A 57,671-nucleotide genomic window follows, 5' to 3' on the forward strand; every position below is an offset into this window, starting at 1 on the left:
CACCCCCCGGATCGAGCGAACGGTACGTCCGTCGCCTCACCCCCCGGATCGAGCGAACGGTACGTCCGTCGCCTCAGATCGACCCAACGTACCGTTCACACCATCACGAGCGGGAGCACACGGCCGGCACACCCCCGACTTCGAGCGAACGGTACATTCGTCGCCTCAGATCGACCGAACGTACCGTTCGCACGATCAGGGCACGACCAGGGCAGGAATTGGGTGAGGAAGATGCCAGCGCCGACGCACGTAGCGACTGGTTAGCCAAGGTACAGATTGTGAACCCTCTCATAGGTGCGAAGTACTCTCCGATTTTGTGCCTTTGTCCCTAGTACTTTGGCCTAGGCTGAGTGTCATGGTGGGGTTGAGCAGCTCGCGGGTGTCGCATTTGCGACTCGTTCCGACGGAACCTGAAGAACTGCAAAGGTTTGTACAAGAAGCTGGCGGAGTGCGTGGGGGCATTCAGATTGCGCGATCGTTACGTTCGAAGAGGCGCGCGGTTCCGGCGCAATACGCGATACGTATCAGCGTCGACAATGTATCCACTCAGATCTGGCGACGAATTCTCGTCGCGTCGGATTTGAATCTGGGTGACCTGCATTCGGTGGTTCAACGGGCAATGGGGTGGAGTGACCGTCATTCGCACGCGTGGTCCAAGTCAGGAACCCGATTTCCCGGCGAGGTCGAAGAGTATGTAGCTTCCGGAAGCAACGCCGAGCAGCGCCTCGCCGGACGAGTGGCGATCGTAGAGTCTGCGGTACGTCTGGACGAGGTCATGGTCTCGCCCGGCGATGAACTTAGATATCGCTACGGACGCTTCGGAAACTGGAGTCACACGCTGACACTTGAATCTTCGGAAGTACTGCCCGACGGATTCCAAATTGTGTGTGCCGCGGGTCGCGGTGCGTGTCCGCCGGAGGAATGCGTCGGGCCTGACGAGTACGAGCAGCTCCTCGGTGTCCTCGCTTCGGAGATGTTGCGCTCCCACGAATGGACCCTCGAATGGCCGCAAACCGAATTCGAGCCGACACGATTCGAGATCGCTGAGGTCAACAATCGGCTTCATATACCTCGACCGGACGAGATCGTTGCGCCGTACGACACCGCAATGCTCGTCGAATGCCTGCAACCCTCGCGAGTCCCGGAACTGCGCGCGGTCCTCGCCCGAGCCGGCATTGACGATGAGTCGGCAATCGGAGAGTTGGTCCACGTCGAGGCGGGCCAACGCCTTCAATCGGTCCTGACGCTGATCGGTGTCGAAGGGGTCGACGCTGATGACTTCTTCACGACGGTCGACGCAATGCTCGACGAACCCGAACTAGGACCTGTCAACCTTCCCAAGGGGCGATCACTCTTCGCAGTACTCAAGAGGTTTGGCCTGGTGCGAAAGCACAAAGGGCAGATTGTGCTGACGAAGCGGGGACAGTCAGCGCAGCAGGACGCATCAATCATGTGGTCGGTGATCGTCGACAGCGTTCCGGTTGCGCCGGGCGGCTCGCAGAGAGCAGTGGAACTTCTTGTCCTCCTCGCCGTAGCCGCTGGTTTGTCGCCGGCAGATCGTCATCGCTTCGTCGCGGGAGCACTGGAGTCGATTCGGTCGTCAAGCATCCTCATGTCCGGCGCTCAGACTTCCAAACGTGACACGTCCGGGAGCACCGTAGAGGTGCTCGGTTTGATCGGCGCTACGGGGTACGAGCTGGGGAAGTTCGGCACCAAAGAGGACTCTCCCTGGGCAGCTCACCTCGCTAGGGCGATCCTGCAGCGTTAACTCGCGCGTTCGATGCAGACAACCGAAACGGGGTTCGATCCGGCAATGCCGAATCGAACCCCGTTTCGTGTCCTGGTAGAGATCAGATGTTGACGCCGTAGTCGCGGGCGATGCCGGCGAGTCCGGATGCGTAGCCCTGTCCGACTGCGCGGAACTTCCACTCGCCGTTGTGGCGGTATAGCTCACCGAAAAGCATGGCGGTCTCGGTGGAAGCGTCTTCCGAAAGGTCGTATCGTGCCAGCTCGGATCCATTCGACAGATCTACGACGCGGATGTAGGCGTTGGTGACCTGCCCGAAGGACTGGAGTCGGGCATCTGCGTCGTGAATCGAGACGGGGAAGAAGATGTTGGTGACGTTGGGCGGTACAGCCGGGAGGTCGACGTTGATGACTTCGTCGTCGCCGTCACCTTCACCGGTGAGGTTGTCGCCGGTGTGCTCGATGGATCCGTCGGGCGAGCGAAGGTTGTTGTAGAAGACGAAGTGCAGGTCGGAAAGAACCTTGCGTTCCGGGCCGGTGACCAACGCGCTGGCGTCGAGGTCGAAGTCGGCACCACTGGTGCTGCGTGCATCCCAGCCGAGACCGACTGCGACCTTGGTGAGGTTGGGTGCGGCTTTCGACAGAGATACGTTGCCGCCCTTGGCAAGTGTGACGCCCATTCAGGTTCCTCTCGTTCGAACGAAGTGGATTACTTCGTTCGGGAGTTCTGTGTTGTCCGTTCTCGACTCACATTACCGTGAGCGGGTAGGTGCGGTTCGACCGAATAGCTACCTCACTCGAACAGCGCGCGAAGATCCTCGGCGTCGAGTCCGGTGCCGAGTGTCCCTTCGGCGTCCATGACATTCGAGAACAATGCCGACTTCTTGGCTTTGAGCGCCATGACCTTCTCTTCGATCGTGTCTTTGGCAATGAGACGGTAGACCATGACGTTTCGTGTCTGCCCGATGCGGTGAGTGCGATCGACCGCTTGTGACTCGGCGGCCGGGTTCCACCAAGGGTCGAGAATGAAGCAGTAGTCGGCCTCGGTGAGGTTGAGGCCGAAGCCACCAGCCTTGAGGCTGATCAGGAATACGGGGGCTACGCCAGACTTGAACTCCTCCAACACTTCACCGCGATTGCGCGTCGAACCGTCGAGATAGCTGTACGGAATTTTTTCCACTTCGAGTCGTTTGCGGACAGAACCGAGGAACCCGGTGAATTGGCTGAAGATCAACGCACGGTGTCCGCCCGCAATGACGTCGTCCAATTGCTCGACGAGAGCGTCGACCTTGGCTGAGGGGACAGGTCCGCTTTCCTCGTCGACCAGCGAGACGTCGAGACTGAGTTGGCGTAGCACCGTCAGCGATTGCAGGATCGTGAATCGGTTCTTGTCGACGTCGTCGAGCAGTCCGAGAATCTTCTGCCGTTCGCGTTGCAGGTGGGTGTCGTAGATCGCGCGATGGCTCGGATGCAACTCGATCTCGAGTATCTGTTCCTGCTTCGGCGGCAAGTCTGCAGCCACCTGTTCCTTGGTGCGCCGAACCATCAGCGGTTTGACGCGCCGCCGAAGTTGCGCCAATCGCTCTGTGTCGCCTTCCTTTTCGATGGGGTTGCGGTAGACGTCGGTGAAGGTGGTGGGACTGGGGAACAGTCCTGGTGCAGTGATCGCGAGGAGCGACCACAACTCCATGAGATTGTTTTCCATGGGAGTGCCGGTGATCGCGAGTTTGAAGGGTGCGTTCACTGCCGTCGCACACTTGTGGACCTTGGACTTGTGGTTCTTGGCGAATTGGGCTTCGTCGAGTACCAGTCCGGACCAGACGCCCGCCGAATACGCATCGGTGTCGAGGCGAAAGAGAGCGTACGACGTCACGACGATGTCCGCCCCGTCGACGAGTGTTGCCAGGTCGGTTCTTCTGCGCCGCAGAGTATCCGTGATGACAGCGGTGTGGAGGGTTGGTGCAAACTTGGCCACCTCGGATTTCCAATTGGAGACCACGCTGGTGGGAGCAACGATCAGAAAGGGCGGCGCCGCTGGATTCGATTGCCGTGCAGTGCAGATCATTGCGAGAGTTTGCAGGGTCTTGCCCAGGCCCATGTCGTCGGCGAGTATGCCTCCCAGGCTGTGCTGCCGGAGGAAGTTGAGCCAGCGGAATCCGTCGACCTGATAGGGGCGCAGTGTTGCCGTCAACGTGGCGGGGACGTCGACGGGATCGATCCCGGAACCGCCGAGCAATCCTGCGATCTGCTTCTTCCAAGCTGCTGCCTGATGTTCGACTCTTCCCAGTGCCGTCAATTCTTCCCACAGCCCGGCTTGAAACTTGCTGATCGCGAGTTTGCCGGTTGGTCGATCGAGCAGCGACCGCGCTTCGGTGATGAGTCGGTGTAGACCGAGAAGTTCGGGTGCGTCGAGTCGGAAGAAGGCGCCGTCCGGCAGCAGTATGTGAGTCTCACCCTTGCTCAGGGCGGAGAACAGCGTGGTGAACGGAACGCTTTGTCCCGCAACGTCGACGGTGACGTCGAGGTCGAACCAGTCGGATCCGCTGTTCCCGTCGGGGGCTGACGTGCTGAGGCCGATCACGACAGCGTCGTCTGCGGGCCGATAGTCGGCGGGAGTGCCCACGACGGTGAGGTCGACGTCGTCGTTCGCGTCGAGTTGGGGGAGGAGGTCGAGTGTGAACTGCATGGAATCGAGGCCGGTCAACGTTCCCGCGAGAGTGGCCTTCGCCGCGGCCGCACCGAGGCTCTTGGCAATGGCATCTTCGGCAACGTGGTTGCGGATCTCGGACTCGTCGGTGGTTGTGTCTGCGGTAGAAATGATCAGTTCGTCGGCATCGACGGTGTACTTCCATGCCGATTCGATGTCGATGCGGTGGTTGTCCGCGTAAGTGGCCATCAGTTGTAGCCGAGGACCGGACACAGTCGGTGGGTTGTAGGCGCCGTCGGAAGATATGACGGGAGCGAGGTTTCCGAGTTTGAACACGAACCGCGAAGTGAATGCATCCCGATGCTCGGCGGGTATGTCGACCGATTTTCCGGAGTCGATCAACTGCCTCAATTGGTGAGTTATCGGCGTGTGCAGTGGTGCGAGAGTGATCGCGTTGGCGGCGTCGAGCGCGAAGACGCCATGTGCCGGCGTGCCGACCAGTCCCCAGTCGGAATGAGTCACGATGTGCCCACCGGCCTGAATTCGGGGCGTCAGGCGGAGGTTGTTGTCTTCCGCTCCGTGGACGTCGAGGCAGATGCTGGCATCGTCGAGTAGGGAGATGTGGCCGAGGCCGGCCTTCGAGTGAACGAGTGAAACGCCCACGCTGATCGCCTCACGAAGAAGAGACCAGAGTTGCGGGCTCGCGAACCCGGCAAGATCGATTTCCGCGGCATTTTGGTTTCTGTAGTAATTGCCGGCGCTGTGGAGGAGATGTATGTCGCGTAGAACCCGGAGGTGATCCGCGGGGAACTGAAAAGTGCTTCCGAGCTTGTTCCAGGCGAGCCCGCCGGAGATCCACCCTCTCGCTCCTGGTTGTACGGGTTTGACGATGAGCCTTGTCGATGCGCCCTTGGTTCGGGTGGTGAATTGAATGCCAAGTCCACGTGTAGTGCGGCCGGCCGGGTCTGGTCGGAGCAACTCCTCGAGCGTGCTGTCCCATCCGAGGTGTTGTGGAGTCTTGTTCGCCTCGGCCACCGCTGCGAGCACCAACGCGACTACGTGCTTGCAGTTCATCCGCACGGGACACGTGCAGAGGCCACGCGTGAACGTTGCTTTACCGGCCGCGCTGCGACTTACCGAAATCGTGCAGGTGTACGGCTCTCGCGCAGTTCCCGATACAGCGCCGGTCAAGGTGTCAGCGGTGTCGTTCCATGCGATGGATTCGACTGCATTCTGCCGCAGGTAGGTAAGTCCGCGTTCGTAGGTGGTTGTGCCCACGACAGCGCGAATTCGGTCGAGGTCGAGGGCCCTGACTGAATCCGGTTGCACGGGGCCAGCCTAGTAGCGGTGACCGACAGATCTTGTCGTGGTCGTTTGTCCAAGAAAGTCCGAACTGCACGGTATGTTCACGGAAACATCTTTGACTGGTTTGGGAGTTTCATGAGGACTGAGCGGCGTGCGTGGATCCGATCTGCGCGCACAGGTGCGGTGTGTTTGGCCGTCTGTGCACTTTCTTTGCAGTTGGGCGGACTGTCGACGGCAGCGCCGAGTTCCGGGAGCTCGGGAAGTCTGGGCAGCGTCGAGGGCAGCGTGAGTTCGGGGTCGACGATCCCAGGACCGCTTCAGGAGGATCCGGGCCCCAAGCCGGAGCTGCGCGACGACATCGTCGTCCCGGCCATCGTCGGCGAGAAGGTGACCGCACCGCAGGCAGTCAGGCTGACGGTGGCGTCGCCTGCACTTCGACGCGAGGTCGGCGTCGAGATCTTGCTACCCGCGGACAATTCGGTTCCGCGCCCGGCGCTGTACATGCTCGAGGGCGTCGACGCCGGAGAGAAGAGCAGCGGATGGATGACGATCGGCGGCGCCCCGGCGTTCTTCGCCGACAAGAACGTCAACGTCGTGATGCTCAACGGTGGGATCGCGAGCCTGTACTCGGACTGGGAGAATCCGGATCCGCGGCTGGGACTGCACAAGTGGGAAACCTTCATCACCGAGGAGTTGCCACCGCTGATCGACGCGCGACTCAAGACCAACGGAATCAACGCGATTGCCGGCAATTCCATGGGCGCAATGGGTGCAATGATGCTCGCCCAACGCTTTCCGGACATGTATCGCGGCGTTGCCGTGTTCAGCGGCTGTTATTCCACGATGGATCCGCTCGGCCGAACTGCCGTCCAGGCCACGATTTCTTCTCGAAGCGGAGATCCGGCCAACATCTGGGGTGTGCCAGGGGGCCCGGAGTGGGAGGCACACGATTCGTTGATCAACGCAGAGAAGTTGCGTGGCAAGGAAATCTACGTGTCGACGGCAAATGGTCGTCCCGGATCTGACGAGACGCTGCAGACTCCGGAACTACTCGAGCGTCTGGTGATCGGCGGCGGCATCGAGGTTGCTGCGCACGCCTGCACCAAGATGTTCGACGCACGTTTGCAGGAGCTGAAGATTCCGGCGCAGGTGGATTACGAGCCGAACGGCACACACGCGTGGGCATATTGGCGTGAACGACTGCCCAAGGCGTGGCCGACTCTGTCCCGGGCATTGGGCGTCTGACGGTCGACAACAGTGCTCGGGTTGTGGGTGCACCACAACCCGAGCGTTGGATCACTCGCAGGCGATGCCGTCGTTGTCCCGGTCGAGATGCGGGGCATATCCGTTCTGGCCCCGGTACAACGGAGCTGCGCCGGCGTTACGCACGGCAGTGCAGTTCTGGTAATACCGCGCCGGTGCGGGAGTGTTCTGCGGCGCCGGCTGGTTCTGGGGCGCTTGCGGAGCGGGCGGTGCAGGCGGTGCGAAGACCGGGGGAAGGAACGGCTGGACTGCGTCGGCAGAGCCAGTCGGAATCATGCGTGCGATCTCGATCGGTAGGAAATCGAAAACCGTGGATGCCTGAGCGGCGGGTGCGGCAACCAGAGTGATTGCGGCGCAACCTGCGATGCTGAATGCCAGACGGCGGAGCTTCATGTGACCTCGTGTTCAACTGGGCAGCCCTTCCACTTCGGAGGGCTGTGCCGGCTGAGCATACTGGTCATAACGACCAAATGGTTTATTTCAGGAAGGGTGAAACCTGGGGTGAAAAGCAGCGTCCCCGCACCGTATTGCTCAGGGATCACCGTTGCGGGGAGCGTCGAAGCGCTCCTTGTCGAGGATTCCCTCACGCTTTGCGACGATGACCGGGACCAGTGCCTGGCCGGTGACGTTGACTGCGGTACGGCCCATGTCGACGATCGGTTCGACTGCGAGGAGCAGTCCGACGCCGGCCAGGGGAAGACCCAGGGCGGAGAGTGTGAGTGTGAGCATGACTGTCGCACCCGTAGTTCCGGCCGTTGCTGCCGAGCCGATGACCGAAACGACGACGATCAGCAGGTAATCGGTGAAGGTCAGCGGAACGTCGTAGAAGCCGGCAACGAAGATTGCCGCGATCGCGGGATAGATTGCGGCGCAACCGTCCATCTTCGTGGTGGCACCGAGCGGAACGGCGAACGAGGCGTACTCACGCGGAACACCGAGGTTGCGTTCGGTGACGCGTTCGGTCAGCGGCAGGGTGCCGATCGACGAGCGCGAGACGAATCCGAGCTGAGTTGCGGGCCAGACACCGGAGAAGAAGCTTCGAACCGAGAGACCGTGTGCGGCAATCAGGATGGGGTAGACCACGAAGAAGACAATGGCCAGACCGATGTAGATGGCGGCGGTGAAGACGCCCAGCGAGCCGATCGCATCCCAGCCGTAGGTGGCGACAGCGTTGGCGATCAGTGCGGCCGTACCGATCGGGGCGAGGCGGATGATCCACCACAGGACCTTCTGGACGATCGCGAGCAGCGAAGCGTTGAACTCGAGGAACGGCGCAGCCTTGGGACCGATCTTGAGTGCAGCAATGCCGATTGCGCCGGCGATGACGAGCAGCTGCAGGACGTTGAAGCTCAGCGATGTAGTCGCCACGCCTTCGGCGACGGAAGTCTTTGCACCCAACCCCAGGAAGTTGTTCGGAACCAGTCCGGTGATGAACGCCCACCACGAGCCGGAGCTCTTGGGTTCCTTCGCTGCTTCGGCGGCGACGTCGGTCCGTGAACCGGGATCGGTGATCAGGCCGACGATGATGCCGATGATCACAGCGATGAAAGCGGTGATCGCGAACCAGAGCAAGGTCTGGACGGCCAGGCGAGCTGCATTGGCGACCTGGCGCAGGTTGGCGATGGAGCTGACAATGGCGGTGAACACCAGCGGGATCACCGCAACGGTGAGCAGCTTGACGTAACTCGAACCGATGGTCTGCACGGTGCCGACCAACCAGTTGACGTTGCCGTCGGCTGCATCAGGCATTGCCCGGGCGACGAGACCGATGATGACGCCGAGTACGAGACCGGCGACGATCTGCGGTCCGAATGCCGTCGCCCAGGACGGAAAACGGGACGTGGACTTTTCCGGCACGCCGGTGGAGGTGGAGCTGGGCATGACTATGCCTTTCGAAAATCAAGGGAGCGAAACGCAGCGCGGCACCAGAGGCCGGGCAGATTCGAAGAAATGTTTCCTGGTACGCGTCAGGTCAGAGCGAGCGCGTACACATTGCGCTCGCCTGCAGGCGAAGGTCGACGTAACGCCGACTGGTCAGGAACAACACTGTCCACACACTACTCGCAGCTTCAACTACTCGATCCCGAGGGTCGCCGCGGGAGTTCGCTTCGTGTTCGTCGGGCGTGCCCCGATCAGTCACTGTTGGTCGGTTGACTAGTCTCGACGATCAGTAGGTGCCGCACCGGCGCCTAAGCGTCGGCAAGCGGAAGCGAGAGACCGATGAGCGTTCGGAATGCCGAGTACCCGCGTCCGAAGCATTTCCTGGTGCACCTCAGTGACACACATCTGGTGGCTCAGGGGGAGTTGTACGACGCCGTGGATGCGTCGACGAGATTGCGGGAAGTGCTCAGCGGGATCGTGGCCTCGGGCGCACGCCCGGATGCACTGATATTCACCGGCGACCTGACCGACCAGGGACACCCCGACGCATACGCGGAATTGAAAGCCATCGTGGAACCCGTGGCGGCCGAGATCGATGCGCAGGTCATCTGGGCGATGGGCAACCACGACGACCGCTCTACTTTCAGGTCTCTGCTGTTGGGCGAGGACGCCACCGATCATCCCGTCGACAACGTCTACGACCTTGACGGACTGCGGGTGATCACCCTGGATTCGTCGGTTCCCGGTCACCACTACGGTGAGATCTCGGATCGTCAATTGGATTGGCTACGCTCAGAATTGGCGGTGCCCGCGCCCGACGGAACAATTCTGGCGCTGCATCATCCGCCGGTTCCGTGCATTCAGGATCTCGCGGTTCTGGTGGAGTTGCGCGATCAGTCCCGGTTGGCAGACGTCTTGCGTGGCAGCGACGTCCGGGCGATTCTTGCTGGGCATCTGCACTATTCGACGACGGCGACGTTCGCCGGCATTCCGGTGTCCGTGGCGTCGTCGACGTGTTACACCCAGGACTTGAACGTGGAATTCGGTGGTCAGCGTGGTCGTGACGGGGCTCAGGGGTGCAACCTGGTGCACGTCTACGACGAGACAATTGTTCATTCGGTCGTTCCACTCGGCGCGCACGTGACGGTCGGTGAGCCCGTCGACGCGGCCGAGGGTGCCCGGAGGCTCAGTGCTGCCGGCATTCGAATCCTCGAGAGCGAAAAGGCGGCACGCTCGATCATCTGAGGTGGCAGGCGGTTTCCGGCACCCCGGCGCAGTTCTGGGTGATTGCCGGGCGGTCGCGTCCTCACTACCGTCGAGGTAGGTGCAGAGCTCCAGCAACAAGGACCGGCTAGCTGGACGGCAACCCTTCATGCCGATGGGGTGCCCCGGAATCACACCTGGCGATACGCGCGGTGCGTGTCGCAAGCGGCAGTCGCCACGAGAACCGTCAGTCGGGTGCTGACGGTTTCTGCGGTCGGCACTGTGCGCTCCCGAGTAGTTCTCGAACAGGAGTATGCGCCGATGACCTCCACCCCTTCTTCTCATCTTGCTCCGTTGCATCTCGCCGTAGCGCTGGACGGTGCCGGTTGGCATCCTGCAGCCTGGCGAGAGCCGCACTCGCGCCCGAGTGAGCTGTTCAGCGCGTCGTATTGGACTGACGTGGTGACGACCGCCGAGCGTGGTCTGCTCGATTTCGTCACCATCGAGGACAGTCTCTCGGTGCCGGCCAACCCACTCGAGCCCGTCGACGACGCGGTTGATCGGGTGYGCGCTCGGCTCGACGCACATCTCGTGGCCGCCCGACTGGCACCGATCACGAGCAACATCGGATTGATCCCGACCATCACCACCATTCACACCGAGCCGTTCCACGTGTCCAAAGCCGTTGCCACGCTGGATTACACCTCGCGCGGTCGCGCCGGATGGCAGGTGAAGGTTTCGGCGTCGGAATCCGAGGCAGCACAGTTCGGGCGTCGCGACATCCCCGCGCTCACCGATGCCGACCGTCAGTCGATCGTTTCAGGCGTCCTCCCGGACTTCGTGCGCGACCTGTTCGACGAAGCTGCGGAGGCGGCTGACGTAATCCGGCGACTCTGGGACAGTTGGGAGGACGACGCCGAGATCCGTGATGTCGAACAGCGTCGATTCATCGACCGGGACAAGCTGCACTACATCGACTTCGAGGGAAAGTACCTCTCGGTCCGTGGACCGTCGGTGACTCCGCGCCCGCCGCAGGGGCATCCCGTCGTTACCGCGTTGGCACATCAGCGGGTCGCGTACGAACTGGCGGCGCGGACGGCCGATCTGGTGTTCGTGACGCCGTTCGACGACGAGCAGGTCACGGCAATCCTGGGTGAAGTGCGAGCAGCCGAAGAACACGTGCAGCGCACCGGCGAACCTCTTCGGGTCTTCACCGACATCGTCGTCTTCTTCGATACGCCGGAAGAAACCGGAAAGGAACGGCTCGCTCGCCTCGACGCGCAGGCCGGCGCCGAATACCGTTCGGACGCACTGACCTTCACCGGCTCTGCTGCGGAGTTGGCGGATCTTATTCTCCGGTGGCAGCAGTTGGGAATCGACGGCTTCCGTTTGCGGCCGGGCTTCCTCGTGGACGACCTCGACGCCATCGCAGGTGAGCTGGTGCCTGAGTTGCAGCGACGCAACGTATTCCGCACCGAATATCCGCAGGCGAATCTTCGCGGACTCCTTGGTCTACCCATCGACGTTCCCAACCGCTACGCCGCCGGCACTCCGGCCGCCTGACAGACGAGGAATAGATTCTCATGAGTTCTCAGAAGCGTAAGCAGGTCATCCTGGGTGCCTACCTCGGCGGCGTCAACCATCACACTGCATGGTGGGATCCGCAGGCGGGCAGCCAGATAGAGTTCGATTCTTTCGAGCACACCGCTCGAACCGCCGAGCGTGGGAAGTTCGACTTCTTCTTCCTCGCCGAAGGCCTCGCCCTTCGTGAGCGTGCGGGACAGATTTTCGACCAAGACATCATCGGTAGGCCGGACACCTTCACGGTCCTTGCGTCGTTGGCGGCAGTAACCGAACACCTCGGATTGGCCGGCACCATCAACGCCACGTTCAACGAGCCGTACGAACTGGCCCGCCAATTCGCGACGCTCGATCAGTTGTCCGGAGGGCGTGCCGCCTGGAACGTCGTCACCTCGTTCGACGCATTCACCGGCCAGAACTTTCGCCGCGGCGGATACCTCGACCGCGCGCAACGATACGAGCGTGCGGAGGAGACCGTAGCGCTGGTGCGTGAACTGTGGGATTCGTGGCGAAGCGACGACATCGTGGCCGACAAGGCATCAGGGCACTTTCTCGCGAGACCGGATGCCGGTGAATTCGCTTTTCATGGATCGCATTTCGACGTGAACGGCCGATTCACAGTGCCGCGTAGCCCGCAAGGGCGCCCGGTTATTCTGCAGGCCGGGGTGTCGCCGCAGGGGCGCGATTTTGCTGCCGGCAATGCCGACGCGATCTTCTCACCGTACGGTCAGTTGCCCGAGGCGGCCGATTTCTATCGCGATATCAAAGCACGTGCCGTCGCGGCCGGACGTGACCCGGGTGACATCAAGATCCTGCCGTCGGCGAGTTTTGTTCTCGGCACCTCGGAGGCAGATGCGATCGAGAAGTACCGAGAGATTCGCGACCAGCAGGTCACCGGCCAGACCGCTTTGGTTCTGCTCGAACAGATCTGGAATCTCGATCTGTCGAAGTACGACCCCGAAGGACCACTACCCGATATCGCTCCGGATCCCGAGGCTCCGCCGATCATCCAGGGCCGCGCCTTCATTCACCAAGATCGTTTCGCGACCGTCGCAAAACTGCGCGCGGTAGCCGAGAGCAAGAAGTTGAATCTGCGCGAAGTGGTGATCGATCAGTTCGAGCGTGGACCGATCGTCGGTACACCGCAGCAGGTTGCCGAGAAAATAGATTCGTTTGTCAGCAACGACGGTTCGGATGGGTTCATCCTCGGGTCGCACCTTGTGCCGACCGGCCTCGACGAGTTCGTCGACGACGTGGTGCCGCTGCTGCAGGATCGAGGTGTTCTCCGCAGTGACTACGAAGGAACGACGTTGCGTGACAATCTCGGTCTGCCCATTCCGGTGCAACGGGAGCATGTGACAGCACGCTGATCGACCGAAGTAGCAAGGGCCCAGCCGAAATCGGCTGGGCCCTTGTTTTGTCTAGGCTTCCCAGGGCGCCGGGATGGGGTAATAGCTCTCCAGAAACTCCGTGATCTTGCGTGTGCGAAGTTCCAGATCGATCTCCGGAGCGCTGCCGTCGTTGAGGCAGAAGAAGTCCATGGAGCGCTTGGCGAGCAGTGAGTCCATGTCGCGCAACCCGGCTTTGACCGTCGTATCGACGTACTTGACGGCTGCGGACTTCTGTACCACCGACCGTCCACTCATCAGTGTGTAGTAGTGATACAGCGAATTGGTCACCGAGATATTGGAACTCGCGCGGAAGGTGCTTGCTGCAGTTGCGGCGAAGTCTTCGGCGAACTCGCGTTCCATCTCGGCCATCACGCTTTTGCGTAGTGGCGTCGCTGCGTGCTCCAGATGTCTGGTGGTCATCAGACCGAAGCGGTCCTGCAGCAGACGGCGGTTGACGCGGGCCGCATTCTCGAACCCGCTGCGGTCGTTGTCGTTGTGTCCCAATCCGATTCTGGTGTCGGCCTCGATGAACATGCTGATCCCACCGGGGGAGAAGAACATGTCAGGGCCGACGGGGCGACCGAAGAACATGTCGTCATTGGAGTAGAGGAAATGCTCTGCCAGACCCGGAATATGGTGCAGCTGGCACTCGACAGCTTGAGAATTGTGGGTGGGCAACACACTTGGATCGGCGAAGAACTTTTCGCTGGGCATGAACGTGACTCGCGGATCGTCGGCAAGCCAGTCCGGACGATCGGAATCGGTTGCGACGAAGATCCGCCGGATCCACGGCGCGTACATGTGGATGGATCGAAGCGCGTATTTGAGCTCGTCGATCTGACGGAAGCGCGCTTCTGATTCGTCGCCCTCTCCGACGATGTAGTTCTGCATGCGCTTGGCGCGCTGAGCCTGAAACTCCTTGGAAGAGCCGTCGACCCAGGAAAAGACCAGATCGATATCGAAGCTGATATCGGAGGCATGATCGGCGAACATGTTCTCGATAGTCGGCCAGATCCGGCCGAATCGCTCGACGGTTCCTCGGACAGCTTCTTCGGGGAGGACGGTTCGTCGTGTCAGTGAGTTCTCGACGGGTAGGACGATTTCTTCGTCGGAAATCGACCACAATTCGATTTGAACGCCGATGTTCGCGCCGTAGTTCATGCCGCTTGCGACGTGAACCCTCGGACGGAACAAGCGGAAGATCCGTGACTTGTTGGTTTTCGACAGGGCACCGTCCGCGACAAGGAGCGCGGGGCTCTTCTTCGCGTCGACGGTTTTGGAATAGAAGGGTGCGTTTGCGCATCCCTCGACAAGTGCCTGCCGCAGGTTTTTGCGCTCGGTCCAGCTCACCGCGATCACGGGGCGCTCGTCGTTTCCGCGGACGAGTAGATACTCGATTCCTGCGGCGTCGAGGATGTCGCGGATGAAGAGGAGATCTTCGACCATCGCTTCGARCGGCGTGGTGGTCGTGATCGCGAGGGCAAAACGATTCTTGAATCGGACGGTCTCGGGTAGCTCGCCCATCCGTGCGCGTGACGCGGCCGACGCCGGTTCCACGGGATTGGGGCTGTCCTGCTCCGGGGGTACGAAGTAGATGTCGTGCGGAGCGGGAGATTCTGTAATGGGATGCCTTCCGATTCTGATCCAGCTGTGTATCTGTCGCCCCCGACGCTGCGAGAGCATGGTGGCGACGAGCTCAGTCTATGCTGTCGGCGCCGAAAGTCGGACATGAGTGACGGCGATGGGTAGGGCGGGGCGAGTCGGGTACCCCGAGGGCCGAAGCGAGAGTGAAGGAGGAGAACCGATGCGTGTGAAAGCGATGGTCGGAACAGGCGCGATGGCTGTTGCGCTGGCCGCCGGCCCAGTTGCCGCAGCTTCTGCTGAAGGCGCCGAGACGGCGGGGTCGGAGGGTTCACCAGAGATGCTGACCTGCGAGGTGGTCTTCGATGCACTGGAAGACATGAGCCCGGAATGGACGGAAGAGGGGATCGATCAGGTCGAAGACTGGTGTGAGGCGATCACCGGCGAAGAAGACTGAACGTCAGCCGCGCGAGATCACTCGTCGCGACAGTCGCCACCGCCCATCTTCGAGTTCGAACTCGTCGGCGTAGCTCCCGACGCCACTGAGCTTGGGAGTTGTGGTCGTGTCGACGTAGAACGTCCACACCGCATCCGCGCGGGCTGTAGTTTCCGACGTCACGTTCACGGCGATCGCCGTGGTGACGTGACGCGTGAACGTGCCAGGCCCTTGAATTCCGGCCGCCCTGCGCTCGACTACTCCAGCAGCAATTTCTTCACGGCCACGTCGTACCTGTGCGGGGATACCGCGATCGGGATTGGCCGGCATGTTCCATTCGACCTTGCGGGTGAACTGCTCCACGTAATCCTCGACCGAGCCGGTATCGGCAAGGTGCGCGATGCGAGCGAGCGTTGAACGAATCTGTTCGGCAGGGCCCTCGGGTTGCATGCTGTCCTCCGTAGACGTGGGTGCGGCAGATCGCACGCTACAGCTCATGACGACAACGACGACGGCCTCGTCCCAGTGAGCGGCAATATTCTCCGGCGAGGGAGCGGCGAACTTTGAGATCACCTCGAGTTCAACCGTATTCGAGCCCGCAGCGTAAATGATTGAGTGTTCACAGTAGGCAGCGCCATGACGACTGCCGCGCCCGTAGGCTTGACCGACTCACAGGAGATCGCCATGTCCGTCACCGAACTCGAACGTGTCACCCAGACCCCGGAGCAGATCTACGCTGCCGGCGGAATCACCGTCCACAAAGTAGGCGAACTGATCGGCGCCCGCATCGACGGCGTCCATCTCTCCGGGGACTTGTCCGAAGAGACCGCCTACGCGATCAACTATGCGCTGGCAGCGCACAAGGTTGTGTTCTTCCGTGGGCAGCATCATCTCGACGACACGTCGCAGTACGAATTCGCCGGAACCCTCGGCACCCAGACCACCCCGCATCCGACGGTGAAGTCCAGGGGCGACAAGCTGTTGGTGCTCGACCGAGCCGCCAACAGTTGGCACACGGACGTGACGTTTGTCGACCGCATTCCGAAAGCCTCGATTCTGCGAGCGACGACCATTCCCGAGTACGGCGGAGCGACCACGTGGGCGTCCACTACCGCTGCGTACGAACAACTGCCGGCTTCGCTCAAGGTATTTGTCGAGAATCTGCGTGCCGTTCACACCAATGCCTACGACTACGCCGAGGTTGTCAACCAGGCGAACCCAGTGGACGCGCAGCGCCTGGCCTACTACGCCGAATTCACTCGCGAGATCTACGAGACCGAACACCCGGTAGTGCGGATCCATCCGGCGACGGGGGAGAAGACCCTCCTGCTCGGTCACTTCTTCAAGGAGTTCGTCGGGCTCAAGCCGTCGGAGTCGGTTGCTCTCTACCAGCTGCTGCAAGCGCGAATCATCAAGTTGGAAAACACTGTTCGATGGAACTGGACGGCCGGCGACCTGGCGATCTGGGACAACCAGGCGACTCAGCATTACGGGATCGCCGACTACGGAACTCAGGCACGCAGTGTGCACCGGGTGACGTTGGCCGGTGACGTTCCCGTCGACGTCCACGGTGAGCAGAGCCGCATCATCAAGGGCGATGCATCCGAGTTCTCGATCGTTGCAGACATCGACCGGCTTCCCGGCTTTGCCGCGAACTGATCAGTCGTGCTGCGGGTGATCCGGCGGGAACATCTGTCCCCATGAGTGATTGCATGCTCGGCACGTCCATTCCGGGGTGTCCGGTCCCACGACGCAGCCTGTTCCGGCGAGCCACGGTAGGTGATCGAATGGATGGACCGGCATCCCCGGGGAACACTGAGCGGTTCTGTGTGCACCGCAGTGTGGGCACGGTGGATTTTTCGCCAGCATGTAGTCGATGAAGTTGGTGTGCCCAGACGTGGCCATCCTTCCGGTGCACTTGCGGCACAGGACGGCTGGGTAGTCGTCACCAGATTCAGCCTGCCTGAAGATCCGTGATGCGGAATGAAAGTGAAGGCGATCGCCGCTGTTGAACTTTCGCAACGGCATCGGTGAGCTGCAACCTGTGCAGTTTCCCCGCTCGTTCATCAACGTTCGGGCGTGGGCAGCTGTGGACGTCGGATCCAGCGTGTCGATGTCGCCGAAGTAGTGCGCATAGTGCGACTGGCCGGCCGTGAGAATCCGGTCGGCCAGTGCGTCGTCGACCGGCCCTGGATCCGTGGGAAACGTGATGGACCATCGTTGTTCGAGTTCGGGAACGGTGGGCAAACCGTGGAGTTCGTACGGGCGTTCATCGACTTCCATCCGCGACGTGCCGTCGAACGGCGCAGCCACGGTCTCGATGCAGAGCAGCGTGCGAGGAGTGGTGTCGAGAACAGTGATCAACAGGTCGCCGATGGCCATCTTTCCGCGCATGATCCAGGGATCGACACGGGCACGGGGTTCGAGAAACGCGACCACGGCATCGAGCCACGGCGTGCCGAGTGCGATGAATACGTGCTGACCGGAGCTCCGCGTGATCATCGAACGATTCTCGCAAGGGCTGCCGACAACGTCAGGCTTTGACCACCTTGCGCCCGAGCAGCGATGCAACCAGTCCATCGACGAAGGTCGCTTGCCGTCCGAGGGGATCGGAAGCCGCTGCCGCGACGCTGCCGATCGAAATCGATCTCGTCAGGCCGGTCTCGCTGATGAATTCGGCGGCGAGGTGCGCTTCTCGGAATGTGAGGCCGCCCAGATGTGTCGTGTCATCGACGCCGAGAACACGCCCGTCGATGATGTCCATGTCGTAGTGGACGTGGACGCCGTTCACACCCTGGCCCGCCGCGGCGAGGACGCGAGGCATCAAGGCCGCCATGCCATGGCGATCGATCTCGTCGATCGTCACCAGCAATACCCCGTACTCGTCGAGTGCGCGCTTGTGATCGACCGTGGCGTTCTTGACGCCCACCAAGACGGTGTTCTCCAAACTGGGGCCGTGCAGATCCGCTGCCGACGACAGCAGTTGTTCGATATCGCCGTGGGAGGCGAAAATGATTGCACCCAAATCGGTTCCGGGTTCGGTGGCGATCGGAATTCTGGTGTTCTGCCAGGCCTCGGTAGTGAGCCACAGCGGCAACGTCGTGAGATCCGCGGCGGCGTTCTCGGCTTGAATGCAGCTGAAACCGATTCCGGACATGTCCTCGCGCAGACCGTGATCGAGGAGATGGCTTGCCAGCCCGGTAGTTTCGAGGTCGATCAATTCGACGCTCGCATTGGCATCGATCGGTTCGGTGCCCAGGACGTAGCGCTTTTCGACGTAGGGCGATGTCATCGCCATCAAGAGCGCGCCGTAATCGATCGTGAAGTCGATGGTGCCACCCAGTCGGTATTCGTCGCTTGTTTCTCCGGCGTCGACGAGGAGGTGATCGCTACTGGCGCTGATCACCTTCAGGCGCGGATCGATCGGGGTCAAGCCTTCCGGCGAGATGTCTTCGCGGCCGATGGACAAGATCAGGCGTCGGCTCGGCTTGTCCTCGTTGTCGAAGACGGGGCGTCGGCCGAATGCGTCTTCGCCTGAGACTCCATACGGCCGCGACGGCTTGACCTTGGCCTCGATGATGTCCGCGGTGAGAGTGAAGGCATCGTTGTTCAGCAGTTCGTACAGTCCTGGGGGAGTAGGTGATTCGGCCAGTACGATGCTGGCGCCCAAACGCAGATGGTTGATCCCCTCGGGCATCGTGCCCGTCTCGAGTAGTGGCAGCGAGAACGTATTGCCGCCGGAAACGATCGGCAGTTCGATCGAGAACCGCTTCGTGATTTCGTCGGCTAGGTAGACCAGATTCGACAGGTTGTCGACGGTCGGTTGGATGCCGCCGACGCAGGCGAGGTTCGCGCCGATTCCGATCAGTCTGATGCCCTCGATGGGAAGGATTTCAGCGACTACGTCCAACGCCTCCGCCGGCAGGATCCCTTCGCGGAGATCTCCGAGGTCGATCATCAGCACGATGTCGTGGACGACTCCTCGCGTTTGTGCTGCTCTGCCCAGAGCAGCAATCGTCGTCAACTCGGAGTTGAGGCTGATGTCCGCGTAGCGGATCGTGTCGTCGATCTCGTTCAGCGACGGTGCGCGGATCAGCATCAGGGGAACGGTGATGCCGTCGCGGCGAATGCGGGCCAGGTTGTCCAGGCGGGAGTCGGCGATCTGCGTGACGCCGCCGCGGACCATTGCTCGTGCCACTTTGGGGGATCCGCACGTAGATTTGCTGACACCGGCCACCGATATACCGTGAGCGCTGGACGCCTCGACGAGGACGCGCGCATTCTGTTCGATACGACGCAGGTCGACGGTGATGGTCGGTCCGGTCATGATCTCCCCGTTTTCTCCGAAGGCGGTTCACGATCCGGGCATTCCAGACCGGACGGTTGGCGTGAGCTGGGCAACTTTGCTCCAACTGTTGTGTCGCAGGACACTTACGTGCAGTATGAGGATACAACAGTTTCCTACCAGGCACTCTAGAGGAGCGTCGATGGCTACTCTCGTCAAACACGTACTTCGGCGCAAGCCGGCTTTGCAGATAGACCAGGAGACCGGCGCAGATACCAACGGCGGTGAGCTGACCCGCAGTATCGGTTTGGCGCAGTTGTCCATGTTCGGCATCGGCGCCACGATCGGCACCGGTATTTTCTTCGTCCTCTCGCAGGCGGTCCCGGTCGCCGGTCCGGCAGTGATCATCTCCTTCGTTGTTGCCGGTATCGTCGCGGGACTCACGGCGATCTGTTACGCGGAGTTGGCCGGAGCTGTCCCAGCGTCGGGCTCGTCGTATTCCTACGCTTACGCGACGCTCGGAGAGCTTCCGGCCATGGCCGTCGGCGCGTGTCTGCTTCTCGAGTACGGAGTCTCGGCCGCGGCGGTGTCCGTCGGATGGTCGCAATACTTGAACCAGCTGCTTGGCAACCTCTTCGGGTTCCAGATCCCCGACGCGTTGTCACAAGCGCCGGAGCAGGGCGGCATCATCAATCTGCCCGCAGTGATCCTGGTGTGCCTGTGCGGTGTTCTGCTCATCCGCGGCGCCAGTGAATCGGCCAAGGCCAACGCCATCATGGTCTCGATCAAGCTCGCAATTCTGTTGCTCTTCATCGTGGTCGGCATCGCCGGATGGAACAGCAATCACTTCGCCGACTTCGCACCGTTCGGATTCAGTGGCGTCATGTCCGCCGCCGGAATCATCTTCTTCTCGTACATCGGCCTCGACGCTGTGTCCACTGCCGGCGAAGAAGTGAAGAACCCTCGTCGCAATCTCCCTCTCGCGATCCTCATTGCGCTCGTGTCCGTCACCGCGATCTACATCGCCGTTGTCGCCGTGGCGATCGGTGCACAGGATTCCGCATCGTTCGAAGGTCAGGAAGCCGGGCTGTCCGCCATCCTCGAACAGGTGACCGGATCTACCTGGCCGGGAACACTTCTGGCCGCCGGTGCGGTGATCTCGATCTGCAGCGTCACGCTCGTGGTCATCTACGGTCAGACCCGCATTCTGTTCGCGATGTCACGCGACGGCATGATTCCGTCGATCTTCCACAAGGTGAACCCACGGACTCTGACGCCGGTGCCCAACACCATCATCGTCTGCGTCGTCATCAGCATTCTGGCCGGTTTCATTCCCATCAACTTCCTCGCTGAAATGACCAGTATCGGAACCCTGGTGGCCTTCCTCGTGGTCTCGATCGGGGTCATCATCCTGCGGCGCAGTGACCCGGACCTGCCGCGCAGCTTCAAAGTTCCCGGCTATCCGGTGACGCCGATCCTCTCGATCCTGGGTTGCCTGTGGATCATCAAGGACCTCCGAACCGTCACGATCTACGTGTTCCTCGTCTGGGTGACCGTCGCGATCATCTGGTACTTCGCCTACGGTATGAAGCACTCGCGCCTCGGGGCGAAGAACCGCGCCGAATTGGGATCGGAGTCCGAGTCATGACGCTGCTCGCGGGATACGCACCCGACGGTGACAGTTCCGGAACCGTCCATCTGGCAACGCTGTTGGCGCGCTCGTCCGGTGAACCGCTGGTGATCTGCGCGGTGATTCCCTCGCCGCCACCGCCCGGGATGGCGCGTGTCGACGCCGAATACCACCAGCAGTTGCGAGCCGAAGCCGAAGCGGCACTGGCGAAAGCGCGGTCAGACATGCCCTCCGACGTCTACGTGACCTATGTCGTGCATGAGGCTCAGTCGACGTCGAGTGGCTTGCTTGATCTCGTTCACGAGCACGAAGCCAAGATGATCGTCCTGGATTCGTCTACGGCCGGGGTGTTCGGTCACGTGGCTCTCGGCAGTGTCACCTCACGCTTGCTGCACAGCTCCGACGTTCCGGTCGCCCTGGCGCCGAGGGGATTTCGAACCAAGCCCGGTGAGGTGGTTCGCCGCGTCACCGCCGCATACTCGGGCACACCCGATCAAGACGATCTGGTGCTCGCCGCCGCGACCGTGGCTGCGCGTGTCGATGCCGGACTCAGACTGGCGGCGTTTGCAGTTCGCGCAAACGCGCAGTACACGACCACACTCGGGACCGAGGGGGATTCACCGATCATCTCTGAGTGGGCCGAGGTGGTCGAGCGCGAGACCAACGCTGCCTTCGAGCGCGTGCGTGCACTGCTCGAAATACCCGACGTCATGGAATCGGTTATCAGCCATGGTCGTAACTGGGCCGAGGCGCTCGAGGGCGTCGAGTGGGACCGAGGTGACGTTCTGACTGTCGGCTCGAGCAAGGCAGGTCCACTGGCGCGGGTGTTCCTCGGCAGTCGGGCGGCGAAGATCGTGCGGTACTCACCGGTTCCGGTGGTGGTGGTCCCGCGATCGGCGTCGACCCGAATAGTCGATCAGGCCGAAGCGGAATAGAGATCAGGGCCGACGAGCGGAGTGCTTGTCGGCCCTGTTCTTTCAGACGGAGCGAGCGAAGAGCGCCGGCTCGGAGCCGGGAACCTGAGAGACCTGCTCTCGGGCAACCAGATGGCGAAGGTGAGCTGCGCCCTCGGAGAGCGCCATCGTCTTTCCCATCGGGGAGATCTCGGCCCACGGCTTGTACCACTTCATCTTTGCCGCGACGTCCCACACGGTGAGCTTGTCGTCGGCGAACTCCTGGAGTAGGTGATCGAGTCGCTCCTGGTGATGCTCGATCAACTCGCCGGCGCGACCTCCGACGTCGTCGATCGGAATGCCGTGAGCGCCGAGACCGCGGGTGATGTTCATGTTCTGCACTCGTGCGAGCGAGTCGAGGAAATCGGCGAGGGCGTCACGTTCGTCGAGGGGGTACACGAAGTTGCCGACGTGTGGTGTCGTCTTCTGCAGGACGTGGTCGCCGGTGAACATGATGTCGGCGTCGTCGAGGTAGAAGCAGACGTGACCAGGCGTGTGGCCGGGGGTGTAGACAACGCGGAGGCCGCGGCCGGTGAGTGCGATGATCTCGTCGTCGGCGAGAAGGCGGTCGGGTGCGGACTCGGGGCCCACGGGAGACTCGCCCGCGGCAGCCAGCCGGAAGGCATCGCGGTCGGCTGCGGGTGCTCCAGCGCGTTCCATGTTCTCTAGCTGATATGCCATCCACTCGTCGTTACGCGCAGTCGACATCTGATCGAACAGGTAGTGGTCGTCCTCATGCATGGCGATCCAGGCGCCGGACGCCTCGCGGACCCGTCCGCACAGTCCGGTGTGGTCCGGATGGAAGTGCGTGACCACGACGCCCTCGATGTCGGTCACCGAATGTCCGATCTCGGCGAGCCCCGCGTTGAGGCCCTGCCAGCCGTTGTCGTCACCCCAACCAGCGTCGACCAAGATCAGTCCGCCGGGGGATTCCATGGCGTAGACGAGCGTGTGCCCGAGCGGGTTGTCCGTGATCGGGACAGGAATCTGGAATATGCCATCACCGATGGCTGCCGCACCATTCATATCAAGTACCTCTTAACGAGTAAGGGAACGCACTCTTAGTACTTCATGTTTACCGTGCGCTTGATTGGTCGGTGACACAGGTCCTGCCTGGCGGGAGTTCGGCATGTTTTCGGTCGACTTCGGATCGGTGAGAGTTTTATCGACTGAATGGTCTCATTGAGTCGAAAGGTCCTGCTGAATAGCGTGTTTCGCGAATTCGTTGCGTTGGGCGCGTCCTCGGATCGCGGATCCGTCGAGCAGTCGCGCACTAGCCTCCGAGGGACAGGCGTGCTGTGCGGTTATCGAGAAAGACGGGTCATGCGTTTTCAGGTTCTGGACATCATTTTCAACCCACCCCATCCAGTGACCGGCGAGGAAGTTGCCCCGTCCGATCGGCTCAACCGCGTCGTCGAACTGGCGGTTCTCGCCGAAGAACTGGGTATCGATTCGTTCTCGGTGGGTGAGCGCCACGCCGGGCCGGTTCTCTCGTCGGCGCCAACCGTCGTTTTGGGGGCAATTGCGCAGGCCACAGACAGAATCCTGCTCTCGACGGGTGTCACCGTTCTGTCGCTACTCGACCCGATTCGAGTCGCCGAAGATTTCGGAACCATCGATCAGCTCAGCCGGGGACGCCTCGAGATCGTGATCGGCAAGGGCAACGAGGTCCTTCAGTACCCGCTCCTCGGGTTGGATATCGCCAAGCAGTACGAATACCTCACCGAGAACTACGAACTCCTCAAACTGCTGATCAGCGAGGAAAACGTCAAGTGGGTGGGGACTCACCGACCATCGCTCGAGGACGCGACGACGCTACCGCGTCCCTACGACGGACCGTTCCGTATCTGGCATGGATCGGCTACCTCGTTCGAGGCCGTCGAACTCGCGGCCAAGTGGGGCGACCCCATCGTCACCGCCAACGCCTTCCAGTCTCGTGAGAACTACAAAGTGCTGATCGACCACTACCGTGAGCAGTACCTGGCGTACGGGCACGACCCGTCCAAGGCGTACGTCGGATCGGGTTCGGGCGGATTGTTCCTCGCCGACACGACCGAACAAGCGATCGAAGAGTTCCGTCCGATCTACGAAGGCGCCGTTGCGCAGGCCGACAAACGCAAGCACGATCCCAAAGCTGTCGGGAAGTCGACGAGTTTCCGGACCATCGAAGAGGCCGTCGACCGCGGGCCGGCGTTGGTCGGGTCTTCGGAACGAGTCGCCGAGAAGATCCTCGATTACCACCAGAGCTACGGCCACGATTTCCAATCGGTGTCGGTCAATCACGTGCTCGACTTCGAGCAGCAGAAGGACACTCTGCGCCGCTTTGCGGAAGAGGTTATGCCGCTGGTGAAGGCCGAACTGTCGACGACGCTGTGGACCTCGGCCGACAAAGATCGGGCGAAAGGCTTCACCGCCGTCGACTGAGCGGCCAGATCCCGGTTGCGCCAACTTTTACTGGATGGATTGGGCGGGTTGCTCTCATTGTGTCATTTAGGGGTGTGCTGAGCGCACCCCTCCTGTGCTCATAGTTGGTGAGCAGTAGTTGATCTATGTGTCAGCAGCCGATTCGACACCGGCGAGCCGGATATGGCTGGGTCAATTCGTGTTTCTTGTTCGAGGGCCAAGGAGAAAGACCCTTGCACCGAACCTGTCGAGCTCCGAAATCGGACCGCTATCCGAATCGGCGTCCGACAAATCGCCTGAATCCGAGCTCAGTAAGAAGCTCGTAGATCTCGCAGTGCGGATGCTCTTGTCAAATTGTCATTCCCGACGGAGGCAAATCGTTTGGGTGTTGCGTAATAGGATCTGTCGGACGGTTCAGGAATGATGTCGATGAGAATCGACGCATTGTCAATCGGTTCGCTCTTTCCGACGGAGGTATTTCAGTGACAAGCGCGATACGCCTAGCAGGGGACCATCGGCTGCCTGCTGATCACAGCTGGGTTGTTCTGGATGTCGAGACGTCGGGAATGCGGGCTGCGTCGCATCGCGTACTGAGTATTGCCGCGCTGGTATTGCGTGAAGACGGATCGGTCGAGCGGGAATTCTCAACGCTGCTTGATCCCGGTTGCGATCCCGGACCTGTCCACGTACATAATCTCACTCCAGACCGCCTGGCTGGTGCGCCTCGTTTCGAGGATATCGCTGACGAGTTCGGCGAACTGTTGTCCGGCCGAACAATGGTGGCGCACAATGCGTCATTCGACTATGGGTTCCTCGACGCAGAGTTTCAACGCGCAGGTTTTGGCACCCCGATCGAGGAGCGGCTGTGTACTTTGGCGCTCTCGCGACGCCTGGAGCTCGACGTACCCAATCACAGGCTCGCAACACTGGCCGAGTATTGGAAGATAGAACAGGTCAATGCGCACGACGCCTACGACGATGCGCGGGTACTCGTCGAGGTCTTCGGCAGGAGCGCATCTCTCGCGGAAACGCTGCAACTTCCGCTTCCCGTGGTGGGGTGTAAGGACCGCCGGGCCACGGTCCACTCTCGCGAGATCAAGCGAGTGCCGTCGTCATTCACCAACCCCGGACGCCTCGATCTGACTCACGGCTTGGTCCAAGGAATGAAGATAGCGATCAGTGGTCCGACATCCGCACCCCGGGCTACGCTGGCTGCCCGCCTCACGGACGCGGGATTCGAGTTCACAAATACCGTGAGCCGACAGACGAGTGTTCTGGTGTGTGACAACACTGCATCTCAAAGCTCGAAAGTACGTAAGGCCGAGTCGGATGGAATTCCCGTGATCTCGGAGCAGCAGTTGGAGCACTTGTTGGAACGTGCAGTGCCGGGTGAGATCAAGATTGAGGGCGCTTCCGTGGGAGTGAACGCTGTTGAACCCGTGCCTGACACGATGACAGCGCCGGAAGTCGAGGTCCAGCGCGAGGTGGTTCTGGTGCCGGAGATGATCGTATCTGCGCAACCTCGTCCCGATGAATCGACCTCCGGGGTACGGCCATCATCGATCGCGAATGCATCCCCGCTCGCGAATCGCAAGGCGAAGGCGTGGCAGGGGCGTCGCGTTCTGATTCTCGGCGGTACCCATCTCGACGGCGTGATCATGCGGTCGCGCATCCTGCAGCTCGGTGCTCGTCCGTCTCTCAACTTCACAACCGCGGTCACCGAGGTTTTGGTGTTGGAAGGCGGTGAATCCGACAAGCGGATGGCGAGGGTCACGGATCGAGGGCTTCCTAAGATCACGGAATCCGACGTCAACGAGGCGTTGGTCTCGGGTGTAGTTCCCGCCCACATGAGGCTCGAATCACGCTTGTCTGCACCGATTTTGATGCGTGGCGAGGTCGTCGATCTTCCTGCCGCTCAGTCGTCGTGGTCGATCAATGTTGCGTGGCGGGCAGAAAACGTTGGAGACGAATTCGACGTCGATGTGGTTGCCTTTCTCCTTGACGGAACCAACAAGGTCGATTCGGATCAAGATTTCGTCTTCTACAACAACACCGTGGATGAGGACGGCGCAGTCGAGCTCTCCGTCGACGGTGACAGTGAGCAGAGTGTCCGTGCAGATCTCGACTCTTTGCCTGAGGAATGTCAACGTGTTGTCATCGCAGCAGCAGTCGACGGTGACAAGACATTCGGCGACTTAGGAGCAGTCTCGGTCAGCATTGACGGTCCCGACGGAACATTTGCCACATTTGTACTCGATCTCGGAACGGTCGAGCGGACCATGGTTCTCGCCGAAATTTACCGCCGCGGAAATGTTTGGCGGCTTCGGGCAGTAGGTCAGGGGCATAACCACGGACTCGGTGCTATGGCTGTCGGCTACGGTGTCGAAGTGGATGATTGACCTCGATTTGTTTCTCGAGACGGTGGAGTGAGGTCCAGTCGCATTGCGGCGGCTGCTTCGGCGTCTACATCCCGATGCTGGAGTAGTTCGATCAGGTCTTCTTGTCGCGGTTGCCCAAATGCCAGGCGGTAGAGGGCAACTCCGGCTTTGGATTTCTCCAGTCGAGGGCCGTCGATGCTCAACTCATAGGGCATCAGTTCGCGAATCACCTTGTGAGATCCAGAGTAGATCCAATCCGGTACCAGTCCGCCGAGTTCTTCGTCCGGGATGGCGTACGCGGCCGTCCAGGGGTGGACGTCGTGAGCACCCAAAATGCTGATCCGGTGGCGCTCGACTAGGTTGCGCCGCACAGCATGGCCACGGAACCGGTTGACGCGACCGTCGCGTTGTTCGAAGTCAACGGGGTTCGACGGTGTATTCCAATGCACCACATGGTGACACCAAGGGTGGAAGTCGATTCCCTCTTGGCCGGCGCTGGTCGAGATGACGATGAACGGCCAGAACGGACTGTTGAATGCACGGCGAATAAGGGCCGGTCGAAACGACTCGTCGCTCTCGGATTTACCGCCGTATTGAACGGCAAGGTGAGTTCGGAAGCGGATGTTATCGGCTTCGTCTATGGGGTCGTGCGACAGGCTCTGACCCACTCGAAGTGACATCGCCTCGGCTGCAGAATTAGCGATGGCGTAGATCCGATCGACGTCGAGAGGCTCGCTGTCGTGGGTCGGCGTCAATTGCCCGAGATATTCGTCGAGGACTGCTTGGAGATTACCGTCGGCACAGTACTGCAGAACCTGTCGCCAATACGGTAAGTCCGGATAGAGCTGCCGAAGAAGCACTGCGGACTGCCAACGATTGAACGTTGATCGGAGTCCTGACGCGATAGTGGCAGCAGCTCCCCAGATGTCGCCTTCTGCAACGCTCGGAGCAATCCGCAATCGTTTCAGCGACCGCCACGCGCAATTCGCCGGAGAGTGCGCCGCCAGTTTGGCAGTTACCTCGACGAGGTCGGGCGGTATCCGACCGTCGGTTAGCTTTGTGGTGCTCTCGGCGAGGGTCAGGAATGGATCGAGACTAGTTGCCTCATCAGTTGCCTCGGCATCTGAGTCATGGTGCGACTGTAAGACATTGCGGAGCCATCCTTGATCGTCCGAGCTGAAATCGAACACGTCGAATTGCTCTCGATCGAGATGCATCGGCCACGACCAATAGAAGTGTTGTGCCCCGGTCGCAGTCGAAGTTTCGCGACCACGCGGAATGGTCGACTGAAGTCGCTCCACCACAGTGGCTTCGAAGGACACGGTATCAACCGGGTCGACGTGGTCTCGAGCAAGGGCGAGCGGATCCGACATTGTTGCGAGATGTGGCATCGGCCAGAAGAGGGCAAGCGTGGTCATCTGCGGATTGGATCCGCGGTATTCGAGCGGTGAACCGATGGCTCGGAGACTATCCGGATCATTTGGAACTATCGAGGAATGTCCTTGCATCAAGCGATGTTCCGCGTGATAGCTCAGAATTGATGCGACGGCGGGAGGAGTTGACGACCAGCTGGAGAACACCAGTCGCTTCGTTGTCTGTGCCAGATTGGGATCAGCAAACGGACCTCCGGGGGTCAGGTACGGAAGACTGGGCGGGATCCACAGCAGTTTTTCCCAGCCCGTATCGACGGTATCGTCGCGGAAATCTCGAGTCCGAGCGTTGCCCGCTTCGATCTCAGCGAACTGTCTGACAGCAGCGGCGTCGACTCTGCTGATGTCGAGTAAACGCGACTCGCTACTGCCGACGGTTGCAGCGTACTTCCGACCGAACTGATAGTTGCTCATGAAGTTGACGAAGTAGGGAACGGACTTCCAGTAGTCCACGCTGAACTGGGCGTCGAGTTCCCTGGCGAGGCGGCGCAGGGCCGCGTACCCGAGTAATTCTCGAGGTTCGATTCCAGAGATCGTGGACCTGCGTTCCCGAACCATTGTGTTGTCTGAATTGGCCGGGCGTTCCACGCGACACATCAAGGACAAGAGGAGGTTTCGTAGGTCTGATATCGTTTGCGTGGCTTCGCGATCCTCGATAACGGCATTGCGAAACTGCTCTAGCAGCGCCATGACGTCACCGGATTTCACCAGCTTCGAACCATCAGCGAGGAAATCAATCGTCTTGGTGAAATCGGAGTAGTGATCGGCACCGGAATCGTCGGCCTCGGTATACGGCTTGTATGGCGTTGCAGACAGAAGAAGTACCCGTGTCCCGTGGTGACCGAACAGATGGCGCGCAAGTTCGCCGGCGGATGTCGTCTCGTCCATCAACTCTGTGAACCGCTGAAACTCGTCCATGATCACAAGATCGGGCGCCAGTGAATTCACGCTGGCATGAGCAAGTTCGTACCGCAAATCTGCAATGAGGGTCGTGATGGCGGAGTTTCGACCGGGATCGTTGATCGGCTTTTTCATCAGGTCGAACAACCTGTCGGCGATGGACGGTTCGCCGGCATTAATCGTGGCAACAAACGCTTCCAAGATCGACGGATCAATCGAATCGCCGAATTTCTCCTCGAAAACTGCGACGTCCCTTTCGAAGGTATCGAAGGAAGCGACGGAACCCTGCAGGATCTTCAGCGCAGCCACGCGTTGAGGCTGGGTGAACTGGAACTCGCGATCGAGCAACAGAAACAGCAGTTGCCTCTCATCGGAACGGCCGGACCTTTGTCCCGTCTTGAATGATGTATCCGGAGTCAGTGAAACAAGATTGACGGGTACACGCAGGTTGTCTTCCGCGGAGTCCAATCTGCGGTTATGGGTAGCAAGCAGCGTCAACCGGCTGGTATGGGTGATGTCTTTGTTGCCGGTGACGTTGAGACGTTCAAGATTCTGGCGTGCGAGGTCGATGTTGGAGCAGATGTAGACAATGTTGATCTCGGTGTGTAATGGATCCTCTTGGAGGTGTTCGATTGTGCGCGCAATGATTCCGCGCGCCACCATCGACTTGCCTAGCCCGGTTTCGTCTGCGACGAGGAAGTGGCGACTGGGATCCGGTTTGTAGAAGTGCTCGAATACATGGTCAACGGTGTCCCGCTGAAAGTCGCGTAGTCCGGCAAGAACTGTATCGGCGCGAAATTCCTGGTTCATGCGTTTCTCCGATCCAGAACGGTTGCAGCAGAGTGAATATCCGTCCAGAGCTCGGAGAATCCCGGCGGCAACAGGTCGCGACGTGCGTCGTCACGATGGAGGCGGCGAATGAAGCCGTCCATATCTGTCAGGACCGTCGGCGCCGTCGCAAGGGCGAGTAGAAGTGACTCGAGAATGCCGGGGAGTGGTCCGGATTGGGATCCGTGGTCGCGGATCATCTGGTCGAACGCTCCGCCTGCACTGTCCCCGCCGTTGGAGATGGACAGCATTAGCGCGATAAAGCGCAGAACATCCTCGGGCTTGTTCAGCTGCGAAGCAAGGATCTCGTCGAGGCGCTCGTCGGGGTCGTTGATCAGGTTGGCAACGACTACTGTGCTGCCAGTCGATCCGCCAGGCTCGGTGACACGAACTGCGAGGAACGGCATTATATCGACCAGTTTCAGCCCGGGACTGATGAAGTCGACAGGGTCGTCGGACGTCATAGCTACGGCAAATCCAGGGCGCGTGGTGAGTTCGATCGTGGCGCTGTAACCATCGGGAAGTTGTATGGGAACATCAGTTTCGATCAGTAGGTCGAAGAATTCTCCGGCTGGTTGGACAGTCGCGGTGAACGGCGTTGATGCAATCGCCTGCAAGGCCTTGTCGAGTTCGCGGCGGATGACATCGGTTTCATCCGGTTCCGCGCCGCCTGTGGCTTCGTATGGGCTGATGATTGATCCGAGTCCGCTGTTGCCGAGCATGGCGTCGATTCCGAACTTCTTCTTGGCGCCGACCATTTCAACCAGAATCTCGACATTCCTGTTGAACGCCGCAGCGGTGGCATTGGCTGAACCTATGAAAAGTCTTGCCCAGTGGTTGTATTCAACGATGTACGCCTTGGCGTGCAATCCACCCAGTACATTCGCCGAGTCTGATTCAGGGTCAGGGATTCCAGCATCAGAGTTCAGTACGTAGGACGCGCTGAACCACTTCAAGGTTTCCGGGCGGAGCTGTTCCAGAGATTCTGCGCGACTAACGACATCCGCGATTACACGATCGCCCGGAATCAGAGTGTCGAATCCGTCATCGCCCAGAAATGGTGAAATCGCGAGGTGTCGGGTGCCTTCGAAGTTTGGCGCTGGTCTATGGCCTTGTACACCGAACACGTGAAATTCGATATCTGAGAGTCCCTCGGGTGCAGTCCATTCGGCATACCGGATGTCGTCGGCCAGTGTCTGCATACGTCGGCGTCGAGTCGGCTCCAACGGGGAGGCGGTGGCATCGTCGGCTAGATATTGAAGCAATGCCCTCAGAGGCTTGTTGGTCTTGTTTCGTGTGCTACCCATGACGCCGTCGAGTGCAACAACCATGTCCCAGGAATTGTCCCGCGTCAGGTTTCGGCTCTGAACGAGGAGTCGGAAACTGACAACGTCCTCGTCGTCGACGTACTTCGCCAACCAAATTTTCGGGTGAAAGAGAGTGCCTGGGCGACTGCGGACGGCATGTACTGCGGGCTCGAGGAAGGCCATGAGTGCATTCGTCCGTTCCGGAACTCGAATGTGTCCGGCTTGATGGAATATGTCGATGGCGTTGGCACAGATACGGATAGACGCCAGCATTGCCAGAGGATCCGTCGCATGGGACGGTGACGCAAAGGCGAGTGCAGGTACCAGTGCGGACTGTAGATCGAGGGTGAATGTGGTTCCCACCAAATGATCGAGCCGTGAGTCGGCCGGTGGCCGCAATTGATCGACCAGAGTGGCTCGTTCGTCAGGCGCCAGCATTGTTCAGTCCTTCGGAAATATCGCTGAGTATTTGTGATGCTTGTGGCCAACGGAATTGGAGTCGGCTTGCCCCGGACGCACCCTGCCAGAGTCGCAGTTGTTTCTCATTGGTCAGACGTGACTGCGCGCCCTTGTTTTGAAACTCGCGATCGCTGACTAGTCTTCGCAGATCGACGGAATCTGCCGGAGTTCCCGCTCCAAGATCGTTGATACCGTCGATCCAGGTTTCGACAAATTGCCGCGTTCGCGGTGATATTGCCGGGAAACGGCTCCACAACCGTGACCGGTCCCATTTCGGTGCAAGCGGATGATTCCAGTACTGCTCGCTCCACTGAGAGAGTTCGCTACGGTATCGCTGCGCGGGTGCCTCCACGCTTGTCAACTCCTGACGCTCATACGCTTCGCCAACCATCAAGTTGTAGAGCAGTGACGCACCGTGCAGGGCCAGCGAGAACAGCTCGGTGTCTTCAACGAGGTCGTGAAGTTCTTGCGGTGCTGATTCCAGATCGAGATGCCAGAGGTAGTCGACGTCGAGGTCAGGCATCGTCGGTTGGCTCAGTAAATGCGCGAGCAAGGAACTGTCGCAGGTCACGACGATCCGCTCGCGAAGCCAGTTGGCCTCCGCCACAGAGAGATCAAAGCCCTGGTCTGTCACATCCGCGGGGAATGACTCAGGCAGAGGGAGCGTCGACCACGGTGAGGTGTCGTGCATCTCGTCGTCATTTGCCTCCCCCTTGCGCGACTGTGGCAGGTGCTGTGGGCGGGTATCGTGGCGAAGGATCCTGTAGGTCTGCAGTGCATTCCAGTAGATCGCGGAGGGGAGTACCCGCACCGCTGCGCCGGCGACCCGTCCGATCAGCCCCTGAGTGTGGCCGGCCTCGCGGAGTGCGAGCAGTACCTCGCGTTGTTCCCGGTCTGCAGCTTTGACCAGCGCTGCACCTGATTTGCGCAGCGCTGCTCGTTGGAATGTCCACGGAATCAGGACCAGATAGCGGGCCCGCGTCTGGACTGTGGAGATTCCGGGGAACAGGAGGTCTGCGAGTCCGTCTCGGATCTGACCGATACCGAGATTGTCGAGGGTTCCGGGTTCGCTGAAGAGCGCAACCAGTTCACGCATGCGTCGTTCTTCTTGAGCGGACGTATCGAGCCAGGCGATCAAGGACATGGGTGATGCACAACTGCTTCCACTTCGACGGCAATGTTGGGGCAATTGCTGTCAGGTTACTGCAGACTCCCTAGGGGGAACTTGCTTCCTGACGGTTTGGAGTCTGTTGCACCCTACGATTGATTTCTCCCCCAAGGCATCCACTGGTGAAAGAAGGGGGAGGCGAACACGTGTTTTCTTGATATGAACTCGTGTCGGGGTGGGCCGGGGGTGTCCTCGAAGTTGATCGGGTGAGCGCTGTCTAGAGTTAGTTTCGATTTTCCTATCGAAAGGAACAAACATGACAAACGGGCCGAAAGAAGAACGGTCGAGCATTGTCGGGCGCAAGTTGCCCGCAGATGTGGCCGATCGGCTCGTTCGTCAGCTGACATCGTGGCGAGAAAAGCTCCTGGCACTGGACCGGCGCCAGCGATTGCTCTACTTCAAACACACGAAGAGCGCGTCACTGGAGGTTCTGCAAAATGGGGCCGCGGGACTCCTCGATATGCTCGATTCCGGCGATGTCGTTATCAGACCTCAGGTCGACGCAGACGTGGCGATACCGGAGCGATCGATTGTCGTCACTAATAAAACTGCCGACACTTTGAAGATCGCACTTCGCCGACTAGACCAGCAGTCTCAGCAGTCGTACGCGGACCGAGGTGTATGGWCTCTGTATCTGGGGCTCGGAATGCTTCGCTGGAAGGACTCGGGCGACGACGAGTTGGTCGAGAGCCCGATCCTCATGGTCCCCGTGCAGCTCAAGCGGACAGGCGCGGACTCACCGTATGTACTTTTCCGCGCGGAGGAAGAAATTACGGTCAACCCGGCACTCAAGTTGAAGATGGAGGAGTATGGGCTCAGTTTGCCCGACGTGGATCCTGACTCACCGGACATTGGCGGCCTGACGTCGGAGATTAACCGATTGATCCAAGGGTATGACGGTTGGTCTACGGTTGACCGTGCGGTGTGCTCGAGCTTCACGTTTCACAAGGAAGCCATGTATCGGGACCTTCAGGTGAATTCAGACGTCGTTGCCGCGCATCCTATGGTGCAACTCTTGGCTATCGGACCCGATGCACCTTCGGCGGGCGAATTTGCATTCGACCCGACCCCGATCGAACACTTGGACCGCACATTTCCTCCTGAGCAAATGTTTAGCATTCTGGACGCCGACTCCAGTCAGCGACGATGTATCCTCGCTGCCACTAACGGGCGAAGCTTTGTCATGGACGGGCCTCCCGGAACAGGTAAAAGCCAGACCATTGCCAACATGATCGCCGAGTTGATCGCGTCGGGAAAGACAGTGCTGTTCGTCAGTGAGAAGGCTGCCGCTCTTGACGTAGTTCGCGATCGATTGAAAAGCGCAGGCCTGCAGCAGTTCCTTCTTGAATTGCACAGCCATGCTGCGACCCGGAAACATGTGGCGCAGGAACTGTCCACGGCCTTGAAAACTCGGGTCGCGGCGCACCGAACCTTTTCCGCAGGCGACGAGGACCGCCTCGTAGCGATACGCGAATCACTGACCGGATACACCGACGCATTGAACGAGGTGCGCTCGCCGCTCGGGCTCTCAGTGTTTGAAGTCCTGGGGCGGCTTGAACAACTTTCAGGTCACKTCGATGCTTCGGCCGATGGGGGCATTACCTGGAGCGCGCTAGATGCGCGGGCGCGGTCTCAACTTTGTGAAGCTGCCTCGAGGCTTGGCAATCTATGGCACGTATCGGAACGTGGCGATGATTTTCTTTGGCGAGGGTTGTCGCGGCGGGATCTCGGCGCCCCTGAAGCTCGCGAGCTCAAACGGCTTGCTGCGCGCGCGGCTGAGAATGCACGTGACCTAGCAGTAAGGCTTGATACCGTCGATACTGCCACCGGTCTGAGACTGGCCCGAAACTCGGATGGAGTGCGGAAGCGCTCGGCGTTGTTGGCGCTTCTTGAAGACTCGAACGATGTTCCAGTTGAGTGGTTTTCACGTTCTTCTTTGCAACCGGTTCGCCTTCGCTTGTCTGAGGCAAGAACAGCAGTCGACAACATCGTTTCAAAGTCGAACGAACTTGATCGCGTGGTTGGGCCTAGATGGAATGAGCTTGACGAGGCTAGTTTGTTGGTTCTCGAGAGCGGCCTCAAAGATTCACTTCTCGATGGTCGGATGGGTCCGACCGCGATTGAGGCTCTGGAACGACAGCTGGTCGAGGTACCGGTACAACTCGCCGCTGTACAGGACGACGCGATCCAGCTGGCTGAGCTCCTAGGCGTTCCGTCTGCAGGAATTACTGTTGCTCGCGCCGTTGAACTCGTTGAACTCGCCTCCTTAGGCGGCGTTGTGGAACGCCCCGAGGGGCATTGGCTCAATGCGGCGTTGCAGAGTCAAGTCGCAGAGTCGATTCTTGCGATGGACAAGATGGTGGAGCACGCGAGGCGCCGTCAGGAGGCCATGCGCGAATACTTCACTCCTGCTGCTCTCGAACAAGATCTGGGTACACTGGCAGTTCGATTCCGAGATGTGTACAAGGGGTTTGGAAAGTTTTCCAAGGCGGCCCGCGCCGACAAGAAATCATTGAAGGCCGTGACAGTGTCCGGGAAGCTGGACAAGGCTCTCATCGCGCGCCTGGAGGAGGCCGCGAGCTGGCAGGAAGCTGTACAAGAGCTTGGGTCTGGCGAGCAGTTTCACGCGCCACGGTTGGGCAGTGCCTACCAAGGCCTGTCAACAGATTTCGATATTTTGCGAGTTGCACTGGGAAACGCGCGACGGGCAGCGACTCTCGCCGGTATTGAGGTAGACCCGGATCGGCTGTCAAAACAGCTGGCGAGCGGTGGGGTACCGGATCCCGCGTTGATTCCGATTGCAGACCGACTGAAGACAGGTTTGATTCAGTGGGACAAGACCGTTGCGGCATTGTCTGGTCACCTTGGAGATTCAGTCGTGCACTCCGGACCGATTGAGAGCATAAGCGAGTGGGCATTCGCAGGTGTAGCTCGACTAACCCCGGTACGCAATGCTCTGGTGCACGTTTCCACAGTTGCTCAGCGGGAAGTTGGATTGTACGAAGGCGTTTCGCTGATCGGAGCCGCACGGAGCGTGCGAGTTGGTCTCACGGACCTTGAATCGGACGCTGCAGCGGATCCTGCGCTTTTCGGAGACATAGGCCTCGATCTCACTACCGATTTCGAACTGGTTGCGCAGCAGCTAGATTGGGCAGAGGCGGTGCGGCGTTCCGTCGGGGTTCCGATTTCTGGCGGGGTAGCGAAAAGACTAGGCTACGTGACGGTTCCGGCCAGTGAACTAACGGGTATCGCCGCGAAGTGGGAACAGGTCAGCGCGGAGCTGGTTTCGAATTTCTCCCCGCGACGTAGCGCCGAGTTGAAGGTCGATCTGCTCGAGGATATCAACGGAGCTGCGGAGCTACTGGCAGATATGGAAAGCGGTGCGATTCCCGATATCGAGAACTGGTGCAACTATTTGCGAGATCGCGAATGGATGCAGGAGAAGGGTTTCGGAAACGTTCTCGTCGAACTCGAGAAGAGTCCCAGATCGCCCGAGTTCGTTGCGCATTCGCTCGAGTACGCGGCGCTGGAGGCCTGGGTGGACGACGTCGTTCGAATCGACGGCCGATTGGCTGGCTATCAGGCTGACAATCGCGAAGCCTTGGTCGCAGGTTTCAAAAGTCTCGACCAAACCCAGGTGCACGATGCCCGCGCGAGGGTTGTTGAAAGTTGCAATGCACGGGCGCCGCGTTCCATCAATGGTCGACCCGCGCAGGTAATTATTCGCGAGGCGCAGAAGAAGACTCGACACAAGCCGGTTCGACAGCTGCTCGATGAGTCAGGTTCCCTCGTACAGGAACTGAAGCCCTGCTTCATGATGAGTCCACTGTCTGTCTCGCAATACCTTCCGACGAGTATCAAGTTCGATGTGGTGATTTTCGACGAGGCGTCGCAGGTGCTTCCTTCGGACGCCGTGAACTGTGTGTACCGCGGCAATCAGTTGATCGTTGCCGGTGATCAAAAGCAGCTACCGCCCTCGAGCTTCTTCTCGATCAGCGATGATGCTGCGGGGGAAGACGAAGACGATGAGATTGATGTGTTCGAGTCGGTCCTTGATATCGCCAAGGGCGCCGGTGGGCTGACGTCGTTGCCACTGAATTGGCACTATCGTAGTCGTCACGAAGATCTCATCACCTATTCGAATTATCGCTTCTACGACGGAAGTCTGCACACATTTCCGGGCGCCGTGTTCGACGCGCCAAATCTGGGTGTTGAGCTGATCCCTGTCAAAGGTACGTATCGCCGTGGGACAACGCGAGATAATCCCGTCGAGGCCGCCAAAGTGGTTGAGCGCGTGCTCTATTTCGCTCAATCCTTTCCATCCGAGTCGATCGGTGTGGTGACGTTCTCGTCTGCGCAGGCGGACGCAGTCACTGCGGAGTTGGAACGTCAGTCGGCGGAACACCCGGTCCTAGCGGGCCTGCTCAGTGACCACGATCGCTTGGACGGATTCTTTGTCAAAAGCCTCGAGAATGTCCAGGGCGATGAACGTGACATCATCGTCTTCTCTCTCGGGTATGGTCCCGACGAGAATGGGAAGTTCACGATGAACTTCGGTCCGCTCAACAGGGAGGGCGGATGGCGCAGACTCAATGTTGCTATTACACGGGCTCGAAAGCGCGTGGAGGTCGTATCCTCGTTCCGTGCATCCGAGATGTCCGCGACAGTTAACGACGGTCTACGCCATCTGAGGAACTACCTAGACTTCGCGGAACGTGGGCAGAAGGCGCTGGCCCTCGATCTCGACGATGGCGATGGTGATGTGGAGAGTGTTTTCGAAGAACAAGTTGTCAACGTCATTCGCGGTTGGGGGTACGACGTAGTGCCGCAGGTCGGTGTTGCGGGTTACCGAATTGATATGGCTGTTCGGCATCCGGATCGCCCGGGGCAGTATGTGATCGGTATCGAATGTGATGGTGCGGCTTATCATTCGGCAAAGACAGCTCGCGATCGAGATCGCCTTCGTGAATCGGTTCTCCGCAATCTCGGTTGGGAGCTGCACCGAATCTGGGGGCTGAGCTGGTGGCGTGACCGCGAGGTGCAGGAGAAGCGCCTGCGAAAGGCGATCGAGGTCGCGATTGCGGAGAGCGATCGTCCGACAGCCCCAGCGCCTATTCCGGAGGTGATTGCCCAACCAATTGCGGTCGAGGAAGTGGATTTTGATACCAAGCCGGATTGGGCAACGGAATACACAATGGTAGGTGAACCGAGATGCCTCAGGCGCGATCCCAAAACTATTGAAGGGCAGCAGGATCTTCGAGCGTACTTCGTTCAAGTTGTCGAGGCGGAGGCGCCGGTTCACCGCGACGTACTCTATGACCGTTTCAAGCAGGCGTGGGGAATTCAGCGGCTCGGCGCCGTCGCGAAGCGAAGTGCTGACAGTGCTTTAGCTTCAGCCAACATCAAGGGGCGCTCGGTTGCGCCCATGAGTGATGGTGTGTGCCGGTTGCCAGACCTGGCATTGTCAGTAGTGCGGATACCGGGTGCTGAACAGTCGCCCCGGAAATTGGTTCACATTCCGGAGGAGGAGCTTGACCTCGCCGTCACTCACTTGATCGACGACGCGCGTCTGCTGGATGCAGACACCCTCGCGCAACAGGTATCCAAGTTGTTCGGCTGGSAGCGTGTGACGGAAGAAAATCGTTCGGTGACCGAGCTTTCCGTTGACCGATTGATCGGGTGTGGTGATGTGATGCGTGCTCGCGGAGGTGAACTGACTCTGGTGAGTGAGTAAGGACTTGCCGGTTGGATTGTTCCTCTGGCAGCTTGCTTGATTGGTAATCCACTTCTGCTAGCTTTTCATCGCACGCAGATCGAAATTCTCATGAAAGAGATTGGTGAAGTTCGTGATTGAGTTCAACTGGTCCGGTGGCAGGATGGCAGACGAGCCCGATGAAATTGCCGATGAGTTGGGTTATCTCCTTACTCTTGATGCAAAAGCAGAGGCTGACGACGTTCGCAGTCAAATGGAAAACATTGTATGGGAGCGTCATCCGGGTTCTACAGTCGAAACTGACGTTGTTCCCGTTAGTCACAATGTTATCGCCGTACCAAATGGTGGACAGGTCGGCTATCTGATTACCCTGATCGCAAAGATCACGGTCGAAATCGACTACAATTTCGAGTAACGAAACGAACGCTCAACAATCTTCGGACGGACGTTGGGCGTCCACTGCCATGGCCTGAGGTCGTCACGGGAGGGAATCTGATACCCGCGGGTGAGTCCTCGGCGCTGAGATCTCTTGCGGCCCCTCGATCTGCTTGACACGCTGTTGTTTTCACAGCATGGAATCAGTGGCGATCGCTGTCCGATCTACTGCAGGTACTTCGGTTGCGGAACATTCCGCTTGCGGTTCGGATTCTTCCGCTTCTTGGCTTTCGGTTGGGCGTCTTTCTTCGCCGGAGACTTCTTGGCGGCATTGAGTTGACGTTGAGCGCTCATCGTCTTCCGACGAACCTTGAGCTATTCGTCGCACTCCCACTCGTCTGACCCGTTGAGCGGTCGGAGTGCATGTTCAGCTAAGTGGCGGTGGGCATGCGCAATGACAGATTCGAAGTTGAGGCAACGTACACACCGCAACGGTTCTCGCTTCCCGACATTGCTGGTCGATCCGCGCCATGCGCACCCTTTTGCAGAGGCATGTTGACTGCGTGTGGATCGTCGGAAAGTGGGATCTGATGCGTTGGCGCCGGTAAGGTCGCTGGCACCCCACTTGGGGGTTCGTGCATCCGCAGTCGGGTTACCGGTATGAAGATTCGCCCCGCGTCGTGCACGAACCATCCGGTTGCCTCTCTCAGACCAAAGAACTACTTCTTCGTCTTGCCCAACAGCTCGGACCTCTTACCGCTCCAAGTGACGATCAGCTCGTCTCGGGCCCGGCTCGAAGCAACGTAGAGCAATGAACGCTCCCGCAGCATCGCTTCGTCACGATCCTCCGGCGCTACGGCGCGCAGCGATGCGGCAGACGGCACGTGAGCATCGTCCACACTCGCGAGAATTACTCGCGAGAACTCCATGCCTTTGGACCGGTGCATTGTCAGAACTTGTACGAACCCCGGCGTCGGGGGATTGTTGTCCAGGGCTCGTGCCTCGACGCTTCGCTCGCCCAACGCGCGGACGAAGCGTGCTCGATCGTCCTGGCTTCGGGTGAGCACAGCAATGGTCTCGGGATCGAGTCCGTCTTCGATCCACTCATAGACGTGCTGGGCGACTTTGTCGAGTTCCTCTGTCTGGTCTTTGCATTCGATCAGCTGCGGTACCGGTCCGCTGCGAGCTGAGCGGTATTCGGCAGTTGACTCGGCACCTGTCTCGAGGTCCTTGTATTCAGCGCCAGCCAGGATGCCGACAGCAAAATTCAAGTTCTGCGCCGTAGTGCGGTAGTTGAGAGTCAGTCGTCGCGAGCGGCCGACAATCTTGATTCCGAGTCGACCCAGAACTACCGGGCGTCCATAGATTCGCTGATGTGAATCTTCTGCAATGAAGAGATCATTCGGTCCTTCGTCGACCAATGCGCGGAGCAGTGCCCAGTGTGTGGCATGGAGATCCTGGGCCTCGTCAACGAGGACGTGGTCGGCGAGTCGACGTTTGCCAGCTTCGTGGGAGAGGCGCAAGGATTCCGCAGCGAGGGCCAAGACTTCTGGGAAACTGATGGCCCCTTCCATCCGGTTGTGGCGGCGGTACCCCTCGACAAGCTTCCACACGGCGATGCGTTGCGGACGGGTGAGGCGCACACCGCGTCCTGGCCGCGCTACCTTTGCATACTGCTCGAGTGTCGTGACTTTGTTGGCGAGTACAACCGCTACGTACTCGTCTTCTAGGAACGACGGAGTCGCCAGGGCAGCGTCGAGTCCGCTGTCGACTGTCTCGATAACTTCGCGCCACACTTTGTCGGAGCGGTTACGTCCACGTGTATCGACGCTGGCACCAAGAACCGCCTTGCACGCTTCGTCTACGTTGTCGGCCTGATCGAGTACCGCCTTGGCGAGTGCATCGACGCCTTTCACGTAGACACCGACTGCACCGGGCTTCGTCGCGATATCGACGCTGGGATCGAGGGCCTTGAGGTCGCTCTCGAGTCCCATCGCCAATGTCTTGTTATACGTAGTGAGAATGATCCTGGCTTTGGGGTTCTGCCGTGCCAGCTTCCGTGCTCGGTGGATGGCGACGACGGTCTTGCCGGTGCCGGCGCCGCCGGACAGACGGAACGAGCCATTCTGGTTCGCGTCCGCGTACTTTCGCTGTTCCGGGTGGAGGAAGGTTCGCCAAGCACCGAAGTCACCGCTTTCGATGACCCGACGCAGCTCCTCGTTGTCTTCGATGAATGCGAACTGCAGCTGCGACGCCGGGTGCTTGAGAGCTTCGAGGATCTGCTCGTCCTCGTCGAGGTTCTCGTCAGGTAGTGCAGCTTCGTCGAGACCATGCTTTGCACGGATGTCGTCGATACTGATGCCGGTGATGAGGTCGGTGAGAGCGCTGCCTTGCCACGCCACTGCGTTTTGCGCAATCTCGAAAACTGCGTCCTGGCTGGATGCTTCGAATGCGAGTTGTGAGATTTCCGGGTCGAGGCCCAAGCGTGCTTTGAGATCGTCGAGCGTGAAACCGAGTCCTTCGAGGTAGCTCGCCAGTGGTGAAGCGGGCTTGATCTTCTTGAGTGTGCCGTCTGGGTCAGGGACAGCGACCAGCTTCTTCCGGTCGTCCACTCCGTCGAGCTCGCCAATGATGCCTTCGAGCACCCCGTTGACGGGATTGACTCGTAGGACTGACCGCTCTGCAAGGCCATTCGCCTCGTCGTGCGGCCAGGTGCCCATGTAGATGTAGGTGGTGTCGCCGAGTTTGTCCTCTACCTTGAACAAGATTGCGCGGTAGTGCTTGTCGACGCGGGCTGTACGAACGCGAGGATCTTTCGAGGCCTGGATCGGTTCGATATGAAGGCCCGAGCCGGTGTCGTCGGTGTTGAGCTTCTCGATGAAGTCCATCACCTTGGCTTTGACGGACCGGTCGAGCTTTCGCATCGCCTTGTTGTTCGATGCGATTACCAGATGTGCCACGTCAGAACTCCCCGCTCGTCTTCAATGCTTCCAAGATTGATGCCATGTCAGGTGAGCACAGTGTCCACCCTGCTTCGGTAATCGTATTGGCCGCGTCTTCGTCGTGGTCAAACACCACGCCGACGCGGGTGGAATGCCAGGCGAGGTCGAGGACCTCACCCTCGTCTGTCTCGTACCCGAGTTCGGGTGGCGTCAGCGTCGGCGCTGCAGTTCCGAGGGCGTGAACCAAACTTCGCTCAGCTTCGGAAACAGCGTTGCGCAAAGCCTTCTGCCAGATGGGTGACAACTGCTCGGGCTCCGGTGCCGATGTAATCGGTGCTGCTATAGGTGCAGCGTCCAGCAATGTGCGGGTGGTGATCTGGTGCCGGCCTGCTAGTCCGAGCCAGTTCGAGAGACGCAGCCATTCTTTCCACGCACGACCGTCATGGGCTTCGAGCGCGTCGTTGCGGTCATCGAGCGCAAGGACTGCTGTAGCAGATTTGTCGGCACGCGATGTTACTGCGACTGTCACAGCCAACGGGCCTTCGGTCAGCGACCAGCAGATATCGGTGCCCGAGATCGAGAAGGGTTTCCCACCGTCAAGTGCAGCGAGCGCAGACGACAGCATCGATTCGGCGGTCGACTGAACTCGATTGTCAGTGCGCAGAAACAGGTATGGCATGGATCGACTCAGTGCAGTCCATGAATCGAGGTCAGGGTCCGCGACAAATGCCAGTAGCTGAGAAATGGGGTCTTTGGTGAGGAGTCGCAGTAGTCCAGGCTTCAAGTTGAAGCTCTTCGTCGCGAACTGTGTCGACTTGCTGTTCAGCCAGGAAGGCTCGTACTCGTCGTTGTTTTTGAACCTTTGTAGGTCTTCGTGCCCGAAGGACCACACGATGTGGCCTGATTCGCGGAGACCAGCGCGTTTGCCGGCGTCGTCGGTTACTCGATTGTGTAGCGACGATGCGTGATAGCGACGACCATCAGCGAAAAGTGCGACTTCGGGGATGGAGGTATCCGAGGACGTCAGCATGAAGTCTGGAACCACGAATCCCTTTTGCACCTGTGGGATCAGTGACCACCGGCGAACAGGCTTGCCCTGCAGCGTGATTGTTGCAGACGGCCCGTAAGTTCCGGGCTTTTCGACGACTGTTGCGCCCATCCCGCGAAGCCGTCCGATGAAGGAAGTGTAGAAGTCCTTTTCCAGGTGCGACTCGTCGCTGACGGGGGGKGGGGGKGGTGCATTCTCGGTGAGTGAGGTCAACCAGTCCTGGAAGTCAGGTTGGGCGCGACGACCCTCCACATCGAGGATCTTGTCGAGGACGGTCAGAGCCGTCATGCGCGAGACCTTGTCCATCTCGTACGGCGCTGCGAAGGGGAGTAAACAGCGGTGGCATGCGAGACGATCTTCCTCGCGGCAAGGGCATTCGCGCACCACCTTTCGGGCTGCGACCAGAACTTCCCATACTTTGTTCGGATCGGCGAACTCCGCGAGATAGCCTGTGCCTCCGGGAACCGTGTCGTGAATCAGAAGCGCTCGGCGGTCTGGCGCGCGGAGAGCGTCGCTGATGGTGACCACGTCAAGGTGTTCGGGAGAACCGCCAATGACCTGCCGGAGTCCGAGAAGCATTGCGGCGCTCAAGCTTGGGTGCGCAAAGGTGTCGTATTCGAGCTCCGGAGGCAAGTGCAGCAGCACGCCCTGAGTTCGCAAAGTGCGCGACAGTGCGATTTCGCGAACGTCCTCGTTCTTTGCCTTCCTCAATCGGCACCAGGTGCGATGCTCGAACTGGTTGTTGCTCCCGGCCTTGCCATCGAGCTGCCCGCATGCCGCGCACACCCGGAACAGACCGGTGTGGGATTCCTGTCCGGCGATGATGCGCTGCTTGCCCTGTGAAGTGCGCTTGCCAAGATTCAGCCAACGAATATCCATGCGGCGCAGATACTCTGCACCAAAATCTCGATCGGCGACGTACCAGGATCGTCCAACCTGGGCCGGGTCGATATCGGCCGCGACAGTGACGGTGAAGGGTTCTTGATGACGATTGTCCCGACCGTCGTTGATCGTGGCTTCGTCGCGACGTACTTCTGCAGACACGCGCGTCATCTCGACTACTTGCAAGCGTTGACTGACGTCAGCGATTGCAGTGCTCTGACAACGAGGGCATGACGCGATGGGGGCGAGAGTCGCCCCAGCCGGCGTGATCGTAACCCAGCCGCACTGCGGGCAGACCTGCCATGTGTGGATATTGGATTCACCGGTACCGAGATCGACAGCATCGATCTTGACGGCCAATCCCTGCGCGTAGAAGGTGGCGCCGGGGGCTAGCTCGGTGAGTGCGACGCGGGAACCTCGCTGGTAACTGAGTTCGTCACTCATAAATGCCGAGCTGTCCGCGTCGATCCATGTGACGCCGACATCCAAAGTGACGCTGTCGTCGAGGAGCGTGTAGTTGGGGAGAACCCCGTAGCGCTCGAGTACCGAGATCCAGTAGTCGAGGGTCATGGACACGATCTGTGCACCCAGCAACTTGATCGATCCCTGCGCGGTGCGCAGTGCACGGCGGTCGTCTTCTGTAGAGGCTGGAGAATTGAACCTGCGCTCGAACTCTGGCAGCTGCTCGGTGACGGTGTCGCGCCGAGTAGTCAGCTCGGCCAGATCCCGGTTCCACCGATGGACCGTTTGTTGAAGGTGCAGCGTCAATTCGCTGTGACTGCCGTCGGTTGCTGGTGTTGCCCACGTCTGCAGGGCGCTGATGGCATCGTCGCTGAGCAGCCCGTCGAACTGTCCGAGGAATTCTGCAGTCAGCGTTGGTGCTTCGCTGTCCGCGATAGCGATGAGGTTAGCCATCCAAGTGCCGTCGTCGAAGCTGCCGAGGACAGCTCGGGCTTCCTTGAGCACTACCGTCTGTGGATCGCGGGCAAACCGGTCGATGATGTGTGCGACGTACTGACGCTGAAGGATCTCTTCTGCACGCAGGAAGGTGGCGGGCGGGCGGACGTCGCCCTGAATGACAGACAGGGGGTCGAACAGCTTGGGTAGGTGTTCCCCGCGACCACGTATGTATGCCAGGACAAGTGAGTTTCCGGTCAGACGACCGGCGCGGCCGACTCGCTGAAGGTACGACGAGACGGTTCGGGGCATCGACCCGAGCATGACGGTCGACAGGTCTCCGATGTCGATACCCATCTCCAACGTCGGTGTAGCGACCAGAACGTTCGGTGCCTGTGGGTCTGCCCCGCCGTTCTTGAAAGCGGTTTCATACGCGAGGCGCGTAGCGGTAGGCAGGAGCGACGTGTGCTCGCGCGCGACGACGCGTTTCATCTTGGGTGAGCTGTAGAGCCGTCGGTAAAAGTTGTCGGTTCGTGCTGAGCGGCGCAATGTTCCGGGGCAGCGCACCAACAGGCACGGTGCGCCCGACATTTCCTTCGTTGTTGTGATGCTGCCGGGGACCGGTGCTTGGCATACGTCGCAGACGAGAAGGTGCTGTCCATCAAGGAGTGCTTCGATATCGGGAGCCGATACCTGCACCATTGTTGGCTGCAGCCCATAGACGGTGAGGCCGGTTTCGCTGGTGATGGTGTCGAGGATGCGCTGCTCAGTCAGGAGTGTGAACAGTGATTTGGCGAGATGCGTTCCGTCATAGGGTGATACACCAAGGCACTGAGAGGCCCACTTTGCATACCACGACAACGGTGCGGTGATCGAGTCGAATCCCTCGGGAAGCGAACCTGGCCCTGATCCGGAGGCGGGAAAGGTCGGTGCGGGACGGCCTTTCGGGAACGCCGGCATTCCTTCGCCCTTCGGCCGGCCACCCCAGACGTGGTATCGGTTGGCGTTCTTCTCTAAATAGCTGCGCAACCACTCGTGTCGGATACCACCTTGGGTTCGGATGCGCTCGACCGTTCCTCGTACCCATCGCGCCAAAGCTGCCGGGTCGATTTCTGGTTGATCTGCTTCGCCTAGACGCCCCTGTTCACCGCGGGGGTCGACGAACATTCCCTCTTGTTCGCCTGGAATCGCAGCATCAGTGAGTGCAAGCTGCAAGTGCTCGGTGTTCTCGACGGCCAGACGACCAAGTGTTTCAGCACGCCCCGGCAAACCTAGATATACCTCGGCGACCACGCTGCCGGTGAGTTCGAGTGTTCGACCGGTCCGAGACTGCAAGCCGAATTCTAGGTCGATGTCGAACTGCAAGCGGCGCTTGGCTTTTTGTTCGGCAGCACGGCGGGAACTGTGGTGTGCATCGGATTTCCAGAACGCAGTGAAGTCGTCGCGGTCGACGATGTCTGGCGGGAGTAGCTGGTAGCGACGGGTTGGGTCGTTCTCGGCGCGTGCGACCACCGACTGGGTGAGTTCCGACAGATCGATCGGTGTGGGGCCGAGGGCGCCGCGCAGAGTTGAACGCAAGCTCAGGCTGTGTGAACGGGATTGCACGAAGCCGGCGCGGTGGGCTGCATCTTGGACGCTGTCCGTGAACATCAGCGCCTTCTTTTCGCCGGCGTCGAGATCCTTGTTCCCGAACATATTCGACAGAGTCACCGAGAGTTGTGTTGCGACAGCGCTACCGAGGAACCGGATACCGTCGTCGACGCCGCAGGACGGGCACGCATCCTTCTTCGACAGCTCATCTGCGTCAGGTCCAGTGAGGGTCAGGATCGGAAGTGCTCGGGCGTCGAGGGCATCGTCACTGTCGGCGTCAGGTGCGGCGTCGAGGATCTCGCGGTCATCGATGTGGAACCAGCGCAGCCCTTCGATCTTGTTTTTCTCAGTGTGGAGCTGGGCCTCTGCTGGTGCTGAAATCAATGCGCGGAAGCGAGAAGCGCCGGCCGCGTGRTCGGCACGGATTGCCTCGTCGGTGACGTCGAGGGCCGTGCCTGTGGGTGCGAGACGTGCACCCCATCCGGAGCGTCCACAGTGTCGGCAATAGACGGCGGGCAGGAACAGTTCGTGTTGATCGGCGACAGTGCCGTCGTCTGACCAGCGGTAGCCGGCAGTGGCGTGAACGAGGCGGTCGACTCTGCTGAGTTCTCGTACCCAGAGGTGAACATCAACATTCAGCGCGCTGGGGCCAACCTCGGCCCGGATATGAGACAGCAATGCGAAGAAATAGTCGAGGAACTTCTGCTGAGCCGCCGCGACCCGGTGAGCATCGCGCTCGAGCGTTGGTGCGGTGAAGACTCGCGATGCTAGATCTGCGAGTGAGATTGCTTCAGTGGCATATTCGAGGACTGACGCGAGCAACGGATGTGATTTGATGAGGTGGAGAACGTCCTCCTTGTTGCTCATCACCTTCAAATCCGCATCGGTCAGACCATGGTCGGAATCGGAACCATCTGTCCGTTCGAACAATTCGGCCAGGACTGCGCGGGCGATCACAGGGTTGATATCGGGGACGGTATCGCGGCTTTGTTCGACGGCATTAGCGATCGTGTCAACTGCATCGCCGACAAGAGGGTCGATCGGTCTGAAGAGTCGATCTAGATCCGGTCGTCGATCTGCGAGCCATTGCACTGCAGTAGTGCGGGTTTCACCAATTACGGAATCGCTGTCGAACTCTTCCCCAAATACGGTGTGCGCGAAGCTGAGCATCGAGGTGGGATCAGACTTGGATCCCAGGGTCGCCGACGTCGCGACGGGTGTGATCTTGCCAAGCGGACGCGCTCGGTCGGCATCGGTGGCTTTCGAGGCTTCGGTCCAGTAGCTCTTGACTGTGAGGCCGAGTCGGCGAAGTAGCATGGCAACATCGGTGCCCTGCGCACCGTCATACGTGTGGAACTCGTCAAGGACGATGTACTGCAAGGATTCTGCTGATTTCCGCCACAACGCTGCGTCCTCGGGGCGGAGCAGCAGCTGATCGAGCATCTTGTAGTTGGTGAGCAGAATATCCGGCGGGGTGTCATGCATGATCGATCGATCGGTGATCAGGCCGTGTTCCGATACCTGTGTTCGGCCGGTCTTCTGCTCGCCGGTGTACAGACCGGCTGTCACGGCTCCCAACTCCGGATTGCTCGTGATGAGACGGGCGAGTCTCTCAGACTGGTCATTCGCCAACGCATTCATCGGATACAGGATCAACGCTTTGGTGCCAGTGATCCCGGCCTGCTTGGCGCGCAATACATGGTCGACGATTGGGTACAAGAAGGCTTCGGTCTTACCCGATCCTGTTCCGGTGGTGACCATGGTGGGCAATGGCCGGTTCTGGAACTTGGTTGACAGCCGTTCAAACGCCTTGGCCTGGTGGCCGTATGGCGTGAACCCGTCTGGTCGCCAATCGAGTGGCAGGCCCCAGTTGCCGCCAGCAGGAGCAAAAGGAAGCCACAACCGCGCATAGGGGCCCTTGAACATGCCGCCTTCGGGAYCGCCGATGAAGTCCGTCAGCGCTCCCTGCGCGTCAGGATCGGTGAGCGCGAATGTGGTCGCGAGGTAGTCGGTGAGACCCTCGCGGAGATGCTCGGCCTGCAGGGTTGGTAGCAGTGCCCCCATGGTTCGTTCCTTCGTGTATGCGACGCGGTGCGAGTTGGTTGATCTAGCTGTTACAGAAGGAGATCGCTGAAGTGCTTGTGTGCCAAGGACATATCGTGTTCACGATCAACTCCGACAAAGGGTTCCTGGTATGTCACACCGTCCACTGTGAGATCTGCGGGTTTGAGGAAGCCCTTCTTTCGGTACTCCGATGCGAGCTTGCCGGGGAGCTGGCGCCCGGTTATGTCGTAGAGTGCATCTCGCTCATACTTCTGGAGAACGGGGAACTGTGTGCGATAAATCGTCAGCAGCTCGTCGGCCGTAATGCCGAGCATAATTGCGACGATAGCGTCGATCTCAATGAGTGCCTGGCGACGGTCGGCTGCCCGGCGAAGCGGGGTTGCCCATTCCCAGTGCGGTTCGACAGCGCCGATTGGTGTTCGGCCGGGGTAGTTGACTCCGACCTCTGAAACCCATGAATCATGTTGCCATGAAGGGGTGTATAGCTCTTCCCACAGTTCTGAGTACGCGCGAACAAGGCAGTTCAATCGTAGTGTGCGGAGTACAAGTTGCGCTTCGAGCGCATGGTTGCGGATATGGGGGAGGTGACGGATCACGTTCTTCGTTAGATCGGCGACTCCTGCGACCTTTGCGAAGAAGTCAAGCGGCAAGGAGGCCCACTGTCCTGCGGCCAGAGCGAGATCCAGATGAGATGGAAGGACCGCAGACAGCATCAGATGTACATGCGTGGGTCCCGGGGGGATGAGTGCCGCGTGCATTGTTCTAACAGTTGCGGAATCGGCCATTCGCCGCCAAGCGAGACGGAAGTAGTCTGCGCTGGACTTGTGGTTCCACTGAGGGTAGGCGGCAATATAGTCTTCGTACGACCGCGCAACTTGGTAGTTCGTGCGTGGAATGAAGTTGTCGGAGATAGTGGTTAGGTCGAGTTCTGTGTAATCCTGCTGGTGCTTAGCGGTTGGGTTCGGTTGTTTGAACAGCGGTGTCGCACCGGTCAAGTGTGGGCCCTGGAGGACCACGTCCTTCCACCTGTTCGGCACGGCTGATGTCGACGTGAAATATCCAAGTTTCCGATCACGGTCTTCCTCCCATCCTCGTGTCCATTCGAAATGGATATCTCCAAACCTCGTAGCTGACGCGATTTTATCAAGAACTTCGGCACTGGGCCGGTTGACTGGATAGAGCATGCGTGCCTCGTCCGGTGGCGTTCCTGGCTCGTCGATGAGTGCTGCCCAGCCAGCCAAGTGGGCCTCGTTCACGTGCACAATTCGATCACGGTGAGGCGTTGCGTCCCAGCGGCCTTGGTCGGTCTTGATGCCTGGTGCAGGTCCTGAGCCATCGTGCAGGAGTGACCGAGTAATTGTCTCGGGGTGGTAAATCCAGGACGCTTGGACAAAGTCGACGTAACCCCGATCGGAACCGTAGATGTGTACGCCATATTGACGTGTGTCGTTGATTTCAGTAAACAATTTGTGTTCATTGCGGAACTGCCAGTGTCGGCGCAGACGTCGGTATGTGTCCCTTCTGAGGCCTTTCGCTCGAAGTTCGGTGAAGTGACTTTCCGGATGAATCAATCCGATGGTGCCACTCGGCGCTACCGAACGCCACGTATGTTCCATGAAACAGCGATACAAGTCCGGTTGCAGACCAGTCAGAGCGGGACGATCGATTCCGGAACCCAAATGTTCCTTCATACCGGCTTGTTCGGCTCGTTCGTCCAAGAAACCCGTTACGTTTGCAGGCATTGAAAGCGCTTCCGCGCGTTTGTCGCGCTTCACGGCTTCGGGAGGTTTGGAGGTTAACTGCCACCAAGGGTCGAATTCCGCTAAGACTCCTGCTTCGTCCCAATCGGGACGCACCCACGGCGGGTTGCCAACTTGTAGATCGAATCCGCCCTTCATAAATACTGGTGTGAAGTCAAGCTCCCAGTGGAAGTAGCCTTGATTTGCAGAGATCGAATCGGCGACCTTGAGCCACGAAAACTCACGGGTTACGTCTTTAGCCTTTTGTACGCCACTGAAGAGCAACTCGTTTGATTCGGCGGCATCAAGCTCGACCCAACTCATTTCGGCAAAGACATTGAACTGGCCCTTCTTTTCCTCGTGCGAGACCTTGATTGGCGTGCCGAGGATGGCTTCGAGACCTCCTACCCACTGATCCCAGTCTGGGGCTTCGATATCCGTCGTCAGCGGCCATGACCAGAGCGCTGCCCATGCGTCCATCACTCGACGAAGTCGCCGGTACGCGCCGTTCGGATCCTTGAGCACCGTCTCAATCTGCTCTCGCGTTACGCCCGGGGTGTGCTCGGTCTTCTCAGCGCCCCAGATGCCGATTTCGCGGCGAATCTCCGTCTCGGCAATTTCCAAGCGCCGGCCCGTAAATTCCCACAGCGTTTCGACACGTTGGGCGAGCGCACCGAGACGTTTCACGATCGTCTTGCTTGGATTTCCTCGAATTCCATTGCGCCACAACCGCAGGTCTTCACGCTTCTCCGGTGCATAAGTCTTGGCTTCTGTCGTGTCGACAACGGCACCCCAGCCCTGAGACGGGACAAGGAAGTGATGGATTCCGGCGCCGATTTCCTCGCCCAGCGGTACATCTTTCGGGACTGTCGTCAGCCACGTCTTTTTGGTGAAGTGGCTCGGCGAATAGACTGCACGTCGAGCGCCGATCAGGGAGTTGCCGCGGCGTAGGTGGAGGCCGAACCATGGAGCCTGCAGGCCGGCGACCATTGTGTCGAGCCAGAGAGAGATTTCTGCCAACTCGACGGCCGTGGCATTGAGGTCGACTCCATACACTTGATGGAGAGCGATGTGAGCCTTGACTTTTTGTAGCTCGAACTGCACCTTATCCGCATCGATCCGCTCGCCGAGATCTTCCTGCTTACGTTTGAGGTACTCAGCTGCCAGCTGGCGTACCGCTTCGATGGCGAATGCGCCGGAACCGAGGGCAGGCTCGCAGATGGTGAACTGCAGGATCTGCTCCGGGGTGGTACGTGTGTCGTCCTGATCGAGCAATTCTTCGAGGGCCTGCGACACAACAAATTTCGTCAGGACCTCAGGCGTGTAGTACGAAGCGGATTGTTGGCGCTCACGACCAGCAAGACGGAAGACGAAGCTGCCTTCCTTGTGTAGGACCGGGATTGGTTCTTCATCCGGTTCGCTCGTCATCACAAAATCAGACTTAGATAGGTGGTCCGCTCTCGTCACAGGGACTACCCACGATCCCTTTTCCGAATCGCCGTTCTTGGCGACCTCGTAAAGGTCTTCCTCAGCGAAGAATCCGGTGTAGGACATCAAGCCCTCGTACACGGCGCCGAGCTGGTTGATGCCTAGTTCGGCGTAGCTGATGAAGCCACGATCGGCGCCCTTGCGTCCTTTAGATTCCTTCGACAGGAGCAGGTGCTCAAGCACTTTCTGCGTGGTCTCGTTACCCAAGCCGACCTGATCGATTAGCGCGGTCGCCTTGGGTGAGAAGAGATCAGCGCGCAGGCTGTTGAACTCGAGTCCCGGAGCAGGATCGTCGGTGACTTGCTCGGGCGCATGCGGGGTGTGGCCGCTATCCACAAGACGGAACAGCGTCGCCAGGGACTCATACAGGTGCGTTCCGGACCGCGCCTGAGGTGAGACCAATTCCGTAAGGGTTAGCTCGCGTAAACGATCTAGGCCGTAGCCTTCGCCATACTCGGGTGCGCCGGTAGGAAGCACACGCATCTCCGGTGATGCCTCTGCGTAGAGCAGGAACAGGATTCGGTACAGGAAGCGAAGCGAGTGCTTTGCGAGTTCCTGCCCGTTGATGCCGTCGAGCGTCAGATTTTGCTCGGCGCGACGGTTCACCACCTCGTTGGCTATCAGTTCGATCGACAGTCGAATGCCCTCGCGAAGATCCTTCGATACTCCAACCGTGTGCTTGACGGAATCTTCGAGAACGCCAGTCCACCAGATGTTTCCGTCAGCATCGGGAACCAGAGACTGCCGGCCGAATATTGCTAGTGCTCTGTCGATTTCGCCGCCGCGCGCTTCGTGACGTCGCTCCGCGACTACGAGGAGATCTACTGCGAGATAGCGTCCTTCCGCCCACCGTTCAGCCTCAGCAAGTAATAGCCACTGGCCGGCTTGCACTACTACGAATGCTGGCGGTTCGTCGGTATGGAACACCTCCGATACTGCCTTGGATACGGCGCGAATCTGCTTGTTTTCAACAATTGCCGAATCGATAAGCTGACCGGACGTGGGATCGAGTAAATCATTGATTGATTCGACAGGACGTGCCTGTAAGAACAGGACCTGGTCGACACCAGCCAGTGCCGCGTTGGGGACATCAACTTCTGTTCCGGCCCGCTCGCCGTGGAAGTGAGCGAGAGTGCCTGCAAAGCCGAGTGATTCGCGAATCAGAGCGTGCGCCGCAGGAGCGGCATCAGGATCTTCGGCTAACGCGGCGATTCGAGTATGGAGATCTCGGCATGCGGCGAGGAACGCCTGCCGCACTGTGTTGCGGCCTTCCTTCGCCTCCGCATCCCAATACTTGCGGAGTTCGAGGACCTTGCCCTGAAACGACTCTTTGACAGAATCGGTCGTGAAGTAGTGCTCGCTGATCCAGTCTTCGCCGACGACGATGGAATCAAATGTAGCCACGGTTACTGATCCTTCTCGGTGGAAACCGCAGCGGAGGTATCTGCGGGAACGATTACGAGCAGTGGGCGCACCAACTGCTGGGTGGGGGCCAACATCTCGGCGAGGCGTTGCTCTTCCTTGATGCGTCGAGCAAGGCGGCTGAGTTCTGACTTCTGAGTACCAAACAATGCGAGTTGCTCAGCGTCGGAGTTCCATCGATCGGCGCGAATACGCCATTCGGCGAGACGCTTCTCTGCGCTGGTTTGCTGGGCCGACAAGGTCAACGACATTGCGTTCTGCGCCTCGACGACAGCGGTGGGTATCAGCGACTTGTATTGCTCAGCATTCTCGACTCCACCGGGATTCGACGAACCCGGTCGCAGCCCGGTCTCCTCTGTGAGGAAACCTAGATCCGCGTGTGTCTGGACCACGCAGGACGAAGGATTGTCTGGATGACGGAAGACTGCCGTCGAAAACACCCTGGAGATGAGCTGTCCACGGCGATTCATCAGCGTGCCCATCAGCAGTACCGTCGGGGCTTCTACATCGCCGCGGATCACAAAGATCTGATTGCGCCCCAGAGCGCTCAGTGCGCGATCGCTCGCCCAATCGAGGACTGGATGCAACGGGCCGAGGAAATGCGCTTCGGGCCACGTCGTGTTGTTCACACCCTTGCCTTCCTTGGCTCTTTGCAGTTGTGTGTTGCCGACTGTTGTCGACGTGGCGAGCTTGAGTCGTTCGAGAATGCGACCGTGTTGCAGATAGTTCTGCGGCAACTGGCCGAGCCGCTGACGAAGATCCTTGGGGGGTATCAGCTCAGCGATCTGGTGTGTTTTGTTGATCGTCCAACCCACACCGCCATCGTCAGGATGATTGCCCGGGGCATCATGAAACGCGGCGTGAAGGGCTTCATCTAGGAAGGTGATGTCGTCCTTGTACAGGCTTTGCCTCGGAGCATCGGGAATCTGAGTTTCGGATGCGTCTTCGGCGTCGAACTGCGCGAAAAACGCATCGAGATCATCTCCGTCGGCAACGTCCTCGGCGCTACGTACAACTGCGTCGATGTTGGCGCCCGTAGCCAACACCTTTCGAATTTCCGATTCTTCTTCTCCAACAGTGTGTTTGCCCATGAGAGATGCGACGTCGCCGAGGGCTGAATGCGCTTCGTTTTCCCGTTCGAGAAGTCGGGACAGTATTCGGAGATCGCCAGAGAAGTCTGGATCCGAAGGCTCGAGAATCAGCGAGGAAATGACGGGAGGGAACTTTTGACCGTACCTGTCGACACGACCGTTGCGCTGCTCAATCCGGATGAGGCTCCACGGAATGTCGTAGTGAATCAGGTTGTGGCACTGAGCATGCAGATTCACACCCTCCGATGCTACGTCGCCTGTGACGAGAACGCGGATAGGTGAAGTTGCCAGCTTGAAGCTGTCGACGATTGCCTGTTGTTCTACGTCGGAGAGGCCACCGTGCAGCATTGCGATGTTCTCAGGCTTGAGTTTCAGTGCCGTCGGAAGATTTTCGGTGAGCCAATGCAATGAGGCCACACGTTCGGCGAAAACCACCGCTCGCATTTCCGACTTGGGTCCAACTCCGATCTCGCGGAGACGATCGACTAGCGCGGAGAACTTCCCAGCTTTTTCATTGAGGGCTTCGGCGTTCAACGCATTCAGAGTGGTCAGTGCGTCGAGCTCGAGTCGCTGTTTCGAGTCGTGCTGATCGAGTTTGGAGCGACGCTGCTTGATCGTTTCGGCGAGAGCGGCGGGGGAGGAGAGAAATGCCTTTGCCAACGTCCACCCGAAAAGAGCCTTGGTATCACCTGAGTAGGGAGACGAAGTACCGGCTTTGGGATGTAGCCACGTGCGCGAAAGCTCTGCTGCAACGTCGTCTTCCGCCGCCGACGGTGAAATTAACTTGTGTACCGGCGCCGCGCGTTCAGCCCAGTCGCTTCCGACTTCTGCAGCCACCTCAGGGTGGTGGCGGTGACGTCGGATCAGTAGCGTGTCGACGTCCTGCTTCGTGAACGAACCGTCGGGGGCAACCATCGTCGGGTCAAGTAGGCGTAGTAGTTCCGCGAAAGACTCCGCGCGTCCATTGTGAGGAGTGGCAGAGGCAAGGATCAGTGCCTCGGTTTTCGGCGCCAGCACTCGCGCCAATTCGTTGTTCAGGCTGTTTGTGTTGGTGAGGTTATGGGACTCGTCGATTACCACCGCGTCCCAATTGTGGCGCTCGAGATGCGCCTTGTAACGGGACTTTTCAGCGTGTCGATCGAGATGATGGCGCGCTTGAAATAGGTAAAAGGGTTGCGAGTCGCGGGCAGCTTCTGACGAACCTTTTGAATGCCAGCGGAGTCGAGCCGAACAAATGGCAACGCGAATCGGCACCACAGTTCATGCTGCATCTGCTCCAGTACATGCTTTGGCGTGACAATCAGGATTCGCTCGCCACGCCCACGCCGGACCAACTCCGACAGAATCATTCCTATTTCTAGGGTCTTACCCAGACCAACTGCATCGGCGAGCAGAATTCGAGGTCGAATATGTCGCGGGTCGAGGGCTTTCGCCACGGCGGCGCGCTGGTAGCCGAGGGAATCGGCAAGCATGTGGTTCGAGACGGTCAACGACTGCTCGCCGTACGGCACTGGTGTTTTGCGCGTCAGCGCTTCGAGCCACAATCGACTGTTTCGGTATCCATCCGAGTCGTCGGCGACTACCTGAACGTGCTTGGGGTCCTGGACCTCGATCTTGTCGAGACTTGAATAGAACGCAGCGGTGGTGTCCGCGACCAGCTCGGACAAGCCGCGCACTCGGATCAACCAGCCGTCAGAACCCTGCTCGGCGGAGGTGACGAGCCACTCCTCATCGCGCACCACGACAATCGATCCGGGTGCGACATTGAGTTCTGCAGCAGTGGACGTCATCTGCGACCGCTCCGTTCGTTTGACCAGCATGTAGGTGCTATCCAACCACTCGGGCAAAATGGTATCCGTATCAGGGATGTACGGACGGTTTCTGTCGGACCGGGGTGTAATACTCGATATCGATTTAACGACAATACGAAAAACGTCTTCGAGGCATCGTCCAAACAAATCCGGCTTCAATCGTGGTGATTGTCGGTAGGTGGTGGCCTTGTGCGTCTGCTCGACTGAATTGGGAAAGAGGTGAGAACCGGTGGGGGACCCGTCGTTTCTGGAAAACTGGCTGAGTGACGAGGAATTTCGCCTCAGTCGTTTACTGGAGAAGGTTTCCCTCGTCATCGAAACCAACCTCAGTGAAGATGAAGTCCGGCGTGCTCAAGGCTTCTACGGTAAGCGCGCCGAAGGCATGCTTCGACGAGGTTTTTCGCACGCGGACGTCATCAAAAAGTACCCCGCACTCACTCTCACGATTCTGGTCGGACATGCCGCGTTGGCATACGAGCAGGGACGCTATTGGGAGGATTTCTGGGACGAACTTGGCCTCGATCGTGACCCGAACTTCGAGAATGTGCTTCGTGGCCAGCTTCGCACACTCTTGAAGCGCTACCAGCTTGCCGAGTTCGAGGATCTAGGGAACGACTACGTTCGGCTACTCACCCTGCATGCCGGAGTGCCGACGTATTGCCTGGGCGACTTGGTCGGAATCATCGGGTCCCACCTTGTGGGCGGCAGGGATGCATCTGGAGCGTCCCTAGTCGAATGGCTCAATGAACCCGGCAAGCAGTCACGAATGAATCCGTTGGACGTTCCTGTCCGGAACTTCATTCTTCGCGGCGGTGATTTTTCGCTTGATATATTGGACCGGATCTTCGAGTTCGTCGAATACACCATTTCCCAACCGGATTCGTGGGACGAGCTGACACTCGATACGTCGACAACAGGCTTACCCACGATGATGCTGGACGGGCTCATCGATCATCTGCGAGACCACCCCATCGGAGGCGTTTCATCTGGGAACGCATCGTCGATACGGCGTCGCCGCAAACCGACCCTCGTGTACGACCTGCAGGACGATCAGGTCTTTGTGTCCATCCCATACCCCACAGATGAACCTGAGGTGGCGTGGCGCGTGTCCTTCGACGGTGACACGCGCGAGGTTTACGCGGAGCGTGGTTGGGGCGTAAGCGGGGATCAGGAACACCCCCCGACGTTGGTGCCGGTAGGTTCTCCGATTCGTACTATTCAGCTGCAGCACCATCCGAGCAATGAAAGTCACCGGCTGCCAGTCGTGGACAAACGGGATCCGTTGATTCTGTTCGCGGCGGATGGTCGTTGGATCCAGCAACGCGCAACGCTACCCAAGGGGCAGGTGATCGCGCTCTTTCCCCGAGACGCTCAGCTGGTTGACGCGGTCACTGACAGCCCGATCGAATCAGGGGTCGAACCAAGTGCACCCGTCGGCTGGCAAGGTTGGACCACGGCCTTCGTTGACCTGACCGAACATCACTCCATTCGCCTTGCGCGGACGCAGACGGCCGAAACTGGCGTCGCACGAAGTGTGAGGAACTCCGCCTCGCCGACCTTCGCATTCGGCGAGTCCATTCTCGGATTGAAGGCACTCAATGGTTTGACCGTCTACTCAACCCGTCCCGAAATTACGTTGCCTGCCCACCACAGTGCAGCTTCAGTTTCCTGGCGGGTGCGCGTTCGTAGAGAAGGTGAGGCTGCTTGGTTGTTGGACGATGAGTGGATCACGGAGGCTGAGACAACCTCGTTGGATCCGTTCTCCGACGAGACATCCTCGCTGCTAGGGCTTTTCGAGATAGTTGTAACAGGCCCACTCGGATCAGACATTCGC

Annotated in this window: 30 protein-coding genes, 1 pseudogene and 1 riboswitch (1 of these 32 running past the window's edge); of the genes and pseudogenes, 14 read left to right on the top strand and 17 right to left on the bottom strand. The window is 59.5% G+C overall.

Features of this window, described 5'->3' with window-relative positions; translation table 11 throughout:
* The first annotated feature begins 355 nt into the window (after positions 1-355).
* On the top strand, positions 356-1,768 hold the full coding sequence (locus AC1DWA_RS22245; protein WP_477917041.1) for a plasmid pRiA4b ORF-3 family protein: 1,413 nt from the start codon (positions 356-358) through the stop codon (positions 1,766-1,768).
* Between the two features lie 82 nt (positions 1,769-1,850).
* On the opposite strand, the gene AC1DWA_RS22250 is transcribed toward AC1DWA_RS22245, so the two are convergent.
* Positions 1,851-2,426: a TerD family protein gene (locus AC1DWA_RS22250; protein WP_003940660.1), complete on the bottom strand. Its 576-nt coding sequence runs from the start codon at positions 2,424-2,426 to the stop codon at positions 1,851-1,853.
* A 113-nt stretch (positions 2,427-2,539) separates the two neighbouring features.
* Positions 2,540-5,722, bottom strand: a complete 3,183-nt coding sequence (locus AC1DWA_RS22255) for a DEAD/DEAH box helicase (RefSeq protein ID WP_477846123.1) — start codon at positions 5,720-5,722, stop codon at positions 2,540-2,542.
* Positions 5,723-5,833: 111 nt separating this feature from the next.
* On the opposite strand from AC1DWA_RS22255, the gene AC1DWA_RS22260 reads away from it, so the two are divergent.
* The gene (locus AC1DWA_RS22260) at positions 5,834-6,943 is read left to right on the top strand and encodes an alpha/beta hydrolase (protein WP_438472163.1); all 1,110 of its coding nucleotides are present in this window, start codon (positions 5,834-5,836) and stop codon (positions 6,941-6,943) included.
* 51 nt (positions 6,944-6,994) lie between these two features.
* Here the strand turns inward: AC1DWA_RS22260 and AC1DWA_RS22265 are convergent, their stop codons facing one another.
* Both AC1DWA_RS22265 and AC1DWA_RS22270 read right to left on the bottom strand, forming a co-directional pair.
* Positions 6,995-7,354 (bottom strand): excalibur calcium-binding domain-containing protein, encoded by a 360-nt coding sequence (locus AC1DWA_RS22265; protein ID WP_020970160.1) that lies wholly within the window; start codon positions 7,352-7,354, stop codon positions 6,995-6,997.
* 138 nt (positions 7,355-7,492) lie between these two features.
* On the bottom strand, positions 7,493-8,842 hold the full coding sequence (locus AC1DWA_RS22270; protein WP_477917043.1) for a dicarboxylate/amino acid:cation symporter: 1,350 nt from the start codon (positions 8,840-8,842) through the stop codon (positions 7,493-7,495).
* Between the two features lie 339 nt (positions 8,843-9,181).
* Between AC1DWA_RS22270 and AC1DWA_RS22275 the strand changes: the two genes are divergently transcribed.
* The 3 genes from AC1DWA_RS22275 (at position 9,182) to AC1DWA_RS22285 (ending at position 12,996) form a co-directional block, all read left to right on the top strand.
* Complete coding sequence (locus tag AC1DWA_RS22275; RefSeq protein ID WP_477846125.1) at positions 9,182-10,087, top strand: phosphodiesterase; 906 nt, start codon at positions 9,182-9,184, stop codon at positions 10,085-10,087.
* Positions 10,088-10,165: 78 nt separating this feature from the next.
* Positions 10,166-10,279: riboswitch (SAM riboswitch) on the top strand.
* Positions 10,262-11,608, top strand: a complete 1,347-nt coding sequence (locus AC1DWA_RS22280; RefSeq protein WP_477917045.1) for an LLM class flavin-dependent oxidoreductase — start codon at positions 10,262-10,264, stop codon at positions 11,606-11,608. Its footprint overlaps the riboswitch before it by 18 nt.
* A gap of 20 nt (positions 11,609-11,628) precedes the next feature.
* Entirely contained in the window at positions 11,629-12,996 is a 1,368-nt protein-coding gene (locus tag AC1DWA_RS22285) for an NtaA/DmoA family FMN-dependent monooxygenase (RefSeq protein WP_397510523.1), read from the top strand.
* Positions 12,997-13,047: 51 nt separating this feature from the next.
* Here AC1DWA_RS22285 and AC1DWA_RS22290 read toward each other — a convergent pair whose 3' ends face one another.
* Positions 13,048-14,541, bottom strand: coding sequence for a stealth family protein (locus AC1DWA_RS22290; protein WP_477917062.1), 1,494 nt, complete (start codon positions 14,539-14,541; stop codon positions 13,048-13,050).
* A 280-nt stretch (positions 14,542-14,821) separates the two neighbouring features.
* Here AC1DWA_RS22290 and AC1DWA_RS22295 point away from each other — a divergent pair, with 280 nt between their 5' ends.
* Positions 14,822-15,055 carry a hypothetical protein gene (locus tag AC1DWA_RS22295; RefSeq protein ID WP_477846126.1) on the top strand — a complete coding sequence of 78 codons (234 nt, stop codon included), beginning with the start codon at positions 14,822-14,824 and terminating at the stop codon, positions 15,053-15,055.
* Positions 15,056-15,058: 3 nt separating this feature from the next.
* Here the strand turns inward: AC1DWA_RS22295 and AC1DWA_RS22300 are convergent, their stop codons facing one another.
* Positions 15,059-15,607 (bottom strand): nuclear transport factor 2 family protein, encoded by a 549-nt coding sequence (locus tag AC1DWA_RS22300; RefSeq protein ID WP_477846127.1) that lies wholly within the window; start codon positions 15,605-15,607, stop codon positions 15,059-15,061.
* 111 nt (positions 15,608-15,718) lie between these two features.
* Here AC1DWA_RS22300 and AC1DWA_RS22305 point away from each other — a divergent pair, with 111 nt between their 5' ends.
* Positions 15,719-16,693, top strand: coding sequence for a TauD/TfdA dioxygenase family protein (locus tag AC1DWA_RS22305; RefSeq protein WP_477846128.1), 975 nt, complete (start codon positions 15,719-15,721; stop codon positions 16,691-16,693).
* Here AC1DWA_RS22305 and AC1DWA_RS22310 read toward each other — a convergent pair whose 3' ends face one another.
* Positions 16,694-17,536 (bottom strand): hypothetical protein, encoded by an 843-nt coding sequence (locus AC1DWA_RS22310; RefSeq protein ID WP_153212423.1) that lies wholly within the window; start codon positions 17,534-17,536, stop codon positions 16,694-16,696.
* Between the two features lie 31 nt (positions 17,537-17,567).
* Complete coding sequence (locus AC1DWA_RS22315) at positions 17,568-19,361, bottom strand: alanine racemase (protein WP_153212422.1); 1,794 nt, start codon at positions 19,359-19,361, stop codon at positions 17,568-17,570.
* Positions 19,362-19,521: 160 nt separating this feature from the next.
* Here AC1DWA_RS22315 and AC1DWA_RS22320 point away from each other — a divergent pair, with 160 nt between their 5' ends.
* Both AC1DWA_RS22320 and AC1DWA_RS22325 read left to right on the top strand, forming a co-directional pair.
* Positions 19,522-20,967: an amino acid permease gene (locus tag AC1DWA_RS22320; RefSeq protein ID WP_060938958.1), complete on the top strand. Its 1,446-nt coding sequence runs from the start codon at positions 19,522-19,524 to the stop codon at positions 20,965-20,967.
* Positions 20,964-21,884 (top strand): universal stress protein, encoded by a 921-nt coding sequence (locus AC1DWA_RS22325; protein WP_477846129.1) that lies wholly within the window; start codon positions 20,964-20,966, stop codon positions 21,882-21,884. The genes AC1DWA_RS22320 and AC1DWA_RS22325 overlap by 4 nt, the downstream gene beginning before the upstream one ends.
* Positions 21,885-21,926: 42 nt before the next feature.
* On the opposite strand, the gene AC1DWA_RS22330 is transcribed toward AC1DWA_RS22325, so the two are convergent.
* Positions 21,927-22,928, bottom strand: a complete 1,002-nt coding sequence (locus AC1DWA_RS22330) for an MBL fold metallo-hydrolase (RefSeq protein ID WP_397510527.1) — start codon at positions 22,926-22,928, stop codon at positions 21,927-21,929.
* Positions 22,929-23,225: 297 nt separating this feature from the next.
* Here AC1DWA_RS22330 and AC1DWA_RS22335 point away from each other — a divergent pair, with 297 nt between their 5' ends.
* A complete protein-coding gene (locus tag AC1DWA_RS22335) occupies positions 23,226-24,326 on the top strand; it encodes an LLM class flavin-dependent oxidoreductase (protein ID WP_397510528.1) in 1,101 nt (366 codons plus the stop codon).
* 461 nt (positions 24,327-24,787) lie between these two features.
* The gene (locus AC1DWA_RS22340; protein ID WP_397510529.1) at positions 24,788-26,704 is read left to right on the top strand and encodes a TerD family protein; all 1,917 of its coding nucleotides are present in this window, start codon (positions 24,788-24,790) and stop codon (positions 26,702-26,704) included.
* Here AC1DWA_RS22340 and AC1DWA_RS22345 read toward each other — a convergent pair.
* The 3 genes from AC1DWA_RS22345 to AC1DWA_RS22355 are packed head-to-tail and all read right to left on the bottom strand — an operon-like array spanning position 26,680 to position 32,751.
* The gene (locus tag AC1DWA_RS22345) at positions 26,680-29,823 is read right to left on the bottom strand and encodes a helicase-related protein (protein WP_397510530.1); all 3,144 of its coding nucleotides are present in this window, start codon (positions 29,821-29,823) and stop codon (positions 26,680-26,682) included. The two genes, AC1DWA_RS22340 and AC1DWA_RS22345, sit on opposite strands and share 25 nt — an antisense overlap.
* Positions 29,820-31,586, bottom strand: coding sequence for a phospholipase D family protein (locus tag AC1DWA_RS22350; RefSeq protein WP_218680135.1), 1,767 nt, complete (start codon positions 31,584-31,586; stop codon positions 29,820-29,822). The genes AC1DWA_RS22345 and AC1DWA_RS22350 overlap by 4 nt, the downstream gene beginning before the upstream one ends.
* The gene (locus AC1DWA_RS22355; protein WP_397510531.1) at positions 31,573-32,751 is read right to left on the bottom strand and encodes a DUF6361 family protein; all 1,179 of its coding nucleotides are present in this window, start codon (positions 32,749-32,751) and stop codon (positions 31,573-31,575) included. Before AC1DWA_RS22355 ends, AC1DWA_RS22350 begins: the two co-directional genes overlap by 14 nt.
* Positions 32,752-33,031: 280 nt before the next feature.
* On the opposite strand from AC1DWA_RS22355, the gene AC1DWA_RS22360 reads away from it, so the two are divergent.
* A complete protein-coding gene (locus tag AC1DWA_RS22360) occupies positions 33,032-38,509 on the top strand; it encodes a DUF3320 domain-containing protein (protein ID WP_477917047.1) in 5,478 nt (1,825 codons plus the stop codon).
* 112 nt (positions 38,510-38,621) lie between these two features.
* A complete protein-coding gene (locus AC1DWA_RS22365) occupies positions 38,622-38,903 on the top strand; it encodes a hypothetical protein (RefSeq protein WP_151098087.1) in 282 nt (93 codons plus the stop codon).
* Positions 38,904-39,088: 185 nt separating this feature from the next.
* On the opposite strand, the gene AC1DWA_RS22370 is transcribed toward AC1DWA_RS22365, so the two are convergent.
* From AC1DWA_RS22370 to AC1DWA_RS22390, 5 genes and pseudogenes are all read right to left on the bottom strand, one after another.
* Positions 39,089-39,217, bottom strand: a complete 129-nt coding sequence (locus AC1DWA_RS22370; RefSeq protein WP_256938346.1) for a hypothetical protein — start codon at positions 39,215-39,217, stop codon at positions 39,089-39,091.
* Between the two features lie 365 nt (positions 39,218-39,582).
* Positions 39,583-41,823, bottom strand: a complete 2,241-nt coding sequence (locus AC1DWA_RS22375; protein ID WP_477846130.1) for a 3'-5' exonuclease — start codon at positions 41,821-41,823, stop codon at positions 39,583-39,585.
* A gap of 1 nt (position 41,824) precedes the next feature.
* Positions 41,825-48,286, bottom strand: a complete 6,462-nt coding sequence (locus AC1DWA_RS22380) for a DEAD/DEAH box helicase (RefSeq protein ID WP_477917049.1) — start codon at positions 48,284-48,286, stop codon at positions 41,825-41,827.
* Positions 48,287-48,336: 50 nt separating this feature from the next.
* Entirely contained in the window at positions 48,337-52,917 is a 4,581-nt protein-coding gene (locus AC1DWA_RS22385; RefSeq protein ID WP_477846132.1) for an Eco57I restriction-modification methylase domain-containing protein, read from the bottom strand.
* A 2-nt stretch (positions 52,918-52,919) separates the two neighbouring features.
* A pseudogene (locus tag AC1DWA_RS22390) lies at positions 52,920-55,816 on the bottom strand (SNF2-related protein).
* 250 nt (positions 55,817-56,066) lie between these two features.
* Here AC1DWA_RS22390 and AC1DWA_RS22395 point away from each other — a divergent pair.
* Positions 56,067-57,671, top strand: partial view of a hypothetical protein gene (locus tag AC1DWA_RS22395; protein WP_477846133.1) — the beginning only. Its footprint extends 1,812 nt past the window's final position; the window shows 1,605 of its 3,417 coding nt (coding positions 1-1,605); its start codon is at positions 56,067-56,069; its stop codon lies beyond the right edge, outside the window.

The sequence above is a fragment of the Rhodococcus sp. P4_F3_2 genome (assembly GCF_056401335.1).

Coding starts and splice junctions, on each gene's coding strand:
- AC1DWA_RS22245 (WP_477917041.1), top strand. CDS start 356: ATGGTGGGGTTGAGCAGCTCGCGGGTGTCGCATTTGCGACTCGTTCCG.
- AC1DWA_RS22250 (WP_003940660.1), bottom strand. CDS start 2,426: ATGGGCGTCACACTTGCCAAGGGCGGCAACGTATCTCTGTCGAAAGCC.
- AC1DWA_RS22260 (WP_438472163.1), top strand. CDS start 5,834: ATGAGGACTGAGCGGCGTGCGTGGATCCGATCTGCGCGCACAGGTGCG.
- AC1DWA_RS22265 (WP_020970160.1), bottom strand. CDS start 7,354: ATGAAGCTCCGCCGTCTGGCATTCAGCATCGCAGGTTGCGCCGCAATC.
- AC1DWA_RS22270 (WP_477917043.1), bottom strand. CDS start 8,842: ATGCCCAGCTCCACCTCCACCGGCGTGCCGGAAAAGTCCACGTCCCGT.
- AC1DWA_RS22275 (WP_477846125.1), top strand. CDS start 9,182: ATGAGCGTTCGGAATGCCGAGTACCCGCGTCCGAAGCATTTCCTGGTG.
- AC1DWA_RS22285 (WP_397510523.1), top strand. CDS start 11,629: ATGAGTTCTCAGAAGCGTAAGCAGGTCATCCTGGGTGCCTACCTCGGC.
- AC1DWA_RS22295 (WP_477846126.1), top strand. CDS start 14,822: ATGCGTGTGAAAGCGATGGTCGGAACAGGCGCGATGGCTGTTGCGCTG.
- AC1DWA_RS22305 (WP_477846128.1), top strand. CDS start 15,719: ATGTCCGTCACCGAACTCGAACGTGTCACCCAGACCCCGGAGCAGATC.
- AC1DWA_RS22310 (WP_153212423.1), bottom strand. CDS start 17,536: ATGATCACGCGGAGCTCCGGTCAGCACGTATTCATCGCACTCGGCACG.
- AC1DWA_RS22315 (WP_153212422.1), bottom strand. CDS start 19,361: ATGACCGGACCGACCATCACCGTCGACCTGCGTCGTATCGAACAGAAT.
- AC1DWA_RS22320 (WP_060938958.1), top strand. CDS start 19,522: ATGGCTACTCTCGTCAAACACGTACTTCGGCGCAAGCCGGCTTTGCAG.
- AC1DWA_RS22325 (WP_477846129.1), top strand. CDS start 20,964: ATGACGCTGCTCGCGGGATACGCACCCGACGGTGACAGTTCCGGAACC.
- AC1DWA_RS22330 (WP_397510527.1), bottom strand. CDS start 22,928: ATGAATGGTGCGGCAGCCATCGGTGATGGCATATTCCAGATTCCTGTC.
- AC1DWA_RS22335 (WP_397510528.1), top strand. CDS start 23,226: ATGCGTTTTCAGGTTCTGGACATCATTTTCAACCCACCCCATCCAGTG.
- AC1DWA_RS22345 (WP_397510530.1), bottom strand. CDS start 29,823: ATGAACCAGGAATTTCGCGCCGATACAGTTCTTGCCGGACTACGCGAC.
- AC1DWA_RS22350 (WP_218680135.1), bottom strand. CDS start 31,586: ATGCTGGCGCCTGACGAACGAGCCACTCTGGTCGATCAATTGCGGCCA.
- AC1DWA_RS22355 (WP_397510531.1), bottom strand. CDS start 32,751: ATGTCCTTGATCGCCTGGCTCGATACGTCCGCTCAAGAAGAACGACGC.
- AC1DWA_RS22370 (WP_256938346.1), bottom strand. CDS start 39,217: ATGAGCGCTCAACGTCAACTCAATGCCGCCAAGAAGTCTCCGGCGAAG.